This is a genomic window from Sphaerospermopsis sp. LEGE 00249 (assembly GCF_014299995.1).
Lineage (GTDB): Bacteria > Cyanobacteriota > Cyanobacteriia > Cyanobacteriales > Nostocaceae > Sphaerospermopsis > Sphaerospermopsis kisseleviana.
The window spans coordinates 1-53558 of record NZ_JACJUZ010000032.1 but is presented as its reverse complement, the minus strand read 5'-3'; the positions used below and the strand labels follow the sequence as shown (position 1 = coordinate 53558).

The 53558-nt window shown below is 36.6% G+C and carries 54 protein-coding genes, 1 tRNA gene, 1 rRNA gene, 1 pseudogene and 1 CRISPR repeat array; of the genes and pseudogenes, 30 read left to right on the top strand and 27 right to left on the bottom strand.

The window, feature by feature from the left end; all coding sequences use genetic code 11:
- Positions 1-55: IS630 transposase-related protein (locus H5968_RS26095; protein WP_370569746.1), on the bottom strand; the 55-nt coding region annotated here is incomplete at its 3' end.
- 57 nt (positions 56-112) lie between these two features.
- Positions 113-1256: a CRISPR direct-repeat array (repeat unit 36 nt; unit sequence GTTTCCATTCAATTAATATCCCCAGCGAGTGGGGAC).
- 504 nt (positions 1257-1760) lie between these two features.
- Between H5968_RS26095 and H5968_RS12880 the strand changes: the two genes are divergently transcribed.
- The 4 genes from H5968_RS12880 (at position 1761) to H5968_RS12865 (ending at position 5696) form a co-directional block, all read left to right on the top strand.
- Positions 1761-4118 (top strand): putative PEP-binding protein, encoded by a 2358-nt coding sequence (locus tag H5968_RS12880; RefSeq protein WP_187040270.1) that lies wholly within the window; start codon positions 1761-1763, stop codon positions 4116-4118.
- Positions 4119-4515: 397 nt separating this feature from the next.
- The gene (locus H5968_RS12875) at positions 4516-4983 is read left to right on the top strand and encodes a DUF29 domain-containing protein (RefSeq protein WP_187040269.1); all 468 of its coding nucleotides are present in this window, start codon (positions 4516-4518) and stop codon (positions 4981-4983) included.
- A gap of 110 nt (positions 4984-5093) precedes the next feature.
- Positions 5094-5321 (top strand): DUF433 domain-containing protein, encoded by a 228-nt coding sequence (locus H5968_RS12870; protein ID WP_137667629.1) that lies wholly within the window; start codon positions 5094-5096, stop codon positions 5319-5321.
- A gap of 3 nt (positions 5322-5324) precedes the next feature.
- Positions 5325-5696 (top strand): DUF5615 family PIN-like protein, encoded by a 372-nt coding sequence (locus H5968_RS12865; protein ID WP_187040268.1) that lies wholly within the window; start codon positions 5325-5327, stop codon positions 5694-5696.
- 82 nt (positions 5697-5778) lie between these two features.
- Here the strand turns inward: H5968_RS12865 and mutS are convergent, their stop codons facing one another.
- From mutS to H5968_RS12850, 3 genes are all read right to left on the bottom strand, one after another.
- Positions 5779-8391, bottom strand: a complete 2613-nt coding sequence (mutS, locus tag H5968_RS12860; protein WP_187040273.1) for a DNA mismatch repair protein MutS — start codon at positions 8389-8391, stop codon at positions 5779-5781.
- A 130-nt stretch (positions 8392-8521) separates the two neighbouring features.
- The gene (locus H5968_RS12855; protein WP_187040267.1) at positions 8522-8680 is read right to left on the bottom strand and encodes a type II toxin-antitoxin system HicB family antitoxin; all 159 of its coding nucleotides are present in this window, start codon (positions 8678-8680) and stop codon (positions 8522-8524) included.
- Positions 8681-8806: 126 nt separating this feature from the next.
- The gene (locus tag H5968_RS12850; protein ID WP_187040266.1) at positions 8807-8968 is read right to left on the bottom strand and encodes a hypothetical protein; all 162 of its coding nucleotides are present in this window, start codon (positions 8966-8968) and stop codon (positions 8807-8809) included.
- A gap of 233 nt (positions 8969-9201) precedes the next feature.
- Between H5968_RS12850 and H5968_RS25680 the strand changes: the two genes are divergently transcribed.
- Positions 9202-9348: a hypothetical protein gene (locus H5968_RS25680; protein ID WP_255427119.1), complete on the top strand. Its 147-nt coding sequence runs from the start codon at positions 9202-9204 to the stop codon at positions 9346-9348.
- Positions 9349-9353: 5 nt separating this feature from the next.
- Positions 9354-9785, top strand: coding sequence for a hypothetical protein (locus tag H5968_RS12840; RefSeq protein WP_187040265.1), 432 nt, complete (start codon positions 9354-9356; stop codon positions 9783-9785).
- A gap of 91 nt (positions 9786-9876) precedes the next feature.
- Here H5968_RS12840 and H5968_RS12835 read toward each other — a convergent pair whose 3' ends face one another.
- Positions 9877-10392, bottom strand: a complete 516-nt coding sequence (locus H5968_RS12835; RefSeq protein ID WP_187040264.1) for a hypothetical protein — start codon at positions 10390-10392, stop codon at positions 9877-9879.
- A 21-nt stretch (positions 10393-10413) separates the two neighbouring features.
- On the bottom strand, positions 10414-11679 hold the full coding sequence (locus H5968_RS12830) for an AAA family ATPase (RefSeq protein WP_187040263.1): 1266 nt from the start codon (positions 11677-11679) through the stop codon (positions 10414-10416).
- A gap of 324 nt (positions 11680-12003) precedes the next feature.
- On the opposite strand from H5968_RS12830, the gene H5968_RS12825 reads away from it, so the two are divergent.
- The 9 genes from H5968_RS12825 (at position 12004) to H5968_RS12785 (ending at position 17002) form a co-directional block, all read left to right on the top strand.
- Positions 12004-14244, top strand: coding sequence for a serine/threonine-protein kinase (locus H5968_RS12825; protein WP_187040262.1), 2241 nt, complete (start codon positions 12004-12006; stop codon positions 14242-14244).
- A gap of 20 nt (positions 14245-14264) precedes the next feature.
- A complete protein-coding gene (locus tag H5968_RS25135) occupies positions 14265-14468 on the top strand; it encodes an XRE family transcriptional regulator (protein ID WP_222620665.1) in 204 nt (67 codons plus the stop codon).
- Positions 14469-14593: 125 nt separating this feature from the next.
- The gene (locus tag H5968_RS12815; RefSeq protein ID WP_187040261.1) at positions 14594-14914 is read left to right on the top strand and encodes a hypothetical protein; all 321 of its coding nucleotides are present in this window, start codon (positions 14594-14596) and stop codon (positions 14912-14914) included.
- Entirely contained in the window at positions 14907-15221 is a 315-nt protein-coding gene (locus H5968_RS12810; protein WP_370569767.1) for a type II toxin-antitoxin system HigB family toxin, read from the top strand. The genes H5968_RS12815 and H5968_RS12810 overlap by 8 nt, the downstream gene beginning before the upstream one ends.
- Positions 15181-15606 carry a type II toxin-antitoxin system HigA family antitoxin gene (locus H5968_RS12805; RefSeq protein WP_187040260.1) on the top strand — a complete coding sequence of 142 codons (426 nt, stop codon included), beginning with the start codon at positions 15181-15183 and terminating at the stop codon, positions 15604-15606. The genes H5968_RS12810 and H5968_RS12805 overlap by 41 nt, the downstream gene beginning before the upstream one ends.
- Before the next feature lie 162 nt (positions 15607-15768).
- Positions 15769-15966, top strand: coding sequence for a BrnT family toxin (locus H5968_RS12800; RefSeq protein WP_370569768.1), 198 nt, complete (start codon positions 15769-15771; stop codon positions 15964-15966).
- Positions 15956-16189, top strand: a complete 234-nt coding sequence (gene brnA / locus H5968_RS12795) for a type II toxin-antitoxin system BrnA family antitoxin (protein WP_187040259.1) — start codon at positions 15956-15958, stop codon at positions 16187-16189. The genes H5968_RS12800 and brnA overlap by 11 nt, the downstream gene beginning before the upstream one ends.
- 90 nt (positions 16190-16279) lie before the next feature.
- Positions 16280-16540: a hypothetical protein gene (locus H5968_RS12790; RefSeq protein ID WP_187040258.1), complete on the top strand. Its 261-nt coding sequence runs from the start codon at positions 16280-16282 to the stop codon at positions 16538-16540.
- A gap of 15 nt (positions 16541-16555) precedes the next feature.
- Entirely contained in the window at positions 16556-17002 is a 447-nt protein-coding gene (locus H5968_RS12785) for a type II toxin-antitoxin system VapC family toxin (RefSeq protein ID WP_096571037.1), read from the top strand.
- 77 nt (positions 17003-17079) lie between these two features.
- On the opposite strand, the gene H5968_RS12780 is transcribed toward H5968_RS12785, so the two are convergent.
- From H5968_RS12780 to H5968_RS12770, 3 genes are all read right to left on the bottom strand, one after another.
- A complete protein-coding gene (locus tag H5968_RS12780) occupies positions 17080-18177 on the bottom strand; it encodes an AI-2E family transporter (protein ID WP_187040257.1) in 1098 nt (365 codons plus the stop codon).
- Positions 18178-18245: 68 nt separating this feature from the next.
- Positions 18246-18677 (bottom strand): NUDIX hydrolase, encoded by a 432-nt coding sequence (locus H5968_RS12775; protein WP_187040256.1) that lies wholly within the window; start codon positions 18675-18677, stop codon positions 18246-18248.
- 3 nt (positions 18678-18680) lie between these two features.
- On the bottom strand, positions 18681-19103 hold the full coding sequence (locus tag H5968_RS12770; RefSeq protein ID WP_187040255.1) for a hypothetical protein: 423 nt from the start codon (positions 19101-19103) through the stop codon (positions 18681-18683).
- Positions 19104-19380: 277 nt separating this feature from the next.
- Here H5968_RS12770 and folD point away from each other — a divergent pair, with 277 nt between their 5' ends.
- The 3 genes from folD to H5968_RS12755 all read left to right on the top strand — a co-directional run bounded on the left by folD (position 19381) and on the right by H5968_RS12755 (position 22140).
- A complete protein-coding gene (gene folD / locus H5968_RS12765) occupies positions 19381-20259 on the top strand; it encodes a bifunctional methylenetetrahydrofolate dehydrogenase/methenyltetrahydrofolate cyclohydrolase FolD (RefSeq protein WP_187040254.1) in 879 nt (292 codons plus the stop codon).
- Positions 20260-20411: 152 nt separating this feature from the next.
- Positions 20412-21341 (top strand): geranylgeranyl diphosphate synthase CrtE, encoded by a 930-nt coding sequence (crtE, locus tag H5968_RS12760; protein ID WP_187040253.1) that lies wholly within the window; start codon positions 20412-20414, stop codon positions 21339-21341.
- Between the two features lie 343 nt (positions 21342-21684).
- On the top strand, positions 21685-22140 hold the full coding sequence (locus H5968_RS12755) for a divergent PAP2 family protein (RefSeq protein WP_187040252.1): 456 nt from the start codon (positions 21685-21687) through the stop codon (positions 22138-22140).
- A 181-nt stretch (positions 22141-22321) separates the two neighbouring features.
- On the opposite strand, the gene H5968_RS12750 is transcribed toward H5968_RS12755, so the two are convergent.
- The 4 genes from H5968_RS12750 to H5968_RS12735 form a co-directional block, all read right to left on the bottom strand.
- The gene (locus tag H5968_RS12750) at positions 22322-23005 is read right to left on the bottom strand and encodes a hypothetical protein (RefSeq protein ID WP_187040251.1); all 684 of its coding nucleotides are present in this window, start codon (positions 23003-23005) and stop codon (positions 22322-22324) included.
- 177 nt (positions 23006-23182) lie between these two features.
- Positions 23183-23512 carry an MgPME-cyclase complex family protein gene (locus H5968_RS12745; RefSeq protein WP_096572795.1) on the bottom strand — a complete coding sequence of 110 codons (330 nt, stop codon included), beginning with the start codon at positions 23510-23512 and terminating at the stop codon, positions 23183-23185.
- A 64-nt stretch (positions 23513-23576) separates the two neighbouring features.
- Positions 23577-24305 (bottom strand): SnoaL-like polyketide cyclase, encoded by a 729-nt coding sequence (locus H5968_RS12740; RefSeq protein WP_187040250.1) that lies wholly within the window; start codon positions 24303-24305, stop codon positions 23577-23579.
- Between the two features lie 205 nt (positions 24306-24510).
- Positions 24511-25233: a pyridoxine 5'-phosphate synthase gene (locus H5968_RS12735; protein WP_096571055.1), complete on the bottom strand. Its 723-nt coding sequence runs from the start codon at positions 25231-25233 to the stop codon at positions 24511-24513.
- A 211-nt stretch (positions 25234-25444) separates the two neighbouring features.
- Between H5968_RS12735 and H5968_RS12730 the strand changes: the two genes are divergently transcribed.
- From H5968_RS12730 to H5968_RS12720, 3 genes are all read left to right on the top strand, one after another.
- Positions 25445-26086 carry a Uma2 family endonuclease gene (locus H5968_RS12730; protein ID WP_187040249.1) on the top strand — a complete coding sequence of 214 codons (642 nt, stop codon included), beginning with the start codon at positions 25445-25447 and terminating at the stop codon, positions 26084-26086.
- Between the two features lie 396 nt (positions 26087-26482).
- Positions 26483-26953, top strand: coding sequence for a tetratricopeptide repeat protein (locus tag H5968_RS12725; protein ID WP_096571058.1), 471 nt, complete (start codon positions 26483-26485; stop codon positions 26951-26953).
- Positions 26954-26955: 2 nt separating this feature from the next.
- Positions 26956-27171, top strand: a complete 216-nt coding sequence (locus H5968_RS12720) for a hypothetical protein (RefSeq protein ID WP_187040248.1) — start codon at positions 26956-26958, stop codon at positions 27169-27171.
- Positions 27172-27261: 90 nt separating this feature from the next.
- Here the strand turns inward: H5968_RS12720 and H5968_RS12715 are convergent, their stop codons facing one another.
- On the bottom strand, positions 27262-27636 hold the full coding sequence (locus H5968_RS12715; RefSeq protein ID WP_187040247.1) for a cytochrome c: 375 nt from the start codon (positions 27634-27636) through the stop codon (positions 27262-27264).
- A gap of 341 nt (positions 27637-27977) precedes the next feature.
- On the opposite strand from H5968_RS12715, the gene petG reads away from it, so the two are divergent.
- A complete protein-coding gene (petG, locus tag H5968_RS12710; protein ID WP_013191177.1) occupies positions 27978-28091 on the top strand; it encodes a cytochrome b6-f complex subunit V in 114 nt (37 codons plus the stop codon).
- Between the two features lie 424 nt (positions 28092-28515).
- Here petG and rsmD read toward each other — a convergent pair whose 3' ends face one another.
- Positions 28516-29073 (bottom strand): 16S rRNA (guanine(966)-N(2))-methyltransferase RsmD, encoded by a 558-nt coding sequence (gene rsmD, locus H5968_RS12705; RefSeq protein WP_187040246.1) that lies wholly within the window; start codon positions 29071-29073, stop codon positions 28516-28518.
- Positions 29074-29156: 83 nt separating this feature from the next.
- Positions 29157-29792 carry an imidazole glycerol phosphate synthase subunit HisH gene (gene hisH, locus H5968_RS12700; RefSeq protein ID WP_187040245.1) on the bottom strand — a complete coding sequence of 212 codons (636 nt, stop codon included), beginning with the start codon at positions 29790-29792 and terminating at the stop codon, positions 29157-29159.
- Positions 29793-29867: 75 nt separating this feature from the next.
- On the opposite strand from hisH, the gene H5968_RS12695 reads away from it, so the two are divergent.
- Both H5968_RS12695 and H5968_RS12690 read left to right on the top strand, forming a co-directional pair.
- Positions 29868-30464 (top strand): peptidase C15, encoded by a 597-nt coding sequence (locus H5968_RS12695; RefSeq protein ID WP_187040244.1) that lies wholly within the window; start codon positions 29868-29870, stop codon positions 30462-30464.
- 124 nt (positions 30465-30588) lie between these two features.
- Positions 30589-31947 (top strand): DUF3370 domain-containing protein, encoded by a 1359-nt coding sequence (locus tag H5968_RS12690; protein ID WP_187040243.1) that lies wholly within the window; start codon positions 30589-30591, stop codon positions 31945-31947.
- Positions 31948-32388: 441 nt separating this feature from the next.
- Here the strand turns inward: H5968_RS12690 and H5968_RS12685 are convergent, their stop codons facing one another.
- The 9 genes from H5968_RS12685 to pdhA all read right to left on the bottom strand — a co-directional run bounded on the left by H5968_RS12685 (position 32389) and on the right by pdhA (position 41301).
- Positions 32389-35742: a type ISP restriction/modification enzyme gene (locus tag H5968_RS12685; protein ID WP_187040242.1), complete on the bottom strand. Its 3354-nt coding sequence runs from the start codon at positions 35740-35742 to the stop codon at positions 32389-32391.
- Between the two features lie 227 nt (positions 35743-35969).
- Entirely contained in the window at positions 35970-36737 is a 768-nt protein-coding gene (locus H5968_RS12680; protein WP_187040241.1) for an HIRAN domain-containing protein, read from the bottom strand.
- Positions 36734-36970: a hypothetical protein gene (locus tag H5968_RS12675; protein WP_187040240.1), complete on the bottom strand. Its 237-nt coding sequence runs from the start codon at positions 36968-36970 to the stop codon at positions 36734-36736. Before H5968_RS12675 ends, H5968_RS12680 begins: the two co-directional genes overlap by 4 nt.
- 46 nt (positions 36971-37016) lie before the next feature.
- The gene (locus tag H5968_RS12670; protein WP_187040239.1) at positions 37017-37784 is read right to left on the bottom strand and encodes a HipA-like protein; all 768 of its coding nucleotides are present in this window, start codon (positions 37782-37784) and stop codon (positions 37017-37019) included.
- Positions 37785-38172: 388 nt separating this feature from the next.
- Positions 38173-38652, bottom strand: a complete 480-nt coding sequence (locus H5968_RS12665; protein WP_187040238.1) for a DUF3368 domain-containing protein — start codon at positions 38650-38652, stop codon at positions 38173-38175.
- A gap of 5 nt (positions 38653-38657) precedes the next feature.
- Positions 38658-38933, bottom strand: a complete 276-nt coding sequence (locus tag H5968_RS12660; RefSeq protein ID WP_187040237.1) for a UPF0175 family protein — start codon at positions 38931-38933, stop codon at positions 38658-38660.
- Between the two features lie 194 nt (positions 38934-39127).
- Positions 39128-39199, bottom strand: a tRNA-Lys gene (locus H5968_RS12655).
- A gap of 58 nt (positions 39200-39257) precedes the next feature.
- Positions 39258-40127, bottom strand: a complete 870-nt coding sequence (locus H5968_RS12650; RefSeq protein ID WP_187040271.1) for an aldose epimerase — start codon at positions 40125-40127, stop codon at positions 39258-39260.
- A gap of 136 nt (positions 40128-40263) precedes the next feature.
- Entirely contained in the window at positions 40264-41301 is a 1038-nt protein-coding gene (pdhA, locus tag H5968_RS12645) for a pyruvate dehydrogenase (acetyl-transferring) E1 component subunit alpha (protein ID WP_096571175.1), read from the bottom strand.
- 107 nt (positions 41302-41408) lie between these two features.
- On the opposite strand from pdhA, the gene H5968_RS12640 reads away from it, so the two are divergent.
- The 6 genes and pseudogenes from H5968_RS12640 (at position 41409) to H5968_RS25955 (ending at position 50897) form a co-directional block, all read left to right on the top strand.
- Complete coding sequence (locus tag H5968_RS12640) at positions 41409-41822, top strand: hypothetical protein (RefSeq protein WP_187040236.1); 414 nt, start codon at positions 41409-41411, stop codon at positions 41820-41822.
- A 937-nt stretch (positions 41823-42759) separates the two neighbouring features.
- Positions 42760-45099, top strand: coding sequence for an IMS domain-containing protein (locus H5968_RS12635; RefSeq protein ID WP_187040235.1), 2340 nt, complete (start codon positions 42760-42762; stop codon positions 45097-45099).
- A 98-nt stretch (positions 45100-45197) separates the two neighbouring features.
- Positions 45198-46955 carry an arginine--tRNA ligase gene (gene argS / locus H5968_RS12630; protein WP_187040234.1) on the top strand — a complete coding sequence of 586 codons (1758 nt, stop codon included), beginning with the start codon at positions 45198-45200 and terminating at the stop codon, positions 46953-46955.
- A gap of 218 nt (positions 46956-47173) precedes the next feature.
- On the top strand, positions 47174-47563 hold the full coding sequence (locus H5968_RS12625; RefSeq protein WP_187040233.1) for a hypothetical protein: 390 nt from the start codon (positions 47174-47176) through the stop codon (positions 47561-47563).
- 407 nt (positions 47564-47970) lie between these two features.
- Positions 47971-50295 carry a WD40 repeat domain-containing protein gene (locus tag H5968_RS12620; RefSeq protein WP_187040232.1) on the top strand — a complete coding sequence of 775 codons (2325 nt, stop codon included), beginning with the start codon at positions 47971-47973 and terminating at the stop codon, positions 50293-50295.
- Between the two features lie 15 nt (positions 50296-50310).
- Positions 50311-50897, top strand: a pseudogene (locus tag H5968_RS25955) (CatB-related O-acetyltransferase).
- A 148-nt stretch (positions 50898-51045) separates the two neighbouring features.
- Here H5968_RS25955 and H5968_RS12610 read toward each other — a convergent pair.
- Both H5968_RS12610 and rrf read right to left on the bottom strand, forming a co-directional pair.
- Positions 51046-53280 carry an NERD domain-containing protein gene (locus H5968_RS12610; protein ID WP_187040231.1) on the bottom strand — a complete coding sequence of 745 codons (2235 nt, stop codon included), beginning with the start codon at positions 53278-53280 and terminating at the stop codon, positions 51046-51048.
- A 96-nt stretch (positions 53281-53376) separates the two neighbouring features.
- A 5S ribosomal RNA gene (gene rrf / locus H5968_RS12605) occupies positions 53377-53494 on the bottom strand.
- Between the last annotated feature and the right edge of the window lie 64 nt (positions 53495-53558).

Genomic DNA, 53558 nt, shown 5'->3' with positions numbered 1-53558 from the left:
CACCATTTTCTATATAATCTATTACTTTTTGTCTTAAATCTAAACTATAAGCCATGATTTCTACTCCCATACCTTCTCTCTTCAATCTTATACTCTTTTTGTCTCATTCTTAAGTTAAACTACTATAATATCCCCAGCGAGTGGGGACCGGGGGATGGTTGCGATACCATTCCTTATCACTTGAAGTTTCCATTCAATTAATATCCCCAGCGAGTGGGGACACTCACCTATATCGTAAGTATAGTTATTGAAGTCTGATTCGTTTCCATTCAATTAATATCCCCAGCGAGTGGGGACTATTTTTAATAGGCAATGGTTTGAAGTTGTCAATGCTGTGTTTCCATTCAATTAATATCCCCAGCGAGTGGGGACTTGCTGAAAAGGATTTTATAGCCTGTAGTGCTTTAGTTGTTTCCATTCAATTAATATCCCCAGCGAGTGGGGACCGTCTTCACACTCGACATAGCGACGACGGCACTGCTCTTTAGTTTCCATTCAATTAATATCCCCAGCGAGTGGGGACGAAGGAAGACCCAAAACAGAGAAGCACGTTCTCAAGTTTCCATTCAATTAATATCCCCAGCGAGTGGGGACACTCCAGTCACACTTTCCTTCTTCTGTTTAATCTTTAGGTTTCCATTCAATTAATATCCCCAGCGAGTGGGGACTCTAGTTTAGGTTGTATAAAGATGCCTTCAATCATTGAGTTTCCATTCAATTAATATCCCCAGCGAGTGGGGACCGAAGGGGCAGAAGGTCAATTCCAATTCCTCATGGAAGTTTCCATTCAATTAATATCCCCAGCGAGTGGGGACTTTTGTCATTCGCATGAACAAGGCTAACGCCGATTAGGTGTTTCCATTCAATTAATATCCCCAGCGAGTGGGGACCCCAGGCTTGTCTAGAAAGCCAGTGAGAGGACTCTAGTTTCCATTCAATTAATATCCCCAGCGAGTGGGGACTTTGATAATTCTAATTTTTCAATTGGGATATGATTAAATGTTTCCATTCAATTAATATCCCCAGCGAGTGGGGACTCTGTCTCTGCGTCCGTTTAGAGTCGTGGCAATGCGTTTCCATTCAATTAATATCCCCAGCGAGTGGGGACCTGAGGGATTATTTGAGATTAATCTTGCCAACATAATCGTTTCCATTCAATTAATATCCCCAGCGAGTGGGGACAAGTACAAGCATAATTTAACACCAGGGCAATATCAGCAGTTTCCATTCAATTAATATCCCCAGCGAGTGGGGACCCCTCCATTTTAAACCCTTACCCAGTAAAGTGTCCAGAGGCAGTTTCCGAAGGTCAGGAAAAAAAGTGGTGAAACAACTAACCAACAGCGGTAAAAAATCCCTGAAACCGTTACCCAGTAAGCGACCGAAGTTCGCAACGAAAAAATCAATATTTCAGCCATTTTACCTGACCTTCGGAAAAACTACACAATAATCAAGGAGTCAGAAGTTCCAGGAGTTCCTCACTGACTACTTCAAACCTTTGATTTATCAAGGTTTTAGTTTTATTCAGCAACCCCTATTGAGCTAAAAACTGTATTATATCTTACTTGAATTAGTAATGTAATTGTAAAAACTCAATTTTTAATAATATTTATTTATATAAGATATTTATATTTATTGCTTTGAAATAGTGTATTAAAGAAATAATCAAAAATGTAGCGTTTGTATCTTACCATAAAAACAGTAGGTCGATAATTGACAAATAATACGTAAAACTTGCACAAATGACACCTAACACTTGAGTGGATAAACTCTACCGCTTAGATAACATTAAACCACAAGACCGCGCCCAAGTTGGGGATAAGGCGTTTTACTTGAGTAAAATTATGCAAAGGGGCTATCCTGTAGTACCTGGTTTTGTAGTCTCCGCAGATGTGTGGCGAGAATTTCTAGAAACTCTCAATAGTTCAGAGTCATTAGTTGCGGACTTACCCTATTCTTCTCTACATTTAGATGTAAGTAATTGGCAACAACTGCAACAGGTGGCTGGCCGTTTGCGTCAGGAAATTATTGCTGGTAGTGTACCACATTATTGGGTAAGTGAGATTTTCCAAGCTGCTAAAACCTGGGAAGGGAAATGTTTAATTTTGCGTCCGAGTTTGAGTATATCATCTGGTAATCAGGTGATGGGAAATATTTCTGGGTTGCTGGAGTCGGTGTTTTGTGTTTGTAATGAGGAAGCTATAGTTGAAGGTTTAAAACAAACTTGGAGTCAGTTGTTTCGTGCTAGAAGTTTACTATATTGGCAGAGCGTGGGCATTAATTTACAACACATTAATTTTGCGGTATTAGTGCAACCGGTAGAAAATGCGATCGCCTCTGGTTCATTCCAAGCTGATACATCAGGAGCAGAAATAGAAGCAACTTATGGATTAGGAATAGCTATTAACAAGGGTGAAGTATTACCAGATGTTTACTACATTGAAGAAAACACCGAAGTTATTCAAGAACAACAATTAGGAAATAAAATTCTCGCCTATTCTGTACATGATCCTATATCTGTGACTGCTGAAGAATTACAATCTAGATTAATCACAGATCATAATTGTTTATTCTCCTATCTGCTCAGTGAGGAACAACAAAAGAAGTATGCACTTCCAGAAGAATTGCTACAACAAATCATTATTTTAGGCAATCAATTATTTAGTGAAATAGGGACAAAATTAACAATAAAATGGACAATTACAATTAATATTCCTACCCCAAAACTTTACATTACTCAAGTTAATGTTCCACCGTCTTTAATTCCTAACTTGCTCCTCAAAGGAATAGGGGCGGCTAGGGGGCGGATAACTGCTACTGCGTATGTCATTCTTGGTTCACAACCCAAACCTTTACAAATACCCAAGGGAGTAATTTTAATCGCTCCTGCTATTACTCCTGATTGGTTGCCTTTATTACATCAGGTTAGTGGTATTATTACAGAAAGAGGAGGATTAACCAGTCATGGGGCAATTTTAGCTAGGGAGTTGGGTATTCCTGCTGTAGTCAGTGCTAAAAATGCGACTAATTTAATTCAAACTGGTGAAAGTCTCTTGCTTGATGGTGATAGGGGAGAAGTTTATCGTGCTTCAAAAGAGGGTAATATCTTGAAAGATGGAGAAAAAATTTCATTAACCGAGAATAAAAAAGAACAATTTGATCATCATGCAAATCAACCTCATTATGGGTTGAGTAATGCTAAAATATTACCGATGATTGCTACCCAATTATTAGTTAATCTTAGTCAAGCGAATTTGATTGAAACAGTACGGGGTTTACCTGTGGATGGGGTGGGTTTGTTGCGTTCAGAATTGATGATTTTGAATATTTTGCAGGGACAAAATCCTCATATTTGGCTTTCAAATGGTAGACAAACGGAATTATTAGAAAGTTTATTTGAGGAGATTAAAAAATTTGCTATTGGTTTTGCTCCTCGACCTATTTTATATCGTTCTTTAGATTGGCGATCACAGGATTTTCCTTCATTGAATTATGATGTAAAATCTTCGTCAAGCTCAATTTTAGGTGAACATGGTACTTGGAGTTATGTGAAAAATTCGGCGGTTTTTGAATTAGAATTACAGGCTTTAGCAAGGTTACAAAAAAATGGTTATAGTAATATTTATTTGATGTTGCCTTTTGTGCGGAGTGTGGAAGAATTTGTATTTTGTCGTCGTCAAGTTGAAGAAGCTGGTTTAACTGAAAATCCCCATTTTCAATTATGGATCATGGCAGAAGTTCCGAGTATAATATTTTTATTACCTGAATATATTAAAGCTGGGGTAGCGGGAATTTCTATTGGTACTAATGACTTGACACAATTAATTTTAGGTGTGGATCGAGAACAAGGAGAATTAGCAAGTATCTTTGATGAACGTCATCCTGCGGTGATGGGTGCGATTTTTCAACTAATTAAAATGGCTAAAGATGGGGGTATTCCTTGTTCTATTTGTGGTCAAGCACCTGCTTTATATCCAGAAATTATTGATAAATTGGTGGAATGGGGTATTAGTTCTATTTCTGTAGAACCGGAAGCGGTGGAAAGGACTTATCAAGCGATCGCTCGTGCTGAACAACGTTTGATTTTAGCAGCAGCTAGGAAACTTTTGGGGAATTGAAAATTGAAAATTGAAAATTGAAAATTACAGCAATTTTTGGGTGCTGGGACTAAGTTTTTTTATCTCACGCAAAGGCGCAAAGGCGCAAAGGAAGAAAGGAATTTCAATAATGGACAATTAACAATGAACAATTGACAATTACCTCTCCCTTAAATTCGGAGGATTGAAAAGTGGAATTTTTGGCTTTTTTCCGCTAGTAAGGGGAGGTTTTAAACCTTAAATGAAAAAATTATCAATTATCAATTGTCAATTGTCAATTATCAATTGATAAATATGCTGTCATAGGAGGTGGATAAGATTGTAACAAATTGTATGGGAAAATGAGAAATTTGGGATAAGTTATATATAAGTTATATAATTAAAATATCATTGCAGATGAAGATCAAATTATCTGAATATGGAGCAATCTCAATCTTCTTCTTTGTATCATCAAGACTTCTATTGTTGGACACAACAACAAGCTAAAGCTTTAGAAGAAAGGCTAGTTTTAGAATTAGACTGGCAACATTTACAAGAGGAAATTCAAGCTTTGGGAAGGCAGGAATATCGAGAATTAGCAAGTCGTTTGGGTGTATTATTAGGTCATCTCTTAAAATGGGAATATCAACCGGAAAACCGTTCTCGCAGTTGGTTTTTAACAATTAGAGAACAACGTCGCGCTATTCTGCGACATCTGCGACAAAACCCTAGTTTAAAATCTCGCATGGAAGAAGCTATGTTAGATGGTTTTGAAGCAGGAGTTGATTTAGCTTTACGGGAAACTAATTTACCGTTAAGAACTTTTCCCGAAAATTGTCCTTATTTATTTGATGATATTATTGCTGATGATTTTTTGTGTGATACCAGTCAGGACTGGGAAGGATAATTTTTGCAGGTGCAGAGTTATAAGTTATATCACTAAGAGAATTTATCAAGCGATCGCTTGGCAAAATCTCAAGGCAAAATAGAGAAACAGCAAACACCAAGAAGGTATTTATGGAAATTTCACCATACATCAGCATAGACCCTGCTATTCATCACGGCACACCCGTTATCAGTGGTACTCGTGTCCCAATTTCTATTATCATTGGTTCTCTTGCAGGTGGCATGAGCAAAGAAGAAGTTATGGAAGAATACGAACTCACTAAAACTCAAGTCGAAGCGGCTCTTAGCTATGCTGCTGATTTGGTTAGACACACTGAATTTACTGCTTTGGGAGCATAAGCTGTGAATTTTCTAGTTGATGAAAATATGCCACGTTCCCTTGCACCTCAAATTGCTGCTTTAGGATTTTCTGTACAAGACGTGCGCGACATCGGTTTGCGTGGTCATCCTGATACTGAAGTGATGGAGGCTGCCATTATGGCTGATGCCATTATCATCACCCGTGACAGAGGACTTGCTGATCCTAGAAGTTGGACTGAAGGCTTTACTGCTGGAGCAATTTTCATCAACCTTCCCGACGACACTCCAGCCAATACCATCAATGCCAAAATTATTGAACTTCTGTCCAACCGTTTACCCTCATCGCTTCTTGGTTCTTTCACCACTCTTGAAGTCCGCCGCGCCCTCTCTCGTCCTGTTCGTCGTAGACTTTAAGCAATTGAAGGCAGAGTCTTCTAAAATACATTCCCATACTCTGTATGGGAACGAGGAACATAATTAATTTGATCTATATTAATTATTCTAAATTCTGTAACCCCATAGCAATTTTACTGTGTTTTTCAATTTGTCCCATTACCTGTTTTGCACGCTTGATAACCACCGCAGGTAAACCCGCTAACCTTCCCGCTTCAATACCATAGGACTTATCAGCACCACCGGGTTGCACTTGATGTAAAAAGATAATTTGATCAGGTAATTCTTTCACCGTAACTTGATAATTTGCCACATTATTAATAATACTAGCTAACTCATTTAACTCATGATAATGAGTTGCAAAAATAGTTCTAGCTTTAATCTCCACTGCTAAATATTCTGCCACAGCCCAAGCAATAGATAAACCATCAAAAGTTGCAGTTCCCCTACCAATTTCATCTAACAAAATCAAAGATTTCGCAGTTGCATGATTTAAAATATTAGCAGTTTCATTCATTTCTACCATAAAAGTAGATTGACCAGTAGCCAAATCATCAACAGCACCCACACGGGTAAAAATGCGATCGCACACACCCAACCTTGCAGAACTAGCAGGTACAAAACTACCAATTTGCGCCATTAACTGAATTAGACCCACCTGCCTTAAATAACAACTCTTACCACTAGCATTAGGACCCGTCAAAATAACTAAATCAGGGTAAAATGTATCATTCTTTCTTCTTTTCTCTTCTTCCTTCGTGTCCTTCGCGTCTTTGCGGTTCGTTTCTCCGTAATTCTTCCCACCTAACCAAGTAGAATTAGGAACAAAAAACCCAGAAGGTAAAGATTGTTCAACCACCGGATGACGACCATCAATAACCTCAACCTCCCGTCCCTCCACCATTTCCGGCCGACAATAACCCTGATGTACCGCCAACTCAGCCAACCCACATAATACATCAGCAGCAGCCACCGCACGGGAAATATTGCGAATGGTATCCGCGTGTTCAGCCACTTCATCCCGTAAAGCGGCAAAAATCTCATATTCTAGCTGATTTAAGTCATCTCGCGCCGTTAATATCCGCGCTTCTCGCTCTTTCAACTCAGGAGTAATGTAACGTTCCTCATTCGTCAACGTTTGCTTACGGATGTAATTCTCAGGAACTTGATCTGATTTAGAACGTGAAATACTAATATAATACCCAAAAGTCTTATTAAACCCGACCTTTAAATTAGGAATACTCGTTCTCGCTCTTTCATCAACTTCTAACGTTGCGATCCATTGTTGATCTGCTTCTACTGTTGCTTTTCTTTCATCCAATAGGGGATTTATACCAGGACGAATTAAACCGCCTTCCTTTAAATGATTAGGTGGTGATTCTACGATGTGCAATTGTATTTTTTTTGCTAATTCTTCCAGTACGGGAGGTACTTTTTGCAAAGCTTTTAAAAAAGGCGATCGCCCTTCTGCTGCTATGTTAGCTAATTCAGGTAAAAGAGAGATAGAATCAGCTAACGCGACTAAATCCCGTGCATTTGCCCTTCCTGAACCTGCGCGACCTGCTAACCTTTCTAAATCGTATATTTTCCTTAATAATGTTCGTAAATCTTGTCGTAAAGGTGTATTCTCAACTAATTCCTGAATACTATCTTGTCTAGCTTTAATACCTTTGATATCAAGTAGCGGTTGTAACAACCATCTTCTTAACGCCCGACTCCCCATAGCGGTGCTGGTTCGGTTCAAAGCCCATAATAAAGAACCGTGAAATGTGCCATCGCGGACAGTTTGGGTAATTTCCAGGTTGCGACGGGTTTGATGATCTACGATCAGATAATCGGTTAAAGTATAGGTGCGTAATAATTGCAGAGATACGGGGTTTTGTTTTTGGGTATCTTCCAGATATTCCAACAGTCCACCAGCAGCGCGGACAGCAAGGGGGAGATGTTCACAACCGATACCTTCGAGCGATCGCAATTTGAATTTCTGCAATATTTTACTTCTGGCTTCGGCTTGAGAAAAGGGAAGTTGCGATCGCAAACTATAACAAAATGTGGGTGGTAAACACTGAGGAAGGGAAGGGGAAGTTTCCCCCGGACGTAGTAAAGTACCTAAATTCGGTGCATTGGTGGGGAAAAGCACTTCAGAAGGTTGTAACCTCATTAATTCTTGAGTGAGGTGTTCTAAATCACTGCCTTGAGTGGTGAGAAATTCCCCAGTTGATATATCAGCATAAGCTAAACCCCAATGATTCACCGCAATGACCACAGCCGCCAAGTAATTATTGCGACTGGCTTTGAGCATTCCTTCTTCTAACAAAGTTCCCGGTGTGAGGATGCGGGTAACTTCCCGTTTCACTAAACCTACTGCTTCTGATGCGTCTTCAACTTGATCACAAATAACTACAGCATAACCTTTTTCTACTAACATGGTTGTATATCGTTCCCATGCGTGATGAGGTACACCTGTCATAGCTACCCGACCCACATCACCCCCGTGTTTACTGGTGAGGACTAATTCTAATTCTCTGGAAACGGTTACAGCGTCTTGAAAGAAGGTTTCAAAGAAGTCACCAACACGATACAGCAGCAACGCATGGGGGTATTTATCCTTCATTTCTACGTAGTGCTGATACATTTTACTCAGCTTGCTGCGGTCTTCTACCAGTCTTGTATCGCTGAGAGGTGTGTTTGGTTGCTGGGGTTCTGGTGTGGTCATGGTAGATGCTGCGGTTTTTGGCACTATTTTTGATGATAGCGTGAGGTGGGGTGGTTGTTTAAGGTTTTTTAATTTTTTTTATCACGCAGAGGCGCAGAGAGGAAAAGAAAGATTATGATTTTAATAAGGGTTATTTGTCTTCAAGCAGCATTTTAATTACTTCACGTAAATTTTGCTGTAATTCGTCTAATGTTTCTCCTTGAGAATGCGCTCCTGGAAAACCTGGAACATAACCTACATAAAGTTTTGTTTGTTCGTCTCTTTCAATAATTGCGGTGAAAGTTTTCATAGATTTTTAGTTTAGATTATTTGGTTAAATTTTACATTATTCGATCATAACTGGATGTTGATTAAAGAGGGCGATCGCTTCTGATCCAAAGAGAAGGAAAATTGTAATTTAGCTCTGTAATTTATATTACTGTATTTCTCCTTCTCTTTTTGCTCTGGCTACATCTTGTTTTATTAGTTGTTCGATATAGTTACTCAAGGATCTACCCTGGCGATCGGCTACTTTTTCGGCTTCTTCTTTCAGGGTTTGTTGTATATAGGTTGATACTCGGATTTTGTCGGTTGCCACGGTGATTACTGACGCTACTTTATTATTTTACTGTTCTACTTTCGTGAAATATACATCTACTGTAAAACTACTTTTAATTGACTTAGGTTTATAGTGGTACTACTATGGGATAAGTTAGTTTGATTTTTTTGGAGCAAGAATTAATATACAGATATGCCAAAATCAAGGTACGACGAAGAAGAGAACAAATCTCGTCATGCAGCAGCAGATGAAGACTGTTGTGATAGCGAAGCGTGGCGTTAGCCATAGAGATGTCTGAGAAATACGGTTGGAAATTGGTTGATATGGAGAAAACGGGTAACGATATTTTACCTGTAGATTGTGTGTTTGAGGGTAAAACTGAATTTCCACAGTCTTATTATGACACTGATGAGGAGTAAGAATAATGCGTAAGTGGATTGTTTTTCGGGCTGAGAAGCGTCAACCGGGATGGCAAGATAGAAAATATGCTCATACAGGTTCTTTAACTAAAACTTTAGCTGAACATTATGATTGTTCAGATCAACCATTACCAGAACCCGGATATCGTCTACCAGAGTTTATTCGTGTTGATCAGTTTGCTGATCCACAATATCCAGAAGCAAAAACCCATTATCGTCTCAGTGATTGGGAAGTAACTAATGTAGAAACGTATACTCCTGATATTCCTGTGGGTATGGGTTTTGATATGATTGTTATTTGTTATTGTAAATATTCACCTATCAATGCTCCTTTACAACCTATGCCAGAAAGACAGGTATCTGTTGATTCTTTTGCTGGTGATGAAGTGGCTTATAGTCGGTGGTTGTCAACAGTGAAAGAACCTGCTGAAGTATAGTTTATGGGATAATGGGGGCGATCGCTTTAAGTTGTTGATGTTTAGTTTTTATTTCTCACGCAAAGACGCAAAGACGCAAAGAGAGATATTGTTATTGTCTGCGACTGCTGCGACGGGTGGGTGTGGTTGGTGGTGGTGGTTCTTGAGATTTCAATTTTTCATCATCTGTGAGAAATTCTACATGAAACCCTTTTTGACTATAATAATACCAACCTAAGACTACTATACTAGCATCACCCATAGAGGTGTTTTGTACAGCTTGGTTGGGAAATGTAGCTGCTAATTTTTTTAATTCTTCTGTTTCCCATAATACAATTTGTTCACGAAAAGCAGCCCAAGGACTTGTTTCATCAGCAGCAAAAATCATAATTTCTGCAAATTTTTCCGCCGATGTCCATTTATCGCCGGTTTTCGCTTGTGCAATGTGATTTCCGGTTTCGATAACGGTAGCTAAAGGAAGTACCAAAGTTGTTCCTTTTTCTATTTCTAATTTGATTTTATCATCAACACTTTTAAAATCCCATTTATTATTACCCGCAGTTTCTTTACCTGGAACTTTTAACCAAACACATAATAAAGATGTATCTATTAATAAAACTTTTCTCATTTTTTTAAATTACTCCCCCAATTATGCACCATGAGAAAGACTACGTTCAATTGCGCCTTTTGTTGTCATTTGTCCCAAGGAGTAGGAAGCAAATAATTTAGGGAAGTTTTCAATATCTTCTAATAAGGTAAGTTTACTTTCTCCGGTTTCTGAATCTCGATGTGCAACAACTACAAAAGGCACTATTTCCGAACCAAAAGCATCTAGTAAAGCTGGGTTATGGGTGGTTAATAAAATATCAATATTACGTTTACTGCCAATTTCTTTTAATATTTTTACTAATAATGCTGCACGGGAAGGATGTAAACCATTATCTATTTCTTCTATAACAATTTGACTACCTTCGGGACGGGTTAATAATGCTGTGAGAATTGCTAAAAATCGCAATGTTCCATCTGACATACTTCTAGCATCAATTTCTGTAATTTCTCCTGGTTTCCATTCTTCTTGACAGTACAGCATTGCATCTGTTTTTAGTCTTCCTACTGGTTCAGACCATACTTTTTTAATATCACCTTCTGGTAAATATTTAATATATTCAGATAGGGTGTTTTCAACTTCTGCTTTTTTGTCCTCTGGTAATGCTGCTAAAACTCCAGCAATATTGGAAGCATCACTTTCTAGGTTTTCAGAAAGTCGGGAATAATTACGCATAGTAGATGGAATAGGATTGAAAGTTAATATATTTTTTAGGCTTAAAAAAACTATATTTACAACACTATGAGGTCTTTGAAACTTAGGTTCATTATTTTCATTAAACAATAATAGACTTGAACTTTTAAATCCTTTTGTAAATGCAATTACATCATAGGGTTCTCCTTCGATATATTCACTAATTTTTTGTTCGTTATTTTTATGCTGTTTTCTTTCCGATGATTCCGCTTGCAGTGTATAATTAAAGTTAATAATGTCTTGATTATCTGGCTCATAAGTATTAGTATCAATACATTCTAATAATATATTCAATGCTGGGTTCGTTTGTATTTTAATCCTGTAAGTATGATCTTGATTTTTATATTCACCCTCAATTATTATTGTTAATATAAACTCATTTTCACCTTTTCTTGCAGCCCATTCTACACCACCACGAATAGCAGGAAGTGTTTTATCTCCTGCTAAAGCTGTTTCAATATTTTCACCATTAGCTATTCTTTGTAAAAATTCCAAAGCTTCAACAACATTAGATTTACCACTTGCATTAGTTCCAATAAGTACAGTTAAAGGATCAAGGGGAAGTTCAGCATAACGGAAACTTTTCCAATTTTCGAGAATGAGTTTTTTTAGCATAATTAACACCAAATATATTTTAGTGATTTAATAATTGTAATATAAATCAAATTGTTTTTATTCTATGTCAGTGTTTCTGGTTTATACTGTTACTACTAATCTTTAAGTATATGTTTTTTTGATAGCATTTCTATCTATTATAACAAATAGTTACATAATAATGCTTATTTAAAAACATAGTTGATGATTTTATGGGGTAATGGGGGCGATCGCTTTAAGTTGTTTAATTTTTTTCTCACGCAGAGACGCAGAGCCGCAGAGAGAGACACAAAGAGAGATTATCGGTTATTATAGATGGAAACAGGGTTAGAAAGATAACATCTTATGATTGGTAAGATTCTCCGTCAACGTTACCAGATTATCGAACAACTAGGTGCAGGTGGGTTTGGGGAAACTTACCTTGCAGCAGATTTAGATATTCCTGTTACTCCTAAACCAGTTTGTGTGGTTAAAAAGCTGCACCCAACAATAATTACCCCAGATAGTGTCCGTTTATTTGAACAGGAAGCACAAATATTATATCAATTAGGACAAAATCACGATCAAATTCCTAAATTATATGCTTATTTTCAGGAAGGTCAAGATTTTTATTTGATTCAAGAATTTATTGAAGGTAATGATTTAACTAATGAAATATCTCCTGGTAAAAAGTTGGGTGAAGGAGAAGTAATTCAACTTTTACGAGATGTTTTAGAAATATTGGTTTATGTCCATGACAACAGAGTTATTCATAGGGATATTAAACCAGACAATATTATGCGACGTAAAGATGGGAAGTTAGTATTAATTGATTTTGGGGTTGTGAAACAAATTAATACTACTATTGCCATGAAATCAGGGTTTACCAGTAAAACTGTAGGTGTTGGTACACATGGATATATGCCACCAGAACAGGGTTTTGGTAAGCCTAAATATAGTAGTGATATTTATGCTTTGGGTATGACGGCAATTGAAGGATTAACTGGAATTTCTCTGAATACATTATCAGAAGATGAGGAAGGAGAAATCATTTGGACTAATTTGGTTTTAGTTAGTCATCAATTAGAGAATTTTATTAATAAAATGGTGCGTTATGATTGGCGACAACGTTATAAAGTTGCCAAGGAAGCATTAGAAGAATTAAATCAAGTTTTTTCAACTGTTAAACAACAGAATAGACAGTCATTAACACAAAATCAGTCCAGTGAATATTGGTTTGAACAAGGAGTTAAATTATTTGATCTAGAAAGGTATGAAGAAGCAATTTCATACTTTGATAAGGCAATTGCTATTCAACCTAATAATCCTAATTTTTGGAATGATAGAGGTAATGCACTAGGTAGATTAGAAAAGTATAAAGAAGCGATATCATCTTACGATAAAGCTATTGCTATTCAACCCAATTACTATGAATCTTGGTCTAAGCGAGGTCTTGCCCTATGCTATTTGCAGAGGGAAGAAGAAGCGATTTCATCTTTTGATAAAGCAATTGCCATTCAACCTGACTATACTCATGCTTGGTTTAACAGGGGTATTGTACTAGAAGAATTACAAAGGTACAGAGAAGCGATCGCATCTTACGATAAAGTTATTGCTATTGAACCTGACGATTATGATGCTTGGAATAACCGGGGTAATTCCCTACATGAATTAGAAAAATACGAAGAAGCAATCGCATCTTATGATAAAGCTATTGCTATTGAACCTGACGATCATGAAGTTTGGAATAACCGGGGTATTTCCCTATCTTTATTAGAAAAATACGAAGAAGCGATCGCATCTTATGATAGAGCTATTGCTATTAAACCTGACTACTATGATGCTTGGTTTTACAGGGGTCTTTCCCTACATGACTTAGAAAAATACGAAGAAGCGATCGCATCTTACGATAAAGCTATTGCTATTAAACCTGACTACTATGATGCTTGGTTTTACAGGGGTTCAGCACTAGATGAATTAGAAAGGTATGAAAAAGCTATTTCATCTTACGATAAAGCTATTGCTATTAAACCTGACTACTATGATGCTTGGTTTAACAGAGGTCTTCTCCTATTTAAGTTCCAAATTTACAGAGAAGCGATCGCATCTTTTGATAAAGCAATTGCCATCAACCCTGACTGCTATGAAGCTTGGTGTTACAGTGGTCTTCTCCTATGTAAGTTACAAATTTATGGAGAAGCGATCGCATCTTTTCGTAAAGCAATTGCCATTAACTCTGACTATTATGAAGCTTGGCATTACATGGGTTCAGCACTACATGAATTAGAAGGGTATGAAAAAGCTATTTCATGTTACGATAAAGCTATTGCTATTGAACCTGACTATGATGATGCTTGGTTTTGTAGGGGTAATTCTCTACATGAATTAGAAAGGTACGAAGAAGCGATCGCATCTTACGATCAAGCTATTGCTATTAAACCTGACTATCATGAAGTTTGGAATAACCGGGGTTTGTGCCTAGAGAATTTACAAAGGTATGAAGAAGCACTAAAATGTTATGAAAAGGCAATTAGTATTCAACCAGATGATCAACTTTATATCAATAATCGTAATGATTTATTAAAACAATTAGGGCGTTCCAGTTAGTAAATCGCAGTAAAAAAATTATGTTAAATTATACCATCAGTTCCGGCAATATCTTTCAAGATTTAGGATTTGTAAATGCAGAAGAAAAACTAGCCAAAGTTAAATTAGCTTCTGTCATTGCCGATATTTTAAAACAACAACAAATCACACCAGAACAAACTGGACAAATTTTAGGTTTAGAACTTGCACAAGTGAATAATTTAAGTAATGGTATTCTCAAATAATTTACCATTGAAAATTTATTAAGTTATTTAATAAAATTGGGACAAAATGTAGAAATCATGGTAACAAATCAACAAACGGATAAATCTCAACCGAAAATTAATGTTGTTTATCAGAAAATAGCCGAATGTTGTTAGAAGAATATAATTTCAGTACAGGAGTTAGAGGTAAATATTATCAAAAATATCAAAATAATAACTTACCTCAATTACCAGGTATTCAATTTTTAACAGACCAACAAAATAAAAGAACAGGAGTATTTATAGACCTACAACCCCATCAAACACTTTGGGAAACAGTCATTAACCAATATCCTGAACTGGAAAATATTCAGTTTTTAACTGATAGTCAAGGTCAAAAAATAGCTGTTATTCTCAACTTTCAACAACATTTAACCCTATGGCAAGATATTTGCGATCGCCTAATTGCTGATTTAATGGATGAGTAATAATATGCACATTATCAGCAAAAAAAGAATAAAAGAATTTTCTCAACAGCATCCCAAAGCTGAATCAAATTTAGAAACATGGTATAAAATTGTTAGTAAAGCTAAATGGGAAAACTTTGTTCAATTACGTCAAGTATTTCCATCTGCTGATTTAGTTGGTAATTTTACTGTTTTTAATATTAGTGGTAATAATTACCGACTAATTGCATTAGTAGACTATCAATATCAAGAAGTGTATATTCGCCATATCCTTACCCATGCAGAATATGATAAACAAAACTGGAAACAAGACCCTTGGTACACCTAAAACATACTTAGAATTAATTACCTCTTTTCCACCCAGAAAAATCACATCTGAGGAAGAATTAACCAGAACTCAAAATATCATTGATGAATTATTAGATCAAGAAAATCTAACTCCTGATGAACGAGATTATCTACATTTATTAGGATTAGTTGTATCTGAATATGAGGATCAAAATTATCCCATTCGTGACATTTATGGAGTAGAATTATTGAAAGCATTAATAGAAGAATTGAATTTACAATCTACAGATTTAATGTCAATTTTTGAAGATGAAACTATATTATCTGATGTTATAGCAGGAAAACAACCCCTCACCATTGAACACATTGAAAAACTTAGTGATTTCTTTCATGTTGATCCATCTGTGTTTTTAAGAAATGTTTAAAATCTTTGCACAAGTAAATTTTAATTTTTCTCTGTTTTGATTCTGCATTGTTAGTTGAACCAGTAATTTTTGATGTTAGGGTTTTAAAAAGGCGATAGTTATGAAATTTGAATTTGATCCTAACAAAAGTGAAACAAATAAAATTAAACATAACTTGATTTTATTGAAGCACAAAAACTGTGGAATGATATACACCGTGTAGAAATACCCGCACGCACAACCGATGAAACTAGATTTTTAGTTATTGGTAAAATAGGTGATAAACATTGGTCAGCAGTCATTACCTATCGTAGTGATAAAATAAGGATTATTTCTGTTCGTCGTTCTCGTACTGAAGAGGTAAATATTTATGAAAGCTGAAGAATTTGATACTAAATTTGATAATGATGAAGATATCACTGAGTTTTTAGACTTATCTCAAGCACGTCGTCCCAGTTATGAACAAAAAAGAGTGAATATTGATTTTCCTGTGTGGATGATAGAAGCGTTAGAAAAAGAAGCAAAACGTTTAGGTGTAACTTCTGATTCTATAATTAAATTATGGCTTGCTGAACGTCTTGATAAAAAGGTAATTACTGGTTAGTTACATTAATTATGAAACAACAAAAATGTTCCATTTTTAGGTTATGCTAGGAATTAAATACAATCATTAGACTAACAAACTGAGGTAAAAATGACAGATTTAGAAATACATGAAAAAATTCAACAACAAATATCCCAACTTCCACCAGAACAACTTTCCTTATTAAGTGAATTTCTCGACTCTCTCCTCACCAAAAACACCGTAAACCAAAAGCAATTACGCCGTATTTCTCCTATAAAAAGAGGCAAAAAAGCAGGTGATTTGTTACAGTATGCGGGAACTTGGCAAGGTGATGATTTAGAAGATTGTTTGCGTTTTGTTGAAGAAACCCGTTCTCAAACGCAGTTTTAATTTTTATTACTATCTATGTCTTATTTACTGGATACTAACCACTGTAGTTACATTATCAACGGTAATCCTCAAGTTACCAATATCTTAAAATCCTATGCTGGTTTAACAATTGGTGTGAGTATTATAACATATTCTGAACTGCTATATATGACAGAAAAATCAGAACTAAAATATCAAAATCTTAGTGCAGTTCAGAAATTTTTATCTCAAGTCGATCTGTATTTTCTGGATGAAGAAACAGCTATTATTTACAGTCGTCTCAAAGCATCTGTTTTTAATTATTTTGCACCCAAAGAAAAAAGCAAACGTCGTAGTTTCAAAATTGAAAATCTGGGATTTAGTGATCATGATCTTTGGATAGCAGCAACAGCTATTCAATACAATCTTACTCTAGTTTCTGCTGATAGCGATTTTAGGCGCATTCATGAAGTAGAGAATTTTTCCCTAGAATCATGGATATAAAATGATGAAGCATTACGAAAAGCGCCTCTACTCAAGAGATTAACAAAAAATCACACTTTTTTATCCTCAAACAAATCTCACCTTACCTCTAAACTGGACTTTACTTCACCCACAATACCATCAACATTATCCACTTTCTTCAACTCCCCCGCTTTCCAACTATCAGCAATATCCTTAATAAAACTAGCGATAGGAATAGCCACCAACAAACCTAAAACCCCACCTAATTTTGCCCCAATTAATAAAGAAATTACCACCCAAACCGGATTTAAACCTGTTAAATTTCCTAACAATCTCGGTGCAACAATATTAGAATTAATTTGATCAATAGTCACCGCTATTGCTGCAACTTCTACCCCTTCCCAAAAGTTCTCTAAAGCTACCAACAAACTCACAATACCAATACCTATTCCCGTACCAAAAGGGAAAAGAGAGAAAAACCCAATTGCAATACCAAATAATAACGCCAAAGGAATCCTTAAAGCCACAAATGCTAAAGTAACTGTTACTGCTAAAATTGCTCCTAAAGTCGCTTGTCCAATAAAATAATTTTGGAAATCTTCTTTTAGTAATGCTCTCACTTTTATGCTAATATAACTGGGAAACCATTGATAAATTCCATCCCACAATTTTTCACCATTTAAAATTAGGTAAATTGTTAAAACAATGGCTAGAATTAAATTTAGTAAAAATCCAATAGTATCAAATGCTAAACCCAGGATTTTACCAGTAAAGGATTGAAATTGATTAGAGATTTTTTCCAGTAATTGTGTAGCTATACCAATAATATTCACAGGTAAATCTTGTTGTGTAGCTGCCCAATTCAAAAAAGCTTGTAATTGTTCAGTTCCCGAATCAATCCAAGCAGGGAGAATATTCACTAATTCATTAAGTTGCTGGAAAATTAACGGGACTAAAATTACACCTACAGCCCCTAAAATAAATACTGCTAATAGTAAAACTCCCACAATTGCTAAATTACGTGGTATTCCCCGTTTATGAAAAAAATTGATGGGATAGTTTAAAACAAAAGATAGCAAAATAGCGACAGAAACAACGCTTACCAAAGGTTGAAAATATTGGACAACCTGAATTAATAACCATCCGTTCAGAATGATGAGAGGAAAAGCCAAACCAAAAGTTAACCAGCGGGGAAATTTATTTACTATTTGCATAAAATACTATAATGATTCTCTCTACAATTTCTAAATAATTTCTTCTGTCACCTGTCACCTGTCACCTGTCACCTGTCACCTACTATAAAATCCAGCATAATTTTTTGGTGAGGAATACCTAAAGGTCTAAATTCTCCAGCTATTGCCGAATAACAACTACCCCTTTCAATATCTTCCCTTGTTAATAATCCCATATCCCAACCTTCATTTAAAACCAATTGCTCTAATCCTACTAATAATGGTGCTTCAAAAACATGACGAATAACTCTCTCATCGGGATAAATTCCAAATTTAGCAAAATAAGGTAACTCATAACCAATTTCTTCTTTTACTTCCCGCACCAGTGCTATTTCTGGGGTTTCATCAGCTTCTAAATGTCCACCGAATAAACCCCAACACCCAGCAGCAGCTATGGTGGGGATATTGTCCCGTAGCTGCATGAGATATTTATTGTCTTGGTAGAGAATAACAATCGCTACTTGTGGAATTTGATCATTCATATATTATTCCTCCTCTAAGTAAACTTCCCCAAACTCCTGACCACCCAAAGGAATACTTTTGTATTTTACCTTACCCTTTAATACTACCTCTTGTCCCACCTTTAAATTACTTTGATTAGTTACAACCCAAATTTTACCAGTGGCATCAGCAATTTGATATGCTTGCTGCTTGAGCAAAGGAGCGTATTTTTCTATCTTTCCTTGGATGTAAACAGTAGCTTGATTATCCTGCGCTGGTTTAATTTCCTGAATTGGTGTAACATTTGCGCCAATCCTCAGATTTTGTAAATTCATTTCCCCAGGTTTACCATTAGCACAACTACACAGTCCCACTACCAAAAAAAAGGCTAATCCTTGATGAAAAGATTTCAAGGAAGTACGTTGTATTTGTTGTTGAACAGCACGCAATTGAGAGAATTTTTGCATTAATCCTTACCTTGTTACCAGTTTCTTCAAGTTTCTATTAGTACTATCTATGTTGCACTGATAAAAAAAGGCTTGAGGTCATCCTTTTATTCTTTATCCTTCAGTTGACGCAGTTAATCTGAGAAAATAGTTAAGGCAATAGGCGACTGGTGATTGGTGATTGGTGACAGTAAAAAGGCAAAAGGCAAGAGGCAAGAGGCAGGAGGTAAATATTTCTCCCCAGTCCCCAGTCCCCAGTCCCCAATAACTAATAACTAATAACTAATAACTAATGACAATGGAAACAAAAACAGCGAAAATCCTTGATGGTAAAGCATTAGCCGCTAAAATTCAGAAAGAATTAGCTGCCACCATCGCAGAAGTACAACCGAAAATTGGCCGACCTCCTGGTTTAGCAGTGTTGATGGTGGGAGATAACCCTGCCTCAGCAGCTTATGTCAGCAACAAAGAAAAAGCTTGTGCTAAAGTGGGGATTGCTTCTTTTGGTAAACATTTTCCCACCCACACCAACCAAACTGAACTAGAGGAAGTCATTGCAGAACTTAACCAAGATCAACGGGTAGATGGAATTTTAGTACAGTTACCCCTACCTAATCATTTGGATGCTATAAGTCTTTTACATAAAATCGCCCCAGATAAAGACGCTGATGGACTCCACCCAGTGAACTTAGGGCGTTTGGTGCGAAGTGAGGCAGGTTTACGCAGTTGCACCCCAGCGGGAGTAATGCGACTACTAGAAGAATATAAAATTCCCCTGGTGGGAAAACAAGCAGTAGTAGTAGGACGTAGTATCTTAGTGGGTAAGCCAATGGCGTTAATGCTATTAGATGCTGATGCTACAGTTACCATTGCCCACTCCCGCACCCAAAACCTCAAAACCATCACCCAAAACGCCGATATTCTCGTTGCAGCAGCAGGTATTCCCGGATTAATCACTGCCGACATGGTGAAACCAGGCGCTGTTGTGGTAGATGTGGGAATAAATCGCGTCACCGATAGCAGTGGTAAAAGTCGTTTAGTGGGCGATATTGATTTTGCGCCAACTGCTAATGTGGCAGAATATATTACCCCTGTTCCTGGTGGTATTGGTCCAATGACAGTCGCCATGTTACTGCAAAATACCGTCTCTAGCTATTTGCGGACAAACAGTAACTAAGCAAATTTCAGATTTATGGAATCTAACTAAAATCCAAAATCCAAAATCCAAAATCCAAAATCCAAAATCGAGAAGTGAGTGTTTCTGCTCCTCTACACCGTAAAATTGTCACACAGATCAGCATCAATCGAAAACTTTAGGAATTCTCAGTTATGGTAGCAACGGATAATTTTCAAAAGACATCAGAACCAGTCCAGTTTAACCTCGCTGCCTATCTCAAAGAACGACAAAAGCTTTGTGATACTGCTTTGGATCAATCTATTCCCGTGGTTTATCCAGAGAAAATTTACGAAGCTATGCGTTATTCGCTCTTAGCCGGAGGTAAGCGTGTACGTCCTATCCTATGCCTTGCTACCTGTGAAATGATCGGTGGCACTATTGAAATGTCCATGCCAACAGCTTGTGCTGTGGAAATGATCCACACCATGTCTCTAATTCATGATGACTTACCCGCAATGGATAATGATGATTACCGTCGTGGTAAGTTGACAAATCATAAAGTCTACGGCGAAGATATCGCCATTTTAGCCGGGGATGGCTTGTTAGCATTGGCTTTTGAGTTCGTAGCCTCCCAAACCCCCGAAAATGTCCCTACACAAAGAACTTTACAAGTAATTGCCCGTCTCGGTAAGGCTTTAGGTGCTGCCGGTTTAGTTGGTGGTCAAGTGGTAGATTTAGAATCAGAAGGAAAATCAGATATTTCCCTAGAAACTTTGAATTTTATTCATAACCACAAAACAGCCGCTCTGTTAGAAGCTTGTGTAGTGTGTGGGGGAATAATCGCCGGCGCATCCCCAGAAGATGTACAAAAATTAACTCGTTATTCTCAAAATATTGGTCTAGCCTTCCAAATCATTGATGATATTCTGGATATAACCGCTACTCAAGAACAACTAGGTAAAACCGCAGGTAAAGACCTTACAGCACAAAAAGTTACCTATCCCAGCTTATGGGGAATTGAAGAATCACGCGCTAAAGCACAACAGCTAGTTGAAGAAGCTTGTGCAGAACTAGAAAGTTTTGGTGAAAAAGCAGTACCCCTACAGGCGATCGCTCACTTTATTATCAATCGCAATCACTAGGGAGAATTTTGGATTTTTGGATTTTGGATTTTGGATTTTGGATTTTGGATTTTGGATTGCACAATCTCAAATTTAAAATTACAACCACAAAATTGCCAAACTTTAGTTACAAAATCATCCACCACAATCATGTTATGGCGACGGTCAAGGTTGTACTTCATGAACAGATGATAAAACTTAAACACATACAGACTTTATACTCTGTCACCTGTCACCTGTCACCTGTCACCTGTTATACTGCTAATGGCTGAAAGCTGAAGACTGAAAGCTGACGGCTAACTGCTAAAAAACTGTTCCTCAACACACAAGTGCTGCTCTTATTCAATCACCTAACCAAAAAACCATGCAGGACTTATGCGACATTTTCAACAACCGGGTGCTACTGGTTGCACTTGTGGCTTGTTTTGTTGCTCAAGGATTAAAACTCATCGTTGAAGTCATCAAACATCAAAAAGTGGATCTGCGTGTCTTAGTGACTACCGGAGGTATGCCTAGCGCCCATTCAGCTTTAGTCACAGCTTTAGCCACAGGAGTTGGGCAAACTATCGGTTGGTCATCTCCAGATTTTGCTGTAGCTGCGGTATTTGCCATCATTGTTATGTACGATGCAGCTGGAGTTCGCCAAGCAGCAGGTAAGCAAGCTCGCATACTCAATCAAATGATTGATGAATTATTTCATGAAAAACCAGACTTTTTCCAAGACCGTCTCAAAGAACTACTCGGACATACACCAGTTCAAGTCATAGCTGGTTCAGTTTTAGGTGTCACCATTTCCTGGTTAGCTAAAGCCGCTTATTAGTAAGGTGACAGGTGACAGGTGACAGGTGACAGTTGACAGTTGACAGTAAGAAGGGAAGAGAGAATAGGTAATAGGTAATAGGTAATAGGTAATGGGTAATGGGTAATAGGTAATGGGTAATGGGTAATGGGTAATAGGTAATTAATTATATTTGTCCCAATCACCAATCACCAATCACCAATCACCTTACTGTGACAACTGAACGCAGTAACATGACTTTTCTACCATCTGCTAACAGGGCAAAAAAACCATTCTCCGTCAGTTTTTGCAATGTCCTGTATGCCTCTGTTTGGTTGGTAGTATAAACAGCCAGTAGATAGGGGCGTTGTCCATAGGAAACTAAACCAACATTACCTCCTACCGTTCTTTGTACATTTTTGGCTAGTTCCGGGCGGTTGAAATAATCTACCAACACAGCAAAACCTTCTCCCAAAACTCTGGGGTTATAACTAACTGTCTGATTTGGTAGAGTTGCTGATGGGATTATTGCTGGTGTTACCGTTGCTGTTGTTGGTGCTGTTGCTGCTGTTGGTCGAGTCGTAATAATAGCAGACAAGCCAACAACGTTGTTAACATATCTTGCCCAACGGTTAGCATCTTCAATCTTGTTAAAACCACCAACTCGCGTTACTGTTTCATTCAGATATTTACAAGTAACAGTTTTTAGGTCAGATGGTAAGGCACTACGTAACTGCTGTTGATTATTAACCGTAGGACTAACAACCAACAACAGATATTCCCCCGCACTGGGAGGTTGACAAGCAGGAATGGTTTGTTGGGATAAAACAGGACTAATACCTGCAATTATTGGAGCTACTGCTAATAATAAAGCACTTGGTAAATAATGAACTTTTGGTAAAAACATTTGGTGTATACCTAATATTGTATAATTTATAACTTATTTCAGGAAATAGGGAATAGGGAATAGGGAATAGGGAATAAGGAACAAAAGGCAAAAGTTAATATTCTTCCCCCTGCCTTTCCTGCCTCCCCTGCTCCCTCTGCGCCTCCTGCCTTTCCTGCCTCCTGCCCCCTGCCTTCATTAAGACACAGTTGTTAAAGATGCCAAAGGATTAGGAATTGTTGCCGAAGGAGCAGGAAATTCTCCAGTGATGACATACTCTAAACGTAATTTTAACCAAGTAATAAATTGAGAATTGGTAGAAATAATTGCTACCGGAGGTTTAGGACATTTAGCTTTATTTGCTGCCATTTCCGGTGCTTCCAGGAAAGCTGGGTTTTTCACTAACCAAAAATCTATTTCTTTTTCTTGTTCGTGGTAGTTACGGGTACGTTCTTTGAGAACTTCCTCTAGAGGTTCTTCTTCTAGTAAAAAGTGTTGACTAGCTAAAACGTAATAGTATGTTGTCATTTTCATCCTTGAGTCACTATCTAATAATTTATAGGGTACAGCAGCAACACTGTACCCTAATAGGTTAACTTTTCTTCACGCCCTTGAACCAAGAACCAAAAGGACAACCACTACTCTTATTTTCACTATTGGCAGCATTTTCCATTTTGCCACCTGCTGTCAATTTCTCTAAAAACAGGTTGTTGTCAAAATAGTGTTCCAAAGAGATAATCTTCAAATCATCGGTAACACGAGCTACACTGATACCGACAATTTCTACTGTTTCCCCTGTGGGTGCAAAGTCTTTATATGGACCACGAAAATGTCCCCAGTGTCTCCACTTAAATGTAACCACTGGTGGACCTGAGTAAACTTCAAGCAGTTCCCAAGGAAAACCTTGAGGAAAGGTACTATGAAAAAGTTTCGCTGATGATTCAAAAGTTTCTTCTGAAGCTTTGTAATGTTCAGAATCAGCCATAAATGTGTTATAAGTACCCTGGGTGTATACATCTGTGGCTGTAAACTCTTGTCCCCCATTTGTACTGACGCGAAACTTATCCTGCACAACAGCTAACCACTGTTTAGGGTTACTCTTAAAAGATACCTCCATTTCAAAGGTTCTCACTAAATTCTGTACAATAGCTTCTAGTGAACCTTCTGCGTGATTACAGGTACTTTCTTGGGCTAGATTTTCTTTAGAACGGGTATAATCTGGGGGTGTCTGATAGCGCCATTCGGCGTGCTTGCTGTACTCAATTACAGTATCTCTATTTTGTACCCAAAGAGGTAGGTTGTTAGGCTGTGTGGAAGTCATAAAAGTTTTACGTTACCAATGTGACTCTAATTTTTCAGGATTACGCAGCTACAACCCCTCTTGTGAAAGGATATCAAGGAGTCAGGAGTCAGGAGTCAGGAGAATTTTAGATTTTAGATTTTAGATTTTAGATTGGATTCATGAAATACAATCCAAAATCCAAAATCCAAAATCCAAAATTGTATCCCCAATCACCAGTCCCCAGTCACCAGTCCCCAGTCATTGCTTGTTTCATCTCTCGTACTGCTCTTTCCATTCCTACCAAGGCAGCCCGACTGATGATAGTATGGCCAATATTGAGTTCTTCCATACCTGGAAGCGCCGCTACTGGGTAAACGTTCCAGTATGTGAGTCCGTGACCGGCATTGACTCGCAAACCTGCTTTTATAGCTTGTTCGCATCCTTTGGCTAATAAGCCTAATTCATGCTGGCTAGTTGTTTCATCTTTAGCTTCAGCATATTTTCCGGTATGCAGTTCAATAAACTTCGCTTGCACCTTGACAGAAGCTTCGATTTGTGCAGGTTCGGCATCAATAAACAAACTCACGGGAATGCCAGCATTTTGCAATTTATCAACTATATCCCCTATTCTAGCAATTTGTCCGACAATATCTAAACCCCCTTCTGTGGTGATTTCTTCTCTTTTTTCGGGAACTAATGTTACATAATCAGGTTTGATATCCAGGGCGATCGCTAACATTTCATCAGTGGCAGCCATTTCTAAGTTTAAGTGGGTTCTTACTGTTTGTCGCAATAACCGCACATCTCGATCTTGAATATGTCTTCTGTCTTCCCGCAAATGGGCGGTAATGCCATCAGCACCGGCTAATTCTGCTAATACTGCTGCGGCGATAGGATCTGGTTCTACTGTCCTTCTGGCTTGACGAATAGTGGCTATATGGTCAATATTTACACCGAGTGTAGGCACGCCTGGGTTTCTCCTGGTTCACTGTGTTTTAGATTTTGATTTTAACTAATTTAGGAGATGTGAGCAGGTTGGTGTTAAAAATTTTGGTTATGATTAGGTAAGGAGCAAGAGGAGAAAATAAATAATTACCAATTACCAATCACCAATCACCAATCACCAATCACTAATTATCAATTATCAATTATCAACTATCAATTATTAAAGAGGTAATATGTTGTTAGAATTGCAACAAATTATTGTTCATCCAGGCCAACAAATGTTACTCAAAGATATTAGTTGGCAGCAACTAGAAAATATTTTAGAAGAAATGGGGGAAAAGCGTGCTGCACGTATTTCCTATAGCAATGGATGGTTAGAAATTATGGTGCCTTTACCTGAACATGAAAAAGATAAAGAAATTGTTGGTGATTTGGTGAAAATCTTGTTAGAAATACTGAATGTTGATTTTGAACCCTTTGGTTCTACAACTCTGAAAAATGAGAGAATGAGGCAAGCCGTAGAACCAGATACCAGTTTTTACATTCAAAATCAAGCCGCTGTAATTGGTAAAAATCGAATTGATTTAAATATAGATCCACCACCAGATTTAGCTATTGAAATTGATATTACTTCTCGGACTCAATTTGAAAATTATCAAATTTTGGGAGTTCCTGAACTTTGGCGATATAAAAAACAAGGTTTAGAAATTTTCTTGTTACAGGATGGGAAATATGTAAAATCTCCATCTAGTCCTAATTTTCCTAATATTCCCATTGTGGATTTAGTTAATGAGTATGTACAGCAGTGTTTAACTATTGGCAGAAGTCAGGCAATGCGAAATTTTAGGAGTTGGGTACAGAAGAATTTACAGTAAAAGGTTGCTTAAATATAGCACTCCCTGAACAGTTACTTTTATTGCAAGTATTCAGCCTGCTGACTGCTGACGACTGAATGCTTACCTTTTATGTTGTCCCAAATGAGCGATCGCCAGCATTGCCTACATAATTTTTTTAAAAAATAGTATGAATCAATACAAAATATTGCCAGAATTTTTAATCAAGATCGGAGAATACCGTGATGACTATTAACATAAATTAGGAGATAATCTTCTGCACAAGGTAAGAATTCAAAAGTCAAAAGTCAGAATTTTTGATTAATTGCTTGATGAGCAAATAAGTATTTTTGGCGTAATTGTTAAAAAGCTGACTGCTGATGTTTGAATACTTACTGCACAAGTAACTGGCAATATCAACTTACCTATCTCAACTGCATGGATTCTTTATCTATCAATTCTTTACTGGAAGACTTGAAAAATCCTGATGCTTTAGTTCGTGAGCAAGCAACTCGCAAAATTTGGCGCTTCTGGTTTCAGCAAAAGGGTATATATGGGCTAGAAAAGATTGATTATAGTCAAAAACTAATGGATGCTGGGGAAACAGCCAAAGCTGAAGCAGTTTTAACAGAACTTATTAAAACACAACCAGATTTTGCTGAAGCTTGGAATAGACGCGCTTTTTTATATTACAGCATAGGCAATTATCAAAAATCTCTAGCTGACTGTCAAATGGTTGTGCAGCTAAATCCAGTACACTTTGGCGCACTTCATGGTATGGGTTTGTGTTATGCAGCAATAGGAAAATATGGTGAAGCTATTGAAGCTTTTCAAAAAGCGTTAAAAATTCAACCTTATTCCTTGGTTAACCAGAAATTGATTCTTGAATGTACTCTTAAACTCAGTTAAACATGAAATTTCCAGGAGTCAGGAGTCGTAGGGACGAAGTAGGGGCGAAGCATTCGGAAAATAGCCTTAAACAAAAATTGATAATTTATCGCCCGAATGCTTCGCCCTTACAGGAAAATAGCCTTAAACAAAAATTGATAATTTATCGCCCGAATGCTTCGCCTTTACAGGAGTCAGGATTAAAACCCTCTTTTAGTGGTAGTTTTATTATCCATTGATTTTCTGGTCAGCCTGTCAAAATCTATAACAACATATAAAAACATAAAATAACATAAAATAACACTTTTCCCTATTCCCTGTTCCCTTATTCAAAGACCTTCTAAATAAGTTAAAAGGTCTGCCATTTCTTGGGCGCTGGGCTGGAATTTGGGCATGGGAGGAGTTTCACCGCTAATAACTTGATGAATCAATCCATATTGAGATTTGCGTTTCGAGACAGCTTGTAAGCTCGGTCCAACGAGTCCATGAGCTTCCCAACCATGACACCCAGCGCAGTTGGTTTGAAAGATAGCCTTTCCCTGTACTGGGTTGCCTGTCAGTGATAAAACATTTTTGACGTAAGGATCAGAGGTTTGAACTATCTGAACACCAAAAATAGTTACGGGTATGGCTATGAGTATGGACAAAAGCGACAAAGTGATCCACTGACTCCAAGTTTCAGTTTTGATAAGCTGGTTATTCAAGAGTTTGCTTTTACAGTCTAGGTGTACGAAAAACTGTAAGCATTCAGCTATCAGTGTTCAGCAGTCAGCTTTTTAACGGTTAAACTAACAATCACTATTTGAGTAATCGCTAGATGAGCAAATCTTCTGACTCCTGAATCCTGACTTCTGAATTCTTACAAAAAAATATTTCATCTTCTACACATAGCTTAAAATTTCTTGATTCTACCTGCAACCACAGATGAAAATTTTTAGATAGTATTTATAATCCAAAAACGGCTTAGGGCGCTGGATTGATGCGGGATTTGGTAAGATTAAAAACGGGAAACGAAACTTGAAAATTTGTAAAGAGGAGATTTACAGTGGTTGAACCCCTACTCTCAGGTATTGTTCTGGGTCTGATTTTCGTCACTCTTAGCGGACTGTTTTACGCTGCCTATAAGCAATACAAGCGTCCTACCGAGTTGGGCGGCTAAGGGTTAACAGCTAGTTCTCGTAGGGGTTTAGCATTGCTAAACCCCTACTCACATATAGGCGTGTGTGTTTGTATATTAATTTTAATATGTCCGCCCAATCACTTACGATATAGCTGTTTAATTAGGGGTTGCTGAGAAAGTCTTTCCGTGAGGGCATAGGAGTCAGGAGTCAGGAGTCAGGAGTCAGGAGGAGATTTGAAAATTTCTTTGCCATCTGTTGAAATCCCAAAAAATGCACACTTTTTCCGGTATACCCTTCAAAACCCTTGCACTAATTTCTGTGTTTATCAGCCTCTAACCTTTGATATATCAAGGTTTTAGGTTTATTCAGCAAACCCTAATTAGTAATTGTGCCCAATTACCAATTACCAATTACCAATTACAAGTCTCAACAGATATGATAAGTATTCAACCGTAGATGATATCACTCGCTTTCCGATACTTCCATTGTTCTGTAAAAAGTTAGTGCTGTGTTGCCATAAACTTTTTGGCGGCTGATTTCCCAAGTTGGGATGATTGGTGGTGTAAAATTAGGACTATGTTCTACTGCTATTTCCCCTTGAGGATCTAAAAGTTGATAGTGAGCGATCGCTTCTAAAACAGGCTCATATAAACCACTGGCATAAGGTGGATCAAAATATACTTTGTCAAATTTTTGACCTGATAATTTTTTTAATTGTTGCAGGACATTTCCCCGCAATAATTGAAATTTTTGTTCATTATTCGCTATCTGCTGCCAATTTTGTTGAATAATGGCACAGGCTCGACTTGCTTGTTCAATTCCTACTACTAAACAGGCTCCCCTACATAAAGCCTCTGCACCCATTGAACCACTACCGGCACATAAATCTAACCAGCGACAATGATCAATTTCTCCCTGCCAAATATTAAAAACGGCCTCCCGTACTCGCGCACTGGTGGGTCTAGTCTCTTGCCCTGGTAAAGTTTTTAACAGACGATTCCCGTAAATTCTTAAACTCATTAATTAGTCATTGATCATTAGTTATTAGTCATTAGTCATTAGTCATTAGACAACTGACGACTAACAAAGAAAGCAAATTTTTATTAAGCAGGGATTTTTTCACGGACTTGAGCCACAAAATTAGATAAAACTTGTAATCCAATATTAGAGGATTTTTCCGGGTGGAATTGAACCGCCATGAGATTTTCATGAGCGATCGCTGCTGTCACAGTTTGACTACCATGAGTCACTATTGCTGCTCTAATTTGCGGTTCAGTTGGTTCAACATAGTAGGAATGGACAAAATAAACCCAAGGTTGATGGGGTAAATGTTCCCATAAAATGCTTCTTGGTTGAGTCAGTTGCAGTTGATTCCAACCCATGTGGGGAATAGCTATTCCTGGTTCTGGACGAAATCGCCGCACTTTTCCCCGCACTATTCCTAGTCCTGGTTGAGTTCCTTCGGCGCTAGATTCAAATAAAATTTGCAGTCCTAGACAAATACCTAAGAACGGTTTACCAGATGCGATCACATCTTTAATTGGTTGTTCTAAACCGCGTGAACGTAAATGTTGCATGGCGGGATCAAAAGCTCCCACTCCTGGCAAAACTATAGCATCTGCTTGTTCTAACTCCTTGGCAGAATAAGTTACTTTAGGAATTGCACCAGCTTTTTCTAAACCTTTACAGACTGAGTGCAAATTTCCCATATCATAATCTACGATCGCAATGACTGGCATTTACTTGCTCCTTGTAAATTTATTAGGGAAGCATTTATATTCTAATTCTAAATAATATTCTAAATAATATTTATTATGCAGAAAAAAATATTATTAACTTCTTTTGACACTTGGCTGAGTGAACAACAGTCAAATTCTTCTGATGACTTGTTACTCGAACTAGCCAAAATGGCTGATATCTATCATGACTTAACTTTTTTGCGACGATTACCTGTAGATGTTGCCCTTGCCAGTTCTCGCGTCATTGCCAAAATCAATGAACTCAAACCAGATTATGTTATCTGTTGTGGTATGGCTGCTAGTCGGCAAAATTTAAGTGTGGAAGTTGTTGCTAGTAGCGAGTCTATACAGACTACTGATATTTCATTTAGAGATGGTGGGGAAAATTTTGGGATAACAACTTTGCACACAATTGTTAATGTTGAACAATTAATAGCTGAGACAGCAGCAGTTGAGATTAGTTACGACTGTGGTAAATTTGTGTGCGAAGGTCTTTATTATTCAGTGTTGGACTACTTGAATCAATCTCAACTACCCATTCCTTGTATTTTTGTCCATGTTCCGATTTTGCATCAAGAAAATTTGCTAGACATTCTTGCTGATTTTGTTTTAATCATGAATAATTTGGTTATTTTTGAATCAAGGGAACAGGGAACAGGGAATAGGCAATAGGGAATGGGGAATGGGGAACAGTAAATCATAAACTCCACTCACTAATAACTGTTAACTGTTAACTGTCACCTGTCACCAGTCCCCAGTCCCCAGTCAGTTATAAATTTTGAATTTTAAATTTCCTATGTTGTCAGCATTACTCGGTTTGACTCTCGCGCAAGCAACTCCAACCGCACCACCACCAGAAGAAGTGGTAATACCTCAAGAGGTGCGAGCTTTACCAGGCAGGTTGGATACTGTTCCAGTATTTAATAGTAATAGTCCAGAATTGGTATTAAAGGAAGGAATTTTACTTTCTACCTTTCCTTCAGAGGATAAAAAAGTACCTACTGCACATTTAAACTTTCCTTTTCAGGGGCGGTTTGATGTCTTTTCCCATCATATTGCTAGAGCAGAACCACCAGAAGATTTACGTTCTCTTTACCACGGGATAATTTTACATAACCCTGGTAATACATCGGTAACTGTGAATATTTTGCAAGGTGCAAGTTATTTAAGTCAACCAGATGCACCTTTTTTACCATTAGATTCTTTTATTCCTAATGATGCAGGAAATGTGTTTGCAGGTCCTGGTAGTAGGGTGATGTCTGATATTTTGAGAGGGAGAAGACAAAATATTTTCCCAGCGCAAATAGTCATTCCTCCTGGGGAAAGTCAGATGTTATTAAATTTACCTATTCCCGTGCGAGAATTGACACCACCTTTAAATGGTCGTTCTACTTATATGCGTTTGCGGAGTAATGGGACGGTGTATGCTGCTAGTTTAGCGATGTTTGCAAAGACAAATGCTGATGGTAGTGAGCGATCGCCAAGTTTAGCAGAATGGGAAGATTTATTAAAGAATGGTGATTTATCCACACCAAGAGATAAAACTCCCACTCCCATACAGGGAACTGGTAAACCTGCAATTTATGGAAGAGTTGCGGGTGTGTCCCGTGGGTCACAATGGCGATCGCTTTTAACAGATAATTCTAACAGCAGGTATTTAACTATTCCCCAACCTGGTCAAGCTTTTTCTTATGCTTTAAGTTCTTTACATGGGGGAACTTTTGGTACAGGTCAAATTCAAACAGCACCGATGTTAGTCCGTTATCCTGATACAGCTTATTTTGCACATGGTAATTATGGCATTCAATATAGTTTAAGGTTGCCTTTGTTGAATAATTCCCAAAGTGCAAAAAATGTCACTGTATCTCTGCAAACTCCCATTAAAGAAAATGAGTTAACAAAATCTGGTTTAAGGTTTTTTACAACTCCTGCGCGTCAGGTTTTCTTTAGGGGTACGGTGCGGGTACGTTATCGGGATGAACAAGGTAAACCGGCGACTAGGTTTGTACATTTAGTGCAAAAAAGAGGTGAACCTGGTCAACCTTTGGTGTCTTTAAATATGAAACCGGGGGATAATTCTTGGGTGGAAGTTGATTTTCTTTATCCTCCTGATGCTTCTCCTCCGCAGGTTTTGACTGTTGCGACACAGGAGTAAATAATATTAGTCAGAATCAGGATTTCCAGGATTTGAGGATTTTATTCTCGTTCCCAGTCTCCAGACTGGGAATGCAGTTTTAGAGTCTCTGACTCTAATATAAACGTTTTTTGTCTGAATCAGGATTCCTAGTTCCCAGTCTCCAGACTGGGAATGCAGTTTTAGAGTCTCTGACTCTAATATAAACGTTTTTTGTCTGAATCAGGATGTCCAGGATTTAAGGATTTTCAGGATTAAAGGATTTTCGGTTTAGTCTTTAGTGCTTGGTGCGATCGCTTTGCTTCTTCAAGAGTTTTCACTTCAAAAATAGCAACAACTGTACAATATGAGAATATCACATTCAGAGAATTTATATAACTAAACGCAGATAAACGCAGATAAACGCGGATTTTTTATTTTTTATTTTTTATTTCTCTCCCATCCTAAAAATCATGAAAGTCTTTACTCATCTTCTTCATTTATCTCTTCTAAATTAAAAAGTAGTAACTCAGTTTGCATTTCTAGAGAGTTGGATTTTTCTAACTCCGTGGGTTTTGGAAACTCAGTAGCTACAAATAATTCACTTTTAATCACTTCCTCAAATAAAGAAGATAACTCAGGGTATAAATCAACAGTAGCATCCAAAACCCAAAGTAAATCAAGTAATTCATTGTCAAATTGCCAAGTTTGAGGACGAATATCATCTAAAGGTGAAGACTTTTTACCAGCACCGTCTCTCATGCGATAAGCTAACCAAGATTTGACAACTTCTAAACCGGAAACACTAAAATTATAAACTTCAGGACGGACATTTTCAAATACACCTAGACCAACTTTTAATTCTTGTGTACCGACATCATAGGAAAATTCTGTGGGATAATCGTTTACTGTATTGGGTATTCCTATTTGACAACGAACTCTACCAATAGGAATTTTACCTGGTTTTTTACCACTGGGAACAAACCTTTCACAATAGGTATGTAACCAAACTAAAGTGCGTCCTATTTCTACTACTTTAATAAATAAATCCCGATTTTTGCTAATGGGAATCCTTGGACCAGGTGTTTCTAGTTCATTCCAAAATTCTTTCACATATTTGGGAGTTGCAAGTATTCCATAACAGTAAGCAAAAAAATCCTCTGGGGAAATATTGTAATTAAGTGTATTACTAAGAATTTGCAAGACTCCAGTAGTAATATTAGGTTCAGTAGCTTCAGAATTTCTCCAAAGGGGAATAATATCTTTTGCACCACGTCCACAAAAATAATCTAAATCAGGAATTTCTGAAGTGATTACAGATGACTGACCGTGACCTAAAACTTTAGTTAATAAACTTGTCATATAAACCTGTTTATTACTGTGAGAACGTCGTAAATTTGGTCTAGGGCGATCGCACAATCTATTATCTAATAAAGTCCACTGACGATCAAAACTTCGATAAGCATAACGAATTGGTTCTACAGGTAAATCTTTTGATAATAAATTAGCAATGGGAGCTAATAAATTTCCTCTATCTTCTAAAGATGGATACTGTTTACTAATTTTTCTAGCATCTGTTTCTTTAAACAGTTTTTTCTGTGTTCCCGGCGATTTACTAGCATTAATCAAAGTTTGCCAACGTTCCTGTAAAACTTCCTTATTTTCACCGATAGTCCATTTTCGCTTAAATTGAATACCGTTTTCTTGCCAAGGAAATAAATCAGTTAACTTTGCCCAATTGCCATAATCTGTATTACTTACAGGTAAAAATAAATCAGTCCAATTTGTAGAACATTCTCGCCATTGTAAATTTTGAAAAGAATGAATATTCTCTAAACTTGCTAATTTTTCTTCTGTTGTACCATCAATTCTGGTAAAATGAACCTTAGCAGAAACTTCAGGTTGAGGTTGACTGTAACAAACACCAATAGCAATAGCCACAGGAGTTTGAATTGCAAATACATTCTCTGTTTTTCTTGCTCCTAAATTATCGCCTTCTAAATCAATAATCCACAGTTCATCAAATGTTTGACGCATCACTTTCCGCATTCCCGCAAATCCAGGACCACGCAAATAGGAAGAAGCAGTAATATAACTGATAATTCCGGCTCGATTTTCTGTATTCGCTTCAAAAACTTTCCACAACGCCCATCGCCAAAAATAAACATAATCATTATATAAATTTTTGGCATGAACACCATAACCCATTGCTGTTAATGGTTCAAGAAAATCCTCTAAAATAGGACGTTTTTTCATCAATTGTTCGTTTTCATCAACCTTTTGTTCACTATCTCCAAATCTTACCCATCCACCTTTTCTTTTCTGATTCATTAAATCATCTTCATCAATTGTTTGACGGTTATAAGGTGGATTTCCTAAACAAACCATCACGGGAGTATTTTGTTTAATTTTCTGAGCGCGTTTATATTCTTGTCCTAAAGATTTATAAATTAAAGGTAAATTACCACTTAATTCTGCATAGGGAGATTCTAAAGTATCACTTAAATAAACATGAACACCATTTTCTGGTAAAGTTCCACCTTCACTTAAAATTTGTTGAGTTAGACGTAAATGAGCAACCGCATAAGGACCAACTAAAATTTCAAAAGCGTGAATATTTGCTGCCGCATTTGTAGCAGCAGAAACTTTCATTCCTTTTCCTCTTAAATTACTAATTTGATCGAGTCCATGTTTAATAGCTGTTAAAATATAAGTACCTGTACCACAAGCAGGATCTAACGTAATAACTTTATCATCTACAAAGGAAAATTCAGCATCAAAATGTTCTGCTAATAATTCAGCTACTAATCTTACTTGTGTTTTAATCACAGGAATGGGTGTATAATAAACACCTCTTTCTTTTCGCATTTTTGGATCATATTTAGCCAGAAAATCCTCATAAAAATATAACCAAGGATCTTCAGAACCATCTTTATTTAGTGCTGTAACATCAATAGCTGCAATTATTCTTTCTAATAAATTTACAGAAACTTCTATTTGTTCCCGTGCTGCTTCATCACCCAATATTTTTAAAGCATCAGCTAGTAAATTATGACCTGTTCTAATAGTTTTAACAGCTTGTGGTAAAGATAAGTCATCTGCACCGGAAAATCTGGCTAATAAAAGTGCATAGGTTAAAGTTTGAGCATAAGCATCTGCAAATTGTTGATTATCTGCATCAGGAAACAAATAATGTCGCCAATCTTTAGCTACTTGACTTAAATTAGATTCAGGATCTTCAAGAGCAGTTAAAACATCTTTTCTTAATAACCGACAAATAGGAGCAAGCATTTCTGCTAAAGCTTTAGGTGTAGAAGGAACTATAGGTTGCCAATTTAAAAAATCACGTAATAATATTAGTAAATCATTAGCATTTTGAGCAGTGATAGCTGATGCACCCTTAGCAGTAATATCTCCTGAAAATTTAATGATTTTTCCTACCTTTTCACCTGTGCGATAAAGTCCCCAACTATTACCATCTGTATAAATCAAATTTGGCAGACTTTTAAACTTTTCCCATTGTTGTTTATCATCTCCTTTCAATTTATTAGGATCTGCGCCTTTTCCTGGTGCTTTTAATTCAATATGTCCCATTAAAAGACCATTCATGGTTATTCCCATATCTGGTCTTCCTGAAAGTACCTTTTCTCTGACTTCAGTCACTACTACAATAGATGAATTTAAAATATTAGCTGCTGATTTTAATAAATTTTCAATAGGTGATTTTAGTTGATCTTCTGCACCAAAAGAAACAGAAGCCAGTGAAAATTTAGTAGTTAAATCTTTTGCATAGTCTTGAAGATGGGATAAAAATTGAATTTCAGGATTACTAGACATATTACAAAAACCCTAATAATGATTGACGCAGGATATATGTGTCTAATCATCTTAGTGTATATTTGTTTGTAGGCTGTTATTAATACTGAAAACTATATTAAAATTAACATTTAGATAATTAAGAATATAAAATTTAACACCAGACATCAAAAACATCCTGAAAATCCTTAAATCCTGGAAATCCTGATATGGCTACGCCACGCTTCGCTATCAGACAACCCTAAACACTAACTAGCATTCACCAAATTATCTACCACCAATGGTTGATATTCAGAACTAGAAAAGGGGCGAAAATCATTTTCACACACAGCAGTAATATGACACAATAAACGAAACTGAAGCGGTGTAGGTGATACATTGACACGCTCTACTTCTAGAGTAACTGAACTAGGGTTATTCCAAATCAAATCGAAAATTTCACTGCGTAAGTAACGCGGACAATAACCTACGATATGATGATCTTCTGTGTTTAAAGTTAACGCCTTAGTATCATAAGGGTTTTGAAATTCATGAGCTAACCATAATTTTTCTTTGGGTACGAAATTATTAATTCTATCAATGGCACATTTAGGTAAATGTCGCAGTCCATGAGCAAAAAAGTACAATTGATATTTTCCTTCTAAATCTGGTTCTGGACAGGGGAAAACAGCAAGACTATCTGTTTCTCTTTCTCCTCCACTACGGGCTAAAATTTCCAAAGGATCATCTTCTGTTGGGTTGATATTTAACCATTGAATAAAATTAGTATAATCAGGTCGGGAAGGAGACATTAAACGATTAGCAAAAACTGGAAATAAATGGATTGATGTGTATACTTTATGAAAGTCTGGAAATGAATATAAAGGTTGAAATTGGCACTGATTCTCAGCTTCTTTTACTCCTTGGGTATAAACAAATTGATATTCTTTACCATCATAAGTCAATTTACCAATGGTAAACCATGAACGACTATCAGTATCTTGCCAAGCTAAGAATAATGTTTGTGGTTTTTTCATGTTAATAACTCCTTGAAATTAAGTAATTTCTTTTGGTTTAACTCCAAAATTTTTTGTGCAAATTCAATTGTTATACTTGATATACGATTTTTGGGAATACGGTTAAAAATTAACAGAGTGTCTGCTGGAGATATACGTTCAAGATGTTCTAACCACATTATAGCCGCTTGGGGATAACGAATTGCAACTTGGTAAAATACATCAAAAGTTTTCAGAGATTTTTGGCATTGCATAAATGCGGGATGTTTTTTGGGTGTAGAAACGTTCCATGGAACGTCTCTACAAGGGTTTTAAGTATATGCAAAATTGTTTTTCATCCCAAAAATCAGCAACGCCAGATTTTTTATTTTCTGCACTTTCATAAAAAGCAGACTTGCATTTTTTGATATATGAATCTACTGATAGTTTTTGTCTTTTTTCATCATATAGTTCCCTTCCTAAAGAAGAAGCATGATCATAGGTGGGTGCTAAGTGTATAGTTTCTCTGGTATGGGGTGTCAATTGACTGTTGATTAAACCCCAGTTAAGATGATGGCGATCGCCATTACCTATCCAAGCATCTAACATCAGGTAGCCAACAAATACTTCTACAGGGTTTTGAATATTTTTTGGTACATTCCAATCAATTGGAAAATTGATATTTTCTTCTGTTAGTACACTCAATACAATATCTATTGTATGTTGTGACACCCCATACTTTTCAAAAGTGGGATAGTTTGGCAAAATTCGAGTGAGAATTTCATTACCATGAATCAGTGTTGCACCTTTGGGTAAAAATGAAGGTGAAACTATACCACGATTTCCGTCCCAAGTTTCTGCTAGATAATAAATAGCATGGGGTAATTTTAAAATATCACACAATTCAGATGGAACTTTTTCAGACCAATCCTGTCCTATATTTTGAGATTTGTTTTGTTTATACAAGCAATAACTAAGCTTTTTATGTTCAAACCAAAACTTGCTATTAGTCCCTATTACTTCGTTATGTGCAAGTTCATAATGATCTTGTGTAACAAGAATAATAGGAAATTCTTCATCTGGGTTCATTATGTGTTTTATAATCAATATGATATTGTTTCAGTTAATCTCAATCTACGGCTAAGTATTCCTGTAATTTAACCTTTATTTTAGCAATATTGAGTACAACTTGCTTCTATTCTCAATATTGGTGAACAAGAAGTAAAAGATATGCTCGATCCTCACTATGATATCAAACTATCTATTATCGAAAAAACTTTAACAGCATTAGGAAAAAGAATAGAGTTACAAATTACAGCATCATAGAATATTGTGGAATATTTTGATAATTCCTAATATTTGATGAGTGGGAAAAGAGCGATCGCCTAAATTCTCCTATCAATTATCCTACAATTAGCTTAACTCCATTCTCACAAATCAACATCCTGTAAATCCTGATTCAGACAAATAAAGAGATTCAAGAAGAGTAACGCTGTAATAAAGAATCCAGCAATTTTGAGGAAGCGCGAAATGTTGTTTTTTTCAAACGACTAATTACAGAGGGTAAATCAACTAAATTGTTTGATGCAGCTTGATCTAACACCCCTAGTAAACCAGTCACTTTCAAACCGCGATCACTCGCAATTTTTCTACCTAAACCATCATCAATAATCATTAAACTAGCATTTTCTTGTTGTGCTAAAAGAATCGCTGCTGTTTCTCCTGGATCTAAAACTGATAAATCTTTGCTAGATAAAGAAATATCAATATTTTTAATAATTAACCAGTTAGGAGGAGAATTAATCCAATTTTGTACTTCAATTGGTGATTTTTCATTCAATAATTCTTCTTGAACTATTTGCGGAATTAATACTTGATTATAAAGTTGATGCAGCAGGTTAATTTCACCAATTAACACTAGATAGCAAATCGGAGACGTATCAGATACAACTAGCATTTTATCTAAACCGTACCTGATTGTTGTAACGCTTGATGAGTTTGATAATCCTGTTCTAAATCTCTTTCGTCATAAGCTAAATCAATTCCTTGGGATTTCAAAAAAGCATCAGCTTCCAAACGAGTTTTCATCCCTAATAATTCTCTTAACTTACCCACACTAATTAAACCTTGACGATAAGCCTCAATAACTATCATTTCAGTAACTCTACTATCTAAACTACCCCATTTTGCTGCCAGAGAATTGGCAAGTTCATCAGGTAAAACAATAGAAATCTGCATAGAAATTACTTTGAATCTTTTTTACTATGACTATCATTTTAGCATGGCGATCGCCTACTCCCCAGATATTAAAAATTAAGCAACTTCACTCAATAACATCCTAGATATCCTGATTCAGACAAAATAAAACATCCTGTAAATCCCAAAATCCTGGAGATATTGATTCAGGCAAAATATCATCATTTGGCTTTTTATGGGTCGCCCGGGATTCGAACCCGGAACTAATCGGTTAAAAGCCGAGTACTCTACCGTTGAGTTAGCGACCCTTTTGCGTTTCGCAACTTTTTTAATATAACAAACTCTCTCTAGATTGTCAACTGTTTTTTAGAAAAAATCCGCAGTTAATTTCACCGAGGTAGTTTTGCTTGCTCCTGGCGCTAACACAGTTAGGTTTTCACCAGTATTGAGCGAGTTGCGTCCAGCCGTCCAAGGTTCAAGACAATAAAAATCCTTACCCTTCAACGTCCAGAAGACCAGCATAGCATAGATATCATCATAGTCAAGGGTCAATTTCAACTTGCGGCTATGATCTGTAACTGCTGCTGACTGACTCCGCAAATGGCCAAAAGCAAAATCTATCTCATCCCGTTCAAAGTCGAAATTACCGTTAAACAGGTGCATTTCCTTAGTTTTCTGGTCTAGATACTGTCCAGAGGGAATATTAAACTCTAACTGGGACTTTTCACCACACTGAAAATAGGGATGAAACCCAGCGGAAAATGGCATAGGTACATTAGACAGATTTTGATAAACCTGATCGATGACCAAAGAATTACCTTGTAGCGTGTAGATAAAGGTTAGCTGAAAATCAAAAGGATAAACAGCGCGTGTTACCTCATTACTTTTGAGAACCACGCTTAAACTGACCTTACCTTCAGTAATTTGGTTTGTCACTTCCCAAGGTAAATCTCGCCCAAAGCCGTGTTGTTTGAGAGTATATGATTTACCGTTGTAGGTGTAAGTATTATCAGGCAAATTCCCACAGATAGGAAACAAAATTGGTACACCACCGCGAATACTTAACTCTGGGTTAGCCAACCTTTCCGTATCTAAATAGAGAATTTCCTGATCTTGCAAACGCCAACTGGTAATAATACCCCCTCTTTCTGGTACTACTTCCAGATGAGAACCAGCAGTAGTATCCGCGAGGATGTAGGTTTTGTATTGTTGTTGTTGTTCAGTAATGGTAAACATATTTGGTGATTGGTGATTGGTGATTGGTGATTGGTGATTGGGAAAATACAAATAATTTCCCCCTGCTCCCCTGCTCCCTGCTCCCCTGCTTCTTTCCCAGTCCCCAGTCCCCAGTCCCCAGTCCCCAGTCCCCAACCTATTCGTCTTCTGCAAAGATAAAGCGATATAATTCGCTCGCATCTGGTTCGGGACTGCTTTCTGCGAATTTCACTGCATCCTCAATCACACCCTGAATTTTCTTTTCAATGTCTTTGAGTTCTGCTTCTGTAGCTAGGTTGTGTTCTACCAAATAAGCACCTAGCTTTTTAATGGGATCACGAGAAAACCAAAAATCTTTTTCTTCTTTGCTGCGGAGTTCGTCGGGATCTGCTAAAGAGTGACCACGGAAGCGATAGGTGAGGGCTTCAATGAGGGTTGGTCCTTCCCCTGCACGGGCGCGGGCTACGGCTTCTTGGGCGACTTGGCGCACTGCTAAAATATCCATCCCGTCTACTTCCACGCCTACCATGTTAAACACGCTGGCTTTTTTGTAAATTTCGGGATCTGATGTTGCCCGTTCGTGAGCCATGCCGATCGCCCACTTATTATTTTCTACCACAAAAATAATTGGCAGTTTCCAAAGTGCTGCCATATTTAAGGTCTCGAAAAATTGCCCGTTGTTAGCAGCACCGTCACCGAAGAAACAAGCAGTTACTTGATCTGCTGTTTTGTCTCCCAAGACTTCTCGACGGTATTTACTTTGAAAAGCTGCCCCAGATGCAACAGGAATACCTTCAGCTACGAAAGCATAACCACCTAATAAACGATGTTCAGCAGAAAACATATGCATAGAACCACCGCGCCCTTTGCTGCATCCTGTGGCCTTACCAAATAATTCTGCCATTACCTCTCTAGCTGGTACTCCTGCACTCAAAGCGTGAACGTGGTCACGGTAGGTACTGGAAACGAAGTCTTCACCAGGTCGCATTGCTCCCCGAATAATACCACTGGAAACGGCTTCTTGTCCGTTGTACAAGTGGACAAAACCAAACATTTTTCCCCGGTAGTACATTTCGGCGCATTTGTCTTCAAAAAAGCGCCCTAAAGTCATGTCTTCGTATAATTCCAGTCCTTCTGCTTTGGTAATCTGGACTGTAGAAGTATCAAATTTGGGTAACGTGCGTTCTTGAACCATTATTGTGAAGTATCCCTGTCGTAAAAGTTAAAGCTACGGTTTTAAAGTTATAGCAGGAGTCAAGAGTCGTAGGGGCGAAGCATTCGGAAAATAACATGTGATCAAAATTGATAATTTATCGCCCGAATGCTTCGCCCTTACAGGAAAATCGCCTTGGACATAAATTGATCATTTATCGCCCGAATGCTTTGCCCTTACAGGAAAATCGCCTTGGACATAAATTGATCATTTATCGCCCGAATGCTTCGCCCTTACAGGAAAATCGCCTTGGACATAAATTGATCATTTATCGCCCGAATGCTTCACCCTTACAGGAAAATCGCCTTGGACATAAATTGATCATTTATCGCCCGAATGCTTCACCCTTACAGGAAAATCGCCTTGGACATAAATTGATCATTTATCGCCCGAATGCTTCACCCTTACAGGAAAATAGCCTGTTGATAAAATTGATCATGGGTTGCCCGAATGCTTCGCCCTTACAGGAGTCAAGAGTCAAGAGTAAAACGACCTTAGTATAGTATCTGACCTTGAAATTAGATTCTCCACCTCATTTCTCTGTAATCTGCTATAAGCAAGTCTTAATAATGTTAGCTGGAAATAGGACGGCCTTGGCAAAAATCAACCTGCCAACTATAAAATCTTCATTTCTGACTTAAAAAAGATTGGTATGGAATAGTTAAGGTGTAATTTTGCCATTTTTTAATGTTTATTGCCTATTTTGGGTTTTTGGTGTCGTAACTGTGGCTTTTTATGTTCGCTCTTTAAGTTAGCAATCAGAATAGTCGTTTTTCTGCATAGCCATTAACAATTTTCTGATCTTAATATCAGGTCTGCCTCAAAAATGCTCTTCCCTACTCTTTCTTGGTGTTGCCACAGTCATTGGAATTTTTTGTGTAGAAATTTACTCCTTGTTAAGTAATGGTCATGAAAAATTAATCGTGCTATATTGTTTTATTCAGTTATCAGGATTAATCAATTGTAGTGCAGTTTTATTACTAACGCACTCTAAACAGCTAAAACTAATTAATAGTTTTATATTATAGTTGGTTGTACATCTCTACCACTATCAAAAGCTTGAGTTGTGTGTTTAAATGTAAAAGTCTGATACGAGTATATCTATAATTTAGCAGATATATATAATAGGGGAAAGATACATTAAACATACATAAGGCAATGATAACCGAAAGCTAATTTACTTCAGGCTAGTGCATCAGGTAATATCTTGGGGGAAATACTGGTGCTGTGCTAAATCAACAGCTGAAAATAATTCTTGGGATATATTTATTCTTAGCAAGAAACAAAAAAAACTGTTACGATATACACTCAACTGGTATATTATACACGGTATTATTAAAGCTATGATTATGGCACGGTTTTACAAGCCTGGAATGCTCTAGGTTAATCATGTCCGTCTCTGGGAGATGCCACGTAAACACAGTGCAGGGGAAGTAGGCTGTGCGAATTCCGCTTGATTACTACCGAATTTTAGGACTACCGTTGGCGGCAAGTGAGGAACAATTGCGGCAAGCTTATAGCGATCGCATTGTTCAATTGCCAAGACGGGAGTATTCCATTGCAGCTATATCCTCTCGTAAACAACTCATAGAAGAAGCTTACGTGGTTTTATCAAATCCCAGAGAACGCAGTACCTACGATCAGGCTTATCTAGCCCAAGCATACAATCCAGATCGGCTTGGGGCAACATCGCTATTAGAAAACAGCACCGAAAGCATTAACCGCAATCACGATGTTCAAAGTCTCAGCATCGAAATTGCCCCAGATGAATTAGTGGGTGCTTTATTGCTTCTCCAAGAGTTGGGAGAATACGAATTAGTGCTGAAGCTAGGTCGTCCACACCTAGTAAATAGAAATAAACCCGCAGGGGTGAAAGTAGGATCTCATCTTAACAGTGAGGAATTTTTTGCCAGTCCTGAACTGCCAGATATTATTCTCACAGTGGCTTTAGCTTGTTTGGAACTGGGACGGGAACAATGGCAGCAAGGTAATTATGAAAATGCTGCTATATCATTGGAAACTGGGGAAGAATTACTAATGCGTGAAGGTCTGTTTCCTAATATGCAAGCGGAAATTGCCGCAGACCTGTGTAAGCTACGCCCCTATAGAATTCTAGAGTTGTTGGAACTACCTTTAGAAAAAACCAAAGAACGCCGTCAAGGTTTAGAATTATTACACAGTATTTTAGAAGAGCGGGGTGGAATTGATGGTAGTGGTAATGACCAATCTGGTTTAAATATAGATGATTTTCTGAGATTTATTCAACAGTTACGCAACCATTTGACAGTTGCAGAACAGCATAAATTATTTGAAGCTGAAAGTAAGCGTCCTTCTGCTGTGTCTACATATTTAGCGGTTTATGCCCTAATCGCCAGGGGTTTTGCCCAACGTCAACCAGCTTTAATTCGTCAGGCAAAGCAAATGTTAATTCGTCTTGGTAAGCGCCAAGATGTGCATTTAGAACAGTCTCTCTGTGCTTTGTTACTTGGGCAAACCGAAGAAGCAACTCGTGTTTTGGAACTAAGTCAGGAATATGAAGCTTTAGCTATTATTCGGGAAAAATCTCAAGATTCCCCAGATTTGTTACCAGGATTGTGTTTGTACTGTGAACAGTGGTTACAACAAGAGGTATTTCCTCATTTTCGAGATTTAGTCAAAAAACAAGCTTCTTTAAAAGAATATTTTGCTGATAAACAGGTACAAGCTTATTTAGAAGCTTTACCAAAAGATACACAAGCAACTGATGAATGGACTACAATTAATAAACAGTTTTTTACCTCACCAACAATTAATAGTACCCGTTATCACAGCTATCACAATGTTAGTAATGGGATTAATCATGGGGTTAGTAATGGGACAGTAAATCACAACTATACACCTGATCCTGAGTTTTACACCTCAGCACCCAGCGAAGTACCCGAATCTGCTAACTATTCTGCACCAGAATGGCATTCTAGGAGATACAGCAACAGTCACACCCCAGAAATGCCAGAACCGTCGGCGACAGCAGAAGAGGCAGGAACTGAATATTACCAGCAAATCAATGCCGGTAATTATGATGTAACGAGTCAAACTAAAAAGCGTAGAAGGCGTAAGCCCGTTGCAGTTAATAGTCGAGGTTCGGCTTCGGAACATCAACATTCTCATGCTCGACGACGGCGCACTTTTGCTAACTCATTAGATGCAAAAACTCGCTTAGTTTGGCTGGTGTTTCTATCTATGGGAGGTTTGTTAGTTTTTTGGTTGTTAGTTTCTACAGTCTGGGGATGGTTTAACAATGTGTTTTTCCCCCAACCAACTGTGCAGGGAACACCCTTGGCTATAGAATTGAATCAACCACCAGTCACCATTCCTGAACCCAATAGCAGCAAACCAGAAGTACCTGAAGGTCAACTGACACCAGCGATCGCCCAGGACGTGATTGAAAAGTGGTTATCCACTAAAGCCGCTGTTTTAGGTCCAGATCATCAAATTAATCGTTTAAATGAAATTTTAACTGTTTCTGCAATCCCACAATGGCAATCAATTGTCAAGCAGGATATAGCAGAAAAACGCTATCGCAAGTATGAACATGATGTCAAGGTAGAATTTGTCAATCAAACCAGCAATATGTCAGATAATGCCGTGGTAGAAGCTACAGTAAGGGAAGTTACCCATTTTTATCAACGAAATCAATTTCAAAAGACTTCTCAGGATCGCTTGCGAGTGCGTTATGATTTAATTCGCAAACAAGGTTCTTGGCGGATTCAAGGAATGACAGTTGTTAAATCACAATCCTAATTCGTAATTAACTGTTATCAAGTTAAAATAATCAAGCATTTGGCAATATACAAAGTTTAGGCAGCCTTTAGGATCTTAGACACAGATAATATTTGAATATGAACGCTACACAAGAAAAATTGAAACTTAAACTACAACAAGCTTTAGTGGCTGCATTTGGAGCAGATTATACTCAAGTAGATCCCATTTTAGTACCTGCAAGTAATCCTAAATTTGGTGATTTTCAAGCCAATGTGGCTTTATCTTTGAGTAAAAAATTGGGAATGCAACCAAGAGCGATCGCCACTGCTATTGTAGAAAAATTAGATGTATCAGAAATTTGTGAACCACCAGAAATTGCTGGACCTGGTTTTATTAATTTAAAATTACAAACATCCTATCTCGAAGCACAACTCAACGCCATAAAAACAGATCCCCGTTTAGGAGTTCCCAAAGTACAAAACCCACAAAAGGAAATAGTTGATTTTTCTAGTCCCAACATTGCCAAAGAAATGCACGTAGGACATTTACGTTCTACAATTATTGGTGATTGTATTGCGCGGATTTTAGAATTTCGGGGACATGATGTATTGCGGTTCAATCATGTCGGTGACTGGGGTACACAATTTGGGATGTTAATTACTTATTTGCGGGAAGTTTACCCCCAAGCACTTACCACCGCTAACGCTTTAGATATTGGTGATTTAGTTAGTTTTTATCGCCAAGCAAAACAAAGATTTGATGCAGATGAAAACTTTCAAGAAACAGCACGTCAAGAAGTCGTAAGATTACAAGCAGGAGCAAAAGATACCCTTCATGCTTGGAAACTATTATGTGAACAATCAAGAAAAGAATTTCAAGTAATTTATGATGTACTCGATATCAAATTAATTGAAAGAGGAGAATCATTTTATAACCCCTTACTATCCAAGGTAGTAGAAGATTTAGAAACAGCAGGATTAGTAGAAGAAAACCAAGGTGCAAAATGTGTTTTCTTGGAAGGTTTTACTAACAGAGAAGGAGATCCTTTACCATTAATTGTACAAAAATCAGATGGCGGTTATAACTACGCCACCACAGATTTAGCAGCACTACGTTATAGAATTGAAGAAGATCAAGCAAAACGGATAATTTACGTCACCGATGCAGGACAAGCAAACCACTTTGCTCAATTTTTCCAAGTTGCTAAAAAAGCAAGATGGATACCTAAAAACGTTGAATTAGTTCATGTTCCCTTTGGTTTAGTATTAGGTGAAGATGGCAAAAAATTCAAAACTCGTTCTGGTGATACAGTCCGGTTAAAAGACTTATTAGATGAAGCAATATCTCGCTCTCGAACAGATTTAGAAGCAAGATTAAAAGAAGAAGGTAGAGAAGAAACAGAACAATTTATTAAAAATGTTGCTGATGTCGTTGGTATTAGTGCGGTAAAATATGCCGATTTAAGCCAAAATCGTACTAGCAATTATGTTTTTAGCTATGATAAAATGCTTTCCTTAAAAGGCAATACAGCGCCTTATATGCTATATGCTTATGTACGGACTCAAGGCATTAGTAGAGAAGGCAATATTGACTTTGCAAATTTAGGAACAGATGCCAAACTAATTCTCAAAGAAGATACAGAATTAACCCTAGCGAAACACATATTACAACTAGATGAAATAATTGCCGAAGTAGAACAGGATTTATTACCAAATCGCCTCTGTGAGTATTTGTATAACCTCAGCGAAAAATTTAATAAATTCTATGATAAATGTCCAGTCTTAAAATCAGAAGAACCCATCAAAACATCGCGGTTGATGTTATGCTATTTAACAGCAAGAACCCTAAAACTAGGATTAGATTTGCTGGGAATTAAAGTTTTAGAAAGGATGTAGTAAGTAAAAGCTGTTGATAGCGAAAAGACGCAGAGAGAAATTATCTTCTTTTGCGTCTTTTTCAAATTCAGGCACATATGCTATTCCAATACGTCGTATAAACTGTTGTACTAGCAATAGTCATATTTGGAAAGCATACCCTTGCTTTTCTTAGTCTTTATTTCTCTATCACTTCCTTTCTTTCTTTGCGTCTTTGCGTCTTTGCGTGAGATATAAAAATGAAACCAAAAGTTATTATTAAAACACTCATCACATCCCTGGGTTTCTTAGTATTATTAAACCCCAGTCAAGCATCAGCACAAATTGTACCCCAACCTTGGGTTTCCGTCGGTGGAAAAGATGGAGACGTTACTTACGCTGTAGGTGCTAAAGCATTAAGTTTAGGTGTAGAAGTAGGAACAGGTGAAGACGGTGCTACAGGTGCAGATGTCTTAAAATTCATCAATTTACCTGTAATTTCTCCTTACGTTGGAGTTGGTTACTATTCAGAAGATAAAGGTGTAGCTTTTTCCGGTGGTGTACAAGCAAACGCCACCAAACATATTTTTCTCGGTGCGGGATACCATTCTATACGCGGTTTCAATGGACAACTAGGAATAAAATTCTAATTATCCAAAAATTTGCAATTTGAGACATAATCATAGCTAAAAAATAGCAGTTATTAGCTGAAATATAGAGTTTACATTAGTCTCAACTCAATCACGCCAATTTATCAAAATAACAAACTAAATTCCTCAATATATATGGAAATTTGCTAGTCAAACATTAGCTAGGTTGTCAATTTAGCCGATGTTTGACATTTTTATGGTTGCTATCAATTCATTTATATTATAATCTTTAGTTAGTCACTCAAAACTATGCCTTAAGATAGTAGTATAGGGAATATGTATTAATTTTCTCAATCAAAAGTAGAAGTAGGTCAAGAAGATTACCTGTGTGGAAATTTCATAGTTATTGTAATTAAGTTAACAAAAGATTTGGATTAATTGTATTAGATAGTCATTAGGATTTTTTTATGCAACCAGGATTAAATCTACTCATTCAACTGGTATTAGAGTTTGCACCTGTGATGGTAAACATCATCCAAAAACAAACATCAAGTAACTCAAAAACCGACAATTTGCCAATTTCCCAAGTAATTCAAGATTTCATTCACACAGTAGATAATGTTACAAAATTAGATATTACTAAAGCTGAATTGAACCAACAACAGCAATTAGCAGTTTACCATCATGCCACACAATTAAAAATAGCTCATCAAGAAAAAGAAACAGCAATTAGACTACCAGAAGTGCATAAAATTCTGGATAGTTGGCCATTGAGATTATATCCTTCCCAACTTTTAGAATCTTCTATTAATTATCAACACACACCATTAAAAGTTTTGTTAGCAGCACCACAAATACAGTTTGATAAATTTGATTTACAAACCTCAAAAAATACTGATGAAATTGAGCTAAAATTGGCTGAAGGTTTGCGTGAGTTTATCAACAATCATTATTCTTTGCATCATCCACAAAGACCTATAGAATTTTTAGCTGGTGCTTGGGATAGTAAACGGTTTCATAGTGAATCTAGCATCAAGGCTTTATTTAGTGCTTTAAAAAACCAACCTACTTTAATTTTAGAATCAGAAAAAGATGGAGATTATCTCAATTTCCGCATTGGTTATTGGGGATTAGGACAAGATAATTATTACTATAAAACTATTTCTAAATTACCCTATCGGCAAATTTTGCAAGAATCTGCTAAAAATCGAGCTTTAGAATGGAAAAATGTTAAAAATCAATTGCTAGAATTAGAAGAAGATTTAGAAGTAATTAACGATTTAGGTAAAGAGAAAAACCGCAACTTGGCAATTTTAGAGAAGGTAGAAAAATGGCAATCTCAAGGAATTGATGTTAGTAATTTATCAGTAGAATATGAAATTTCTTCCCAAGACTGGGAATATCTTTATCAAGTTTTAATTACCTCTCATTGTTTAGTTACTGCTTGGGTGACAGATGTTTATCACTTGGTGCATTATGATGTACCTCCCTTGTTACCAAAATTGCTACCAAGTTTAATTAATGAAGGAATACATAGACAAGTTTTAGAGGTAATTACTGATAGTTATAAACAACTTTACGAAGCTTTCAAAAATGAAAGACGGTTAAAAGTTCCAGAAATTGCTTTACAATTAGCTCAAAGTTTATCTCATGTTTCTAATTCTTTTTGGTTACAGGAACAAGTTGATTACTCCATTAATACCTGGTTGCAAATACGGCAAGTATCATTAACAGAAGTCACTCACCCGTTAAAAGCAATGCAACTAGCGTTGAAAATAGAAGATGAGAACTATATCACTACTTTAAAACAATATTTTGCCGCTATTGGTGATAGCAATAATCTTGTTTATGTAGAGAGTCTTTTAGAAGAAATAGCCATTATAAAAAATAATCGTAATTTGGGAATGGCGAATCTTAACTATACTTTCAATGGACATTCTGGGAAAGTTTCTTCTGTAGCAATAAGTCCAGATCATGAGATTTTAGTTAGTGGATGTGCAGATAAAACCATCAATATTTGGAATCTACAAACAGGTAAATTAATTCGCACTCTCACAGGAAATTTAGGTGCTGTTTCGTCTGTAGCTATCAGTCCAGATAGTAATTTTTTGGCTGTGGGTAGTTGTGAACATCCACAAAGTAATGTCAAAGTATGGCATTTGAAAACTGGTAAACTAATCCATACACTTTTAGGACATCAAAAACCAGTTAATGTAGTCACAATTAGTCCCGATGGTACAATTCTCGCTAGTGGCAGTAATAAAATCAAAATTTGGAATTTACAAAAAGGAGAAAGAATTTGTACTTTGTGGCATTCATCGGAGGTTCACGCGGTTGCCATAAGTCCTGATGGTACAATTCTCGCTAGTGGCAGTTCAGATCACAAAATTAGATTGTGGAATCCCCGCACAGGTGATCATTTACGTACTATTGCAGGTCATTTAGGAGAAGTTACATCAATAGCTATCAGTCCCAATGGAGAATATTTGTTTAGTGGTAGTGCTGACTCTACTATTAAAATTTGGCAGTTAAGTACAGGTAAGTTAATAAATACTTTAAATGGACATACAGACAAAGTAAAATCTCTCGCTGTGAGTCCAAATTGTGAATTTATCTGTAGTGGTAGTGCTGACTCTACTATCAAAATTTGGGATATTTCTACAGGGGAAGTTTTACAAACTTTAACAGGACATTCTGGGGTAGTAAATTCTATTTCCCTGAGTGCAGATGGTAAAGTTATTGCTAGTGGTAGTTCGGATAAAACTGTTAGAATTTGGCAATTTATGAAATAGGAAAGTGAGAATTTAATGGAATTAATAGAACAATTTAGACCAAACCCAAAAAATCCTTATCCCATACCAGAACATCATCGGGTTTGCTTTATTAAAAACTGCATCAAATCACCCAATATTATGATTGGTGATTGGTGATGACTCTTTAATTATTGGTAAGTTTTGTGCGATCGCCACCAATGTTAAATTCATCATGAACGGTGCAAATCACAAACTTGATGGAATTTCTACATACCCATTTCCGATTTTTGGTCATGGTTGGGAAGCAGCAATGAATGATTTAATGAACTTACCCAGTAAAGGTGACATCATAATAGGTAATGACGTTTGGATAGGTTATGATTCTTTAATTATGCCAGGAGTAAAAATAGGTGATGGTGCTGTAATTGCAGCGCGTTCTGTAGTAGTTAAAGATATTCCTGCTTATGCCATATGCCATTGCAGGTGGAAATCCCGCAGTTCCCATTAAGCAGCGTTTTAGTCATGAAGAAATAGAAATCCTGCTTTCTATTCGTTGGTGGGATTGGGAAATTGAAAAAATCACCCGTAACATTGATGTGATTATGAATGGTGATATTCAAAAATTGAAAGAAGCAGTTTAACCCTACGAGGATGTTTTAAAAGTTTTGGATGCTGTTTTAGGTATTTTATCATCCCCTCTAACCCAGTAATTTTAAGAGTCATCATCAGGGATACAAAATTGAATATTTGACTATTCACAAATTATCACAAATTATTAAATATTTCTTGCTATATTATTAGAGAATGATTAAAAGATTGAAAAAATTCCAGATACCGTGATTGATCTAAATCAAGAATAAAAAGATTACGACGACATCTAGTAATGGCTGTATATATTAGTTCATCTGTCGTAAAATTATTGTCGTCAAGTTCTCTTTCAATTATTAAAAATAAAGAATCAACCTCCCATCCTTTAAAACTATGTATTGTAGAAAATTTAATGTTTCCACTATTCATCCAAAAATTCCATTTTTTATTTTTTCTAATCTTTTCAAGTTCCCTTTTAAATCTATTCATAATTGCCTGATTGCGAGATACCTGTTGTAAAATAGGCATTATTTGAGAAACCCATGTATCATATTCAGTTCTTGTAATATTTTTCGTTCTCAGATACTCTGTCAATTTTTGCTCTACAACTGGATGGTTAAGATGAAAGCTATAGCATAATGCTTTAACTATTGCCTGATTTATATTGTCATTATTAGTATTATTAATAAAAATATTTTTGAGTTCTCTAATCGTCAATTTGTATTGTCTAATTTCATTAATAATGTTATTTTGCCCTTCTAAATCTTCATTTTGGATATTAAAATTTTCTATTATTTGTAATAAAATTAAGTAATAAATTTCTAAACTTTCAAAAGTTGTTGTTGTTTTAATTTGCTGTGACTGCATCGCATATAAATTGATACTTCTTAATATCTCTATTGTAGAAGATTGAATACAGATATCATTCGGATGAATCATATATTTAATTGCCCGTTCATTACACATATTATAAATATATTCAGGTGAAGAATTCGTAACTGGAATATACTCAATAATTTGCTCTTGTGAATTAAAATTTAATTTCAATGAATTTTCAGTATTAATTGTTTCAATTTCATATTTTTGCTCAAAAAAGTTAGTTTGAAAAGCTGTTGCTAAACTAGATAGATGAGTGGATAAACGAAAAGTATCTTTTAATTTATTCCATCCTCCTCCAATGCCAGTATATGGTTTTTTATCCTTATCCATACTGCGTTGATATACATTTTGTTTTTCATCTCCAAAAGCAACAAATTCACCTGCATTCTCTAAAAAACATTGACGAATAATTTTTACCCATTCTTCTTGATAATCTTGTATTTCATCTATAAAAATAGCTTTATAAGTATAAATATGCTCCTTCTGATTACGAAATAGCGATATATTACTATAATATTGATCTTCAAAATACTGACTCTTCTGTTCACTATTCCAATCATCAAAATCTTGAGGAATTTCTATTTCTATTCCTAAATTATTTAATTCTTGAGTGATGAAATCATGATAATTTTTTATATAAAAACAACCCCAAGAAAAATCTTCCCGCACTTGACTAATTTTGTCATGTATATAATTTTTAAGCGTTATATTATATGTTAATATCAAGATATCAGGCCGATTATCTGAACTTGATGAAACAGAACTAGATATTCTTTTTAAAGCATCTACAGCCCTTTTTGCTAAAACACAAGTTTTTCCTGCACCCGCTACACCGTTTATTTTTCTTTGTTTTGCTTCACTAACAGCTAGTTCTTTTTGTTTAGAGGTATATTTTATAGGTTTTCCTTCCTCTCTTGAATGATATGGAGGTTGTAAATGACGTTTAAAGCTTTTGTAAAGAGTATCATTAAAAAATCTTGACTGTCTATGTAGATAATGTTTACGTAAAAATTGATTTAATGAATTTCTATTGAGTGAATCTTTACCTAAAATGACGAAATGACTAAGAAATTTTCTATATTTATTGTTTTGATTATCTTGAAATTTACCAGTTAAGAAATTATCAACCTTATCATAATTTTCACAATGAAAATAGATAGCACAACTTACTACTCCCCAAGTTTTAGAATTTTTTATTTTTGTTTCCAATAAATTTTCAATATGCAAATTATAAAGATTTTCCTTATAGTTGAGAACTTGATCAATAGGAGATTTTATTCTTGACCATTTTTTGCCATTTTGAGTAACAAACCAATGTTTTTTTTCATTGATGTCATAATTGCGTAAATTCCAGTCTTTCACTTCAAAAATCATCACTCCCGCATCGGGACGCATAAGAATGATATCTGGACGATCTCCATTCAGAAAAGGTTGAAAATATATTTCATAATTATTATCCAAATTTTCCGATAAAAATTTAAGTAAATGCAACTCACCCTCGGTAGGTTTCGGGCGTAATTGATGAATTTGTTCTAATGAAGGGAAAACTTGTGCCATAAAAAACTATAGTGACAGTTGTAGCAACTATATCATGTCTAGCTAAAAACAAACCCCATCATTATTGCAATGAAGGGGTTTGTTGTGAAATATTAAACCTGGCATCGAGCTATTGTGACAGAGGGCAACCCCTCAACTATCGTCGCCGCAGCAGCGTTTCACCTCTGAGTTCGGGAAGGGATCAGTGTGGTTCCACCGCGCCATAGACACCAGGAAAACCCGTTGGGAATTGATAATTGACAATTGATAATTGAAAATTAAAGAATTATCAAAAATCG

Excerpts from the sequence above, each read along its gene's own strand:
- H5968_RS12875 (WP_187040269.1), top strand. The coding sequence starts at position 4,516 with ATGGAGCAATCTCAATCTTCTTCTTTGTATCATCAAGACTTCTATTGT.
- H5968_RS12870 (WP_137667629.1), top strand. The coding sequence starts at position 5,094 with ATGGAAATTTCACCATACATCAGCATAGACCCTGCTATTCATCACGGC.
- mutS (WP_187040273.1), bottom strand. The coding sequence starts at position 8,391 with ATGACCACACCAGAACCCCAGCAACCAAACACACCTCTCAGCGATACA.
- H5968_RS12855 (WP_187040267.1), bottom strand. The coding sequence starts at position 8,680 with ATGAAAACTTTCACCGCAATTATTGAAAGAGACGAACAAACAAAACTT.
- H5968_RS12840 (WP_187040265.1), top strand. The coding sequence starts at position 9,354 with ATGCGTAAGTGGATTGTTTTTCGGGCTGAGAAGCGTCAACCGGGATGG.
- H5968_RS12835 (WP_187040264.1), bottom strand. The coding sequence starts at position 10,392 with ATGAGAAAAGTTTTATTAATAGATACATCTTTATTATGTGTTTGGTTA.
- H5968_RS12830 (WP_187040263.1), bottom strand. The coding sequence starts at position 11,679 with ATGCTAAAAAAACTCATTCTCGAAAATTGGAAAAGTTTCCGTTATGCT.
- H5968_RS12825 (WP_187040262.1), top strand. The coding sequence starts at position 12,004 with ATGATTGGTAAGATTCTCCGTCAACGTTACCAGATTATCGAACAACTA.
- H5968_RS25135 (WP_222620665.1), top strand. The coding sequence starts at position 14,265 with ATGTTAAATTATACCATCAGTTCCGGCAATATCTTTCAAGATTTAGGA.
- H5968_RS12815 (WP_187040261.1), top strand. The coding sequence starts at position 14,594 with ATGTTGTTAGAAGAATATAATTTCAGTACAGGAGTTAGAGGTAAATAT.
- H5968_RS12810 (WP_370569767.1), top strand. The coding sequence starts at position 14,907 with ATGAGTAATAATATGCACATTATCAGCAAAAAAAGAATAAAAGAATTT.
- H5968_RS12805 (WP_187040260.1), top strand. The coding sequence starts at position 15,181 with ATGATAAACAAAACTGGAAACAAGACCCTTGGTACACCTAAAACATAC.
- brnA (WP_187040259.1), top strand. The coding sequence starts at position 15,956 with ATGAAAGCTGAAGAATTTGATACTAAATTTGATAATGATGAAGATATC.
- H5968_RS12790 (WP_187040258.1), top strand. The coding sequence starts at position 16,280 with ATGACAGATTTAGAAATACATGAAAAAATTCAACAACAAATATCCCAA.
- H5968_RS12785 (WP_096571037.1), top strand. The coding sequence starts at position 16,556 with ATGTCTTATTTACTGGATACTAACCACTGTAGTTACATTATCAACGGT.
- H5968_RS12780 (WP_187040257.1), bottom strand. The coding sequence starts at position 18,177 with ATGCAAATAGTAAATAAATTTCCCCGCTGGTTAACTTTTGGTTTGGCT.
- H5968_RS12775 (WP_187040256.1), bottom strand. The coding sequence starts at position 18,677 with ATGAATGATCAAATTCCACAAGTAGCGATTGTTATTCTCTACCAAGAC.
- H5968_RS12770 (WP_187040255.1), bottom strand. The coding sequence starts at position 19,103 with ATGCAAAAATTCTCTCAATTGCGTGCTGTTCAACAACAAATACAACGT.
- folD (WP_187040254.1), top strand. The coding sequence starts at position 19,381 with ATGGAAACAAAAACAGCGAAAATCCTTGATGGTAAAGCATTAGCCGCT.
- crtE (WP_187040253.1), top strand. The coding sequence starts at position 20,412 with ATGGTAGCAACGGATAATTTTCAAAAGACATCAGAACCAGTCCAGTTT.
- H5968_RS12755 (WP_187040252.1), top strand. The coding sequence starts at position 21,685 with ATGCAGGACTTATGCGACATTTTCAACAACCGGGTGCTACTGGTTGCA.
- H5968_RS12750 (WP_187040251.1), bottom strand. The coding sequence starts at position 23,005 with ATGTTTTTACCAAAAGTTCATTATTTACCAAGTGCTTTATTATTAGCA.
- H5968_RS12745 (WP_096572795.1), bottom strand. The coding sequence starts at position 23,512 with ATGACAACATACTATTACGTTTTAGCTAGTCAACACTTTTTACTAGAA.
- H5968_RS12740 (WP_187040250.1), bottom strand. The coding sequence starts at position 24,305 with ATGACTTCCACACAGCCTAACAACCTACCTCTTTGGGTACAAAATAGA.
- H5968_RS12730 (WP_187040249.1), top strand. The coding sequence starts at position 25,445 with ATGTTGTTAGAATTGCAACAAATTATTGTTCATCCAGGCCAACAAATG.
- H5968_RS12725 (WP_096571058.1), top strand. The coding sequence starts at position 26,483 with ATGGATTCTTTATCTATCAATTCTTTACTGGAAGACTTGAAAAATCCT.
- H5968_RS12720 (WP_187040248.1), top strand. The coding sequence starts at position 26,956 with ATGAAATTTCCAGGAGTCAGGAGTCGTAGGGACGAAGTAGGGGCGAAG.
- rsmD (WP_187040246.1), bottom strand. The coding sequence starts at position 29,073 with ATGAGTTTAAGAATTTACGGGAATCGTCTGTTAAAAACTTTACCAGGG.
- hisH (WP_187040245.1), bottom strand. The coding sequence starts at position 29,792 with ATGCCAGTCATTGCGATCGTAGATTATGATATGGGAAATTTGCACTCA.
- H5968_RS12695 (WP_187040244.1), top strand. The coding sequence starts at position 29,868 with ATGCAGAAAAAAATATTATTAACTTCTTTTGACACTTGGCTGAGTGAA.
- H5968_RS12690 (WP_187040243.1), top strand. The coding sequence starts at position 30,589 with ATGTTGTCAGCATTACTCGGTTTGACTCTCGCGCAAGCAACTCCAACC.
- H5968_RS12685 (WP_187040242.1), bottom strand. The coding sequence starts at position 35,742 with ATGTCTAGTAATCCTGAAATTCAATTTTTATCCCATCTTCAAGACTAT.
- H5968_RS12680 (WP_187040241.1), bottom strand. The coding sequence starts at position 36,737 with ATGAAAAAACCACAAACATTATTCTTAGCTTGGCAAGATACTGATAGT.
- H5968_RS12675 (WP_187040240.1), bottom strand. The coding sequence starts at position 36,970 with ATGCAATGCCAAAAATCTCTGAAAACTTTTGATGTATTTTACCAAGTT.
- H5968_RS12670 (WP_187040239.1), bottom strand. The coding sequence starts at position 37,784 with ATGAACCCAGATGAAGAATTTCCTATTATTCTTGTTACACAAGATCAT.
- H5968_RS12665 (WP_187040238.1), bottom strand. The coding sequence starts at position 38,652 with ATGCTAGTTGTATCTGATACGTCTCCGATTTGCTATCTAGTGTTAATT.
- H5968_RS12660 (WP_187040237.1), bottom strand. The coding sequence starts at position 38,933 with ATGCAGATTTCTATTGTTTTACCTGATGAACTTGCCAATTCTCTGGCA.
- H5968_RS12650 (WP_187040271.1), bottom strand. The coding sequence starts at position 40,127 with ATGTTTACCATTACTGAACAACAACAACAATACAAAACCTACATCCTC.
- pdhA (WP_096571175.1), bottom strand. The coding sequence starts at position 41,301 with ATGGTTCAAGAACGCACGTTACCCAAATTTGATACTTCTACAGTCCAG.
- argS (WP_187040234.1), top strand. The coding sequence starts at position 45,198 with ATGAACGCTACACAAGAAAAATTGAAACTTAAACTACAACAAGCTTTA.
- H5968_RS12625 (WP_187040233.1), top strand. The coding sequence starts at position 47,174 with ATGAAACCAAAAGTTATTATTAAAACACTCATCACATCCCTGGGTTTC.
- H5968_RS12620 (WP_187040232.1), top strand. The coding sequence starts at position 47,971 with ATGCAACCAGGATTAAATCTACTCATTCAACTGGTATTAGAGTTTGCA.
- H5968_RS12610 (WP_187040231.1), bottom strand. The coding sequence starts at position 53,280 with ATGGCACAAGTTTTCCCTTCATTAGAACAAATTCATCAATTACGCCCG.